Source organism: Cryobacterium sp. PH31-O1 (assembly GCF_030063455.1).
Lineage (GTDB): Bacteria > Actinomycetota > Actinomycetes > Actinomycetales > Microbacteriaceae > Cryobacterium.
In genome coordinates, this window is record NZ_JASITB010000005.1 from 286112 (window position 1) to 329591 (window position 43480).

39 protein-coding genes, 1 tRNA gene and 3 pseudogenes (1 of these 43 only partly in view) are annotated in these 43480 nt (G+C 61.8%); 19 read left to right on the forward strand and 24 right to left on the reverse strand.

Features of this window, described 5'->3' with window-relative positions:
- Nucleotides 1–466: the 3' end of an ABC transporter ATP-binding protein gene (locus QMK31_RS12460; RefSeq protein WP_283501266.1), read on the forward strand. The gene continues 695 nt to the left of window position 1, outside the view; the window shows 466 of its 1161 coding nt (coding positions 696–1161); the start codon falls outside the window, past its left edge; it ends in the stop codon at nucleotides 464–466.
- Nucleotides 467–524: 58 nt separating this feature from the next.
- Here the strand turns inward: QMK31_RS12460 and QMK31_RS12465 are convergent, their stop codons facing one another.
- The gene (locus tag QMK31_RS12465) at nucleotides 525–1817 is read right to left on the reverse strand and encodes a flavin monoamine oxidase family protein (protein ID WP_283501267.1); all 1293 of its coding nucleotides are present in this window, start codon (nucleotides 1815–1817) and stop codon (nucleotides 525–527) included.
- A gap of 19 nt (nucleotides 1818–1836) precedes the next feature.
- Entirely contained in the window at nucleotides 1837–3069 is a 1233-nt protein-coding gene (locus QMK31_RS12470; RefSeq protein ID WP_283501268.1) for a flavin monoamine oxidase family protein, read from the reverse strand.
- 220 nt (nucleotides 3070–3289) lie between these two features.
- Between QMK31_RS12470 and QMK31_RS12475 the strand changes: the two genes are divergently transcribed.
- A complete protein-coding gene (locus QMK31_RS12475; RefSeq protein WP_283501269.1) occupies nucleotides 3290–4216 on the forward strand; it encodes an Lrp/AsnC family transcriptional regulator in 927 nt (308 codons plus the stop codon).
- A 251-nt stretch (nucleotides 4217–4467) separates the two neighbouring features.
- Here the strand turns inward: QMK31_RS12475 and QMK31_RS12480 are convergent, their stop codons facing one another.
- Nucleotides 4468–4914: a hypothetical protein gene (locus tag QMK31_RS12480; protein WP_502853100.1), complete on the reverse strand. Its 447-nt coding sequence runs from the start codon at nucleotides 4912–4914 to the stop codon at nucleotides 4468–4470.
- A 152-nt stretch (nucleotides 4915–5066) separates the two neighbouring features.
- On the opposite strand from QMK31_RS12480, the gene QMK31_RS12485 reads away from it, so the two are divergent.
- Complete coding sequence (locus tag QMK31_RS12485) at nucleotides 5067–6938, forward strand: FAD-binding monooxygenase (protein WP_283501317.1); 1872 nt, start codon at nucleotides 5067–5069, stop codon at nucleotides 6936–6938.
- A gap of 54 nt (nucleotides 6939–6992) precedes the next feature.
- Here QMK31_RS12485 and arfB read toward each other — a convergent pair whose 3' ends face one another.
- Nucleotides 6993–7415 (reverse strand): alternative ribosome rescue aminoacyl-tRNA hydrolase ArfB, encoded by a 423-nt coding sequence (arfB, locus tag QMK31_RS12490; RefSeq protein ID WP_283501270.1) that lies wholly within the window; start codon nucleotides 7413–7415, stop codon nucleotides 6993–6995.
- Between the two features lie 199 nt (nucleotides 7416–7614).
- On the opposite strand from arfB, the gene QMK31_RS12495 reads away from it, so the two are divergent.
- Nucleotides 7615–8298: a hypothetical protein gene (locus QMK31_RS12495; protein ID WP_283501271.1), complete on the forward strand. Its 684-nt coding sequence runs from the start codon at nucleotides 7615–7617 to the stop codon at nucleotides 8296–8298.
- A 157-nt stretch (nucleotides 8299–8455) separates the two neighbouring features.
- Here QMK31_RS12495 and QMK31_RS12500 read toward each other — a convergent pair whose 3' ends face one another.
- From QMK31_RS12500 to QMK31_RS12515, 4 genes are all read right to left on the reverse strand, one after another.
- On the reverse strand, nucleotides 8456–9217 hold the full coding sequence (locus tag QMK31_RS12500) for an SCO1664 family protein (protein ID WP_283501272.1): 762 nt from the start codon (nucleotides 9215–9217) through the stop codon (nucleotides 8456–8458).
- Nucleotides 9217–9786: a DUF3090 domain-containing protein gene (locus QMK31_RS12505; RefSeq protein WP_283501273.1), complete on the reverse strand. Its 570-nt coding sequence runs from the start codon at nucleotides 9784–9786 to the stop codon at nucleotides 9217–9219. The genes QMK31_RS12500 and QMK31_RS12505 overlap by 1 nt, the downstream gene beginning before the upstream one ends.
- Before the next feature lie 18 nt (nucleotides 9787–9804).
- A complete protein-coding gene (locus QMK31_RS12510; protein ID WP_283501274.1) occupies nucleotides 9805–10503 on the reverse strand; it encodes a histidine phosphatase family protein in 699 nt (232 codons plus the stop codon).
- Between the two features lie 321 nt (nucleotides 10504–10824).
- Nucleotides 10825–11025 carry a hypothetical protein gene (locus QMK31_RS12515; protein WP_283501275.1) on the reverse strand — a complete coding sequence of 67 codons (201 nt, stop codon included), beginning with the start codon at nucleotides 11023–11025 and terminating at the stop codon, nucleotides 10825–10827.
- A gap of 88 nt (nucleotides 11026–11113) precedes the next feature.
- Here QMK31_RS12515 and QMK31_RS12520 point away from each other — a divergent pair, with 88 nt between their 5' ends.
- From QMK31_RS12520 to QMK31_RS12530, 3 genes are all read left to right on the forward strand, one after another.
- Nucleotides 11114–11434: a nucleotide pyrophosphohydrolase gene (locus QMK31_RS12520; RefSeq protein ID WP_283501276.1), complete on the forward strand. Its 321-nt coding sequence runs from the start codon at nucleotides 11114–11116 to the stop codon at nucleotides 11432–11434.
- The gene (locus QMK31_RS12525; RefSeq protein ID WP_283501277.1) at nucleotides 11421–13202 is read left to right on the forward strand and encodes a DUF2075 domain-containing protein; all 1782 of its coding nucleotides are present in this window, start codon (nucleotides 11421–11423) and stop codon (nucleotides 13200–13202) included. The genes QMK31_RS12520 and QMK31_RS12525 overlap by 14 nt, the downstream gene beginning before the upstream one ends.
- A gap of 189 nt (nucleotides 13203–13391) precedes the next feature.
- Nucleotides 13392–14396 carry an NYN domain-containing protein gene (locus QMK31_RS12530; protein WP_283501278.1) on the forward strand — a complete coding sequence of 335 codons (1005 nt, stop codon included), beginning with the start codon at nucleotides 13392–13394 and terminating at the stop codon, nucleotides 14394–14396.
- Nucleotides 14397–14404: 8 nt separating this feature from the next.
- Here the strand turns inward: QMK31_RS12530 and QMK31_RS12535 are convergent, their stop codons facing one another.
- A complete protein-coding gene (locus QMK31_RS12535; RefSeq protein WP_283501279.1) occupies nucleotides 14405–15172 on the reverse strand; it encodes an MOSC domain-containing protein in 768 nt (255 codons plus the stop codon).
- Nucleotides 15173–15401: 229 nt separating this feature from the next.
- Here QMK31_RS12535 and QMK31_RS12540 point away from each other — a divergent pair.
- Nucleotides 15402–15478 (forward strand) — tRNA-Pro (locus tag QMK31_RS12540).
- Between the two features lie 819 nt (nucleotides 15479–16297).
- Here the strand turns inward: QMK31_RS12540 and QMK31_RS12545 are convergent.
- A complete protein-coding gene (locus tag QMK31_RS12545) occupies nucleotides 16298–16777 on the reverse strand; it encodes a MarR family winged helix-turn-helix transcriptional regulator (RefSeq protein ID WP_283501280.1) in 480 nt (159 codons plus the stop codon).
- 156 nt (nucleotides 16778–16933) lie between these two features.
- Here QMK31_RS12545 and QMK31_RS17395 point away from each other — a divergent pair, with 156 nt between their 5' ends.
- Together QMK31_RS17395 and QMK31_RS12555 are read left to right on the forward strand one after the other, a co-directional pair.
- Nucleotides 16934–17254 (forward strand): EamA family transporter, encoded by a 321-nt coding sequence (locus QMK31_RS17395; protein WP_502853104.1) that lies wholly within the window; start codon nucleotides 16934–16936, stop codon nucleotides 17252–17254.
- 548 nt (nucleotides 17255–17802) lie between these two features.
- Entirely contained in the window at nucleotides 17803–18747 is a 945-nt protein-coding gene (locus QMK31_RS12555) for a MinD/ParA family ATP-binding protein (RefSeq protein WP_283501282.1), read from the forward strand.
- A gap of 335 nt (nucleotides 18748–19082) precedes the next feature.
- Here the strand turns inward: QMK31_RS12555 and QMK31_RS12560 are convergent, their stop codons facing one another.
- From QMK31_RS12560 to QMK31_RS12590, 7 genes are read right to left on the reverse strand one after another with little or no spacing between them, the layout of a single operon-like run.
- A complete protein-coding gene (locus QMK31_RS12560; RefSeq protein ID WP_283501283.1) occupies nucleotides 19083–19907 on the reverse strand; it encodes a sugar phosphate isomerase/epimerase family protein in 825 nt (274 codons plus the stop codon).
- Nucleotides 19904–20656 (reverse strand): SDR family NAD(P)-dependent oxidoreductase, encoded by a 753-nt coding sequence (locus QMK31_RS12565; RefSeq protein ID WP_283501284.1) that lies wholly within the window; start codon nucleotides 20654–20656, stop codon nucleotides 19904–19906. The genes QMK31_RS12560 and QMK31_RS12565 overlap by 4 nt, the downstream gene beginning before the upstream one ends.
- A gap of 4 nt (nucleotides 20657–20660) precedes the next feature.
- Nucleotides 20661–21659, reverse strand: a complete 999-nt coding sequence (locus QMK31_RS12570) for an ABC transporter substrate-binding protein (RefSeq protein ID WP_283501285.1) — start codon at nucleotides 21657–21659, stop codon at nucleotides 20661–20663.
- Nucleotides 21656–22519 (reverse strand): ABC transporter permease, encoded by an 864-nt coding sequence (locus QMK31_RS12575; protein WP_283501286.1) that lies wholly within the window; start codon nucleotides 22517–22519, stop codon nucleotides 21656–21658. The genes QMK31_RS12570 and QMK31_RS12575 overlap by 4 nt, the downstream gene beginning before the upstream one ends.
- Complete coding sequence (locus QMK31_RS12580) at nucleotides 22516–23304, reverse strand: ABC transporter ATP-binding protein (protein ID WP_283501287.1); 789 nt, start codon at nucleotides 23302–23304, stop codon at nucleotides 22516–22518. The genes QMK31_RS12575 and QMK31_RS12580 overlap by 4 nt, the downstream gene beginning before the upstream one ends.
- On the reverse strand, nucleotides 23297–24145 hold the full coding sequence (locus tag QMK31_RS12585; RefSeq protein WP_283501288.1) for an NAD-dependent epimerase/dehydratase family protein: 849 nt from the start codon (nucleotides 24143–24145) through the stop codon (nucleotides 23297–23299). Before QMK31_RS12585 ends, QMK31_RS12580 begins: the two co-directional genes overlap by 8 nt.
- Complete coding sequence (locus QMK31_RS12590) at nucleotides 24145–25395, reverse strand: FAD-dependent oxidoreductase (RefSeq protein WP_283501289.1); 1251 nt, start codon at nucleotides 25393–25395, stop codon at nucleotides 24145–24147. The genes QMK31_RS12585 and QMK31_RS12590 overlap by 1 nt, the downstream gene beginning before the upstream one ends.
- Before the next feature lie 120 nt (nucleotides 25396–25515).
- Here QMK31_RS12590 and QMK31_RS12595 point away from each other — a divergent pair, with 120 nt between their 5' ends.
- Nucleotides 25516–26412: a LysR family transcriptional regulator gene (locus tag QMK31_RS12595; protein ID WP_283501290.1), complete on the forward strand. Its 897-nt coding sequence runs from the start codon at nucleotides 25516–25518 to the stop codon at nucleotides 26410–26412.
- A 602-nt stretch (nucleotides 26413–27014) separates the two neighbouring features.
- Here QMK31_RS12595 and QMK31_RS12600 read toward each other — a convergent pair.
- Entirely contained in the window at nucleotides 27015–27218 is a 204-nt protein-coding gene (locus tag QMK31_RS12600; RefSeq protein WP_283501291.1) for a hypothetical protein, read from the reverse strand.
- Between QMK31_RS12600 and betT the strand changes: the two genes are divergently transcribed.
- Together betT and QMK31_RS12610 are read left to right on the forward strand one after the other, a co-directional pair.
- Nucleotides 27159–29474 (forward strand): choline BCCT transporter BetT, encoded by a 2316-nt coding sequence (gene betT / locus QMK31_RS12605; protein WP_502853109.1) that lies wholly within the window; start codon nucleotides 27159–27161, stop codon nucleotides 29472–29474. The two genes, QMK31_RS12600 and betT, sit on opposite strands and share 60 nt — an antisense overlap.
- Nucleotides 29475–29492: 18 nt before the next feature.
- A pseudogene (locus tag QMK31_RS12610) lies at nucleotides 29493–29621 on the forward strand (IS256 family transposase); the annotation flags it as partial.
- A gap of 307 nt (nucleotides 29622–29928) precedes the next feature.
- Here the strand turns inward: QMK31_RS12610 and QMK31_RS12615 are convergent.
- A complete protein-coding gene (locus tag QMK31_RS12615; protein ID WP_283501293.1) occupies nucleotides 29929–30312 on the reverse strand; it encodes a cupin domain-containing protein in 384 nt (127 codons plus the stop codon).
- Between the two features lie 64 nt (nucleotides 30313–30376).
- On the opposite strand from QMK31_RS12615, the gene QMK31_RS12620 reads away from it, so the two are divergent.
- The 3 genes and pseudogenes from QMK31_RS12620 (at nucleotide 30377) to QMK31_RS12630 (ending at nucleotide 32385) form a co-directional block, all read left to right on the forward strand.
- On the forward strand, nucleotides 30377–30778 hold the full coding sequence (locus QMK31_RS12620) for a cupin domain-containing protein (protein WP_283501294.1): 402 nt from the start codon (nucleotides 30377–30379) through the stop codon (nucleotides 30776–30778).
- A 503-nt stretch (nucleotides 30779–31281) separates the two neighbouring features.
- Nucleotides 31282–32028, forward strand: a complete 747-nt coding sequence (locus QMK31_RS12625) for a TY-Chap2 family putative peptide chaperone (protein ID WP_283501295.1) — start codon at nucleotides 31282–31284, stop codon at nucleotides 32026–32028.
- Nucleotides 31979–32385 (forward strand): annotated as a pseudogene (locus tag QMK31_RS12630) (helix-turn-helix domain-containing protein). The gene QMK31_RS12625 and the pseudogene QMK31_RS12630 overlap by 50 nt, the downstream one beginning before the upstream one ends.
- Nucleotides 32386–32394: 9 nt before the next feature.
- On the opposite strand, the pseudogene QMK31_RS17400 reads toward QMK31_RS12630, so the two are convergent.
- Nucleotides 32395–32538 (reverse strand): annotated as a pseudogene (locus tag QMK31_RS17400) (hypothetical protein); the annotation flags it as partial.
- A 453-nt stretch (nucleotides 32539–32991) separates the two neighbouring features.
- Here QMK31_RS17400 and QMK31_RS12640 point away from each other — a divergent pair.
- A complete protein-coding gene (locus QMK31_RS12640) occupies nucleotides 32992–33657 on the forward strand; it encodes a response regulator transcription factor (protein ID WP_283501296.1) in 666 nt (221 codons plus the stop codon).
- Nucleotides 33632–34738: a sensor histidine kinase gene (locus QMK31_RS12645; RefSeq protein WP_283501297.1), complete on the forward strand. Its 1107-nt coding sequence runs from the start codon at nucleotides 33632–33634 to the stop codon at nucleotides 34736–34738. Before QMK31_RS12640 ends, QMK31_RS12645 begins: the two co-directional genes overlap by 26 nt.
- 69 nt (nucleotides 34739–34807) lie before the next feature.
- Here the strand turns inward: QMK31_RS12645 and QMK31_RS12650 are convergent, their stop codons facing one another.
- From QMK31_RS12650 to QMK31_RS12665, 4 genes are all read right to left on the reverse strand, one after another.
- The gene (locus tag QMK31_RS12650; RefSeq protein ID WP_283501298.1) at nucleotides 34808–35125 is read right to left on the reverse strand and encodes a hypothetical protein; all 318 of its coding nucleotides are present in this window, start codon (nucleotides 35123–35125) and stop codon (nucleotides 34808–34810) included.
- The gene (locus QMK31_RS12655; RefSeq protein ID WP_283501299.1) at nucleotides 35095–35874 is read right to left on the reverse strand and encodes a copper resistance CopC/CopD family protein; all 780 of its coding nucleotides are present in this window, start codon (nucleotides 35872–35874) and stop codon (nucleotides 35095–35097) included. Before QMK31_RS12655 ends, QMK31_RS12650 begins: the two co-directional genes overlap by 31 nt.
- A 93-nt stretch (nucleotides 35875–35967) precedes the next feature.
- Nucleotides 35968–41532: an Ig-like domain-containing protein gene (locus QMK31_RS12660; protein ID WP_283501300.1), complete on the reverse strand. Its 5565-nt coding sequence runs from the start codon at nucleotides 41530–41532 to the stop codon at nucleotides 35968–35970.
- Between the two features lie 277 nt (nucleotides 41533–41809).
- Nucleotides 41810–42007, reverse strand: coding sequence for a hypothetical protein (locus tag QMK31_RS12665; protein ID WP_283501301.1), 198 nt, complete (start codon nucleotides 42005–42007; stop codon nucleotides 41810–41812).
- Between the two features lie 116 nt (nucleotides 42008–42123).
- Between QMK31_RS12665 and QMK31_RS12670 the strand changes: the two genes are divergently transcribed.
- Nucleotides 42124–43017, forward strand: coding sequence for a DUF808 domain-containing protein (locus QMK31_RS12670; protein WP_283501302.1), 894 nt, complete (start codon nucleotides 42124–42126; stop codon nucleotides 43015–43017).
- The last annotated feature ends 463 nt before the right edge of the window (nucleotides 43018–43480 follow it).

The window sequence follows — 43480 nt, forward strand, 5'->3', positions numbered from 1 at the left end:
ACGCATTGAGCAGGTTGGCTCTCCGGCAGACCTGTATGAAAAGCCCGAGACACTCTTTGTCGGCCGTTTTCTTGGCGAGTCCACGGTACTGTCCGGTGCCATGGTCAGCAGCGCTAACGGTGAAACCGTGTTGGATATCTCCGGACACGCAATTCGCGTTCCCGGCAGGCTCGACTCGGATTCTCTGGCCATACTCATTCGTCCAGAAAACATCACGCTCTGTGACGAAGGCACCGCACCCGCAACCCTCGACAGCAATACCCTGCCGGTCACCGTGCTGGATGCCAACTATCTCGGTTCGTCCTGGCGCTGTGAGGTAGAGCTGCCAGACGGTAGCACGGGCACTGTGCGTGCGGCTCAGGCCTCCGGGGTGCGCGAACCCGGTAGTCGAGCCTGGATGAGATGGAATGTTGAGTGCGGAGTTCTTCTCGAGGACACCGGCGACGAGGGTGCCTCGCTCACCTAGTCCGCGACGAAGGATAACCGCAGTGGATGCTGCCAGGCCCCGGTGGGGCCTGGCAGTTCTATTTGGTCAAGGAGCCCGACACCAGGTGCGCCTCGCGCAGTCCACTCTCGATGGCACCGTCGATGAAACCACCCCACAGGTCGGCGGTGTCGCAGCCGGCGAAGTGCAGCACGCCATCCGCTTGCTGCAGTTCGCGAAGATCACGAGTCAGCTGGCCCGGGCGATGCGTCATCCAGGTATTCTGCGAGAGCGGATCCTTCATCCAGTCATGCGCTGCCACCCCGATCACCTCGAGGTCGTCCCGCCACACTCGAAGCGCGTCCTGAACCTGCTCAACACTCGTGAGATCAAGAGCACTGTGGTCGGCGCCAAAGCCAACCAAAATCGTGTGGTCCTCCTCCACGAACTCACTCTTCAGTACGGAGATTGCGTGGTGCCCGGAAGCGTAGGCGAAGAACCGCGGCAGGCGACCGCGCACCTTGATCCACACCTTGAACCCCTGGGATGCCACGCGCTCACGGTTAGAGCGCACCCACGCTTCTGGAAGGGCGGGAGTGACTGTAATAGTGTTCACGGCGTTGATCGGGAGAGTCATGACGACTCGTTGGGCCCGTAATTGGTGTCCATCGGCGAGGGTGACGACAGCCCCGGTGTCATCATGGTCGATAGCCGTCACGGTTGATTCCAGCCGAATATCACCGCGCACATCCGCGGCGATGGCAGCGGTGAAGGCAGACATTCCACCAACGACGCGGTAGGTTGCAGACGCTTCGTGCATGAGCGGCCAGTGCCCGCCGACCGCACTCGCCCAGCGCAGCGCGCTCGAAAGCCCCACCTCGTTCAACGGAGCATTCACGTGTCCCACCCACACTGATTCGTTCGCCGAACGTGCTTCGTCATCCAGCTCGAGGTCATCCAACCGCTGCTGAAGCGACTGCTGGTCTTGTTCATGGATTCCCCCGACCGTGGGATCGACGGCCCGAGGAATCATCATCAACGCATCCGCTACTATTTGGCGCTGTCCGTCATCGATGAGGTCCGTAAATTCCGCGAGGGTACCCTTGCGAAGCGCCGCACCGGAGCCAAGCCAATACGCTTCCTCGGCCATGGGACTGCGCACTATCTCTCGGCCGTACCTGGTCATTTCTGCCCAGACGTGCGGTTGTACCCAATGCACCCAGGTGCCACCGAGTTCGAGGTCGTGGCCGAGGGCAGGTGCCGTCCAGGTTCGACCGCCGACGCGATCGCGTGCCTCGAGCACGACCACGTTGTGGCCCGACCGGCCAAGTTCTCGTGCGGCCACCAGTCCGGCGAATCCGGCTCCAATAACGACGACGTCTGTAGTTTCCACGGTATAGCTCCTGACGTATTTAGGCGATGGCCGCAACGGCCGCAATGGCACTGGCAGCTCGGTACCCGGACTCGACCGCGCCATTGAGCGACTGTTGAAGTCCGGTGTGTTCGCCGGCGATGGCGACCAAGCCCGCCGCAGTGTCGAACGCCGAAGCGTCTTCGGGGCGCCAGGCGAGGGTGGGCGCCGAGTAGCAGCCCCCGGTCCACTCGTCGTTGGTCCAGTCGGTCAATAGCACGTCTCCATCAATGACCAGTTCCGGGCGCATCCGCCGAAGTTCGGCTACCCAACGGTCAGCTCCGTTTGCTGTCTCCAGCGCAGCGAGCGTGCTGTGCCCCCCGGCAAAGCAGGAGAGCGCCGGGATGCGCCCTTCACCATCGACCGACATTGACCGCCATGACCACCAGGCGTGATCGGCATTCTGGAGCGCCATATCGGCGTCGACGGCCGATAGCGGAACACCAAGTTTCGCCGCCGTGCCCATCGACCGGTGTTTAAGGGCCGCCCGCTGCGCTGCTGGAAGCTCAAACCCCAGCCTGAGGGTGCGCAGGATGGGGAGCGGTACGGCCAGCACGGCGGCGTCGCCATCGATGGTACTGCCGTCGAGCAGGGTCACTTGAACACCTGTCTTTGACTGGTCAATCGCCCTGATCGGAGATTCCAGCCGCACGACCGGCCCGAGCAATCGGGCAAGTTCGATGGCGAGCGATTGGTTGCCCCCGAGAAAGCGGCCGCCATCCTCGACGTAACCTCCCGCGGCTGAGGACTCGTGCATCAGCGCCGCTTCTGCACTGATCAAGGCAGCATCGCCAGCCAGCGACGTGGACATTCTGCGATAGGCCGGATGAGCGTGAAAATTTGCCCCAACGGTTGCCCGGAAAACGTCGTCGACGGAAGCGTTCAGCACACCATCGGCGAGCATCTCGGAGAGCGTGGCAAGGAGTCGATCGGTGACGGCGTTGAGTTCATCGAGGCTGAGATGAGTGCCGTTGACCGTTCTCCGTGCGTATCGCACGTTGTGCGTAAGTATCGGTACCCGCACCTCTGCTGACAGGTGTCGAATGGCGAACTCTGTGGGAAAGACATACTCGCCACCACGCTCGGTGAGCTGACCGTTGTCCAGAATCTCGGACCAGGTGCGGCCACCGACCCTGTTACGGGCTTCCAGCACCACCGGGTCATGCCCCTGCTGACGAATTTTCCACGCCGCGGTCAGCCCCGCGAGCCCGGCACCAACAACAATGACCTTCATGATTTCCCATCGGTACGCTGCACGAGGCGCGGCTGCCTAACCGGGAGCAGATGAACCTCATTGTTGAAACTATTTCACAAAAAATTGACGGTTATTATGTGAGATCGTATCTAAAAAACAGCTTATTTGATACAAAATCCCCAGAATTAGGGCAAGAAAGGGCGAATATGCACGCGGGTATGGCAGAATACCGTAACCCTGATTGTGAAACGAGGCAAGAGTGACCGACACCTTCGGCACCTCCGTTGTGCAGGACCATGTTATTGACCAACTGCGTCGCAACGGCCGTGCTTCGTACTCGTCTATTGCGCAGGAACTCGGACTAACCAGAAGTAGCGTCTCTGAGATCATCAAAACTGTGGTTGACAGCGGACAGCTCCGATTCACAGCGAGCGTCAACCCACGCATGTTCGGTTTCAAGGTTGAGGGACACCTCCACGTTATCCTGCGGGGCGACGCCACGGCCCTGTACGAAGAAATGGTCAAGTCTCCCCTGACGACCTACGTCTCCACCACGACCGGCGAGGCAGGACTGTGCATCCAGGTGCGTTGCCGTTTCGAAACAGAGCTGGTTGAGCTGCTCTCGCTCATTCGCACCCACAGCGAAGTACTCTCCATTCGGGTACACCGCTACGAAAACATCGAGCACAATATTTACGCTCCGACTCTGCGGGCGGAGGAGCAGTCCTCCCTCGACGAAACCGACATGCGCCTCATCGAAACGCTCGAACAAGATGGACGCGCCCCGGTGCGTGTGCTGGCCGAGGCGCTGCACCTGCCGGAAAGTTCAGTGCGGCACCGAATGACGCGGCTCATTGACGGCGAGATCATTCGGGTGGTCGCGGTACCACAGCGAGATTTTGGCCGCGCCCACACCTTTGCCCTCGGCCTTGGCATTCGACACATTGCTGATTCGCAGGTCGGAGTGGCAGCGCTGACGCGGCTGGGTGTGGCGTTCTTTGCCACGACAACGGGTGATTTCGGAATCATTGCCACGGCCGTGTTCAACACCCTACGAGAGGCAAACGATTTTACGGATGAGCTTCGCGGCGAACCGTGGGTCGTCGGTTTGACCACGTGGATGCATCTGCAAATCCTCAAAGAGGACTACAGCGTGGCCGAGTATCGAAACAACCAGCAGCGTTAACGGTGAAGTCGCGTGCGTACATGAAGCCGTAGTCCTGGGGGTCACGCGGCTCAGTGGCGCCGGCGGCGAGGGCCTTCACGAGCGTGGCGTCGACGTGTTCGCGGGAGTCTCGACTGAAGGCAACCTGCGTCATCGCTGTGGTGCTGGGATCGCCGATTGGTTTGTCGGTCAGGGGCGCCCGCGGAGTACGAGCTTCAGTCCATCCTGCTGCTTTCCATCCTTCTGGGACCACGCACTGCGTCAAGGGCGGTTCAGGAACCAGTGGCGCTGTCCCACCAGTCCAGTACGCGGGTGCCGTAAAAGGTGAGCCGCTTCGACGGCTCACCGGCGGGCACATCCACCTCGAACCACACCCGCCCGGGGTGGCGGCGCGCCTGCAACCAGGTGCCGTCCGGCCCTCTGGCAGCACGGATCAGGTGCATCGCCTCGGCGAGTCGGGGATCGGGAGCGGTGCCGTCGTGCAGGGCTGCCGCCCGAAAATAGTCCGCGGCGCCCAGCACGCTGTAAAACCAGCGGAACTCGGCGGTGCCGGCCAGAGCTGCGGCGTCGACGCCCCAGTCGCGCAGGTCCAGCAATGCCCAGGTCGTTGCCGTGTACGGCTGCCCGGCATCGGCTGCGGCCTCTGGCCCGCTGAAGTCGAAGTCCCCCGGAAAGTAGGCGCCGCCGGCCCACTCACCAAGTTTCGGATCGATGGTCATGGGCAGCACAATACCCGCCCCGCAAACGTTGCGAATATTTCAAGAACGTATATGATTCAACAAACGATAATAGAACACCACGTTCTATTATCGAACAAGCAATGAGGCTGGCATTCGACCTGCCGCAGACCACACACAGAAGTGAGGAAGCCGTGCAGTTTCACCACCACGGGTACGTGTCCACCGATCCCCGCACACAGGATGCAGCCGGGGTCGGCATCGACCGCCCCAAGGAGCTCCCCGACAACGTCGACGTTCTCATTGTGGGAACCGGCCCGGCCGGCATGATCACCGCCGCCCAGCTCTCCCAGTTTTCGGGCATCACGACCCGCATCGTGGAGCGTCGCGGCGACCGGCTCCCGATCGGCCAGGCCGACGGCATCCAGGCGCGCAGCGTCGAGACCTTTCAGGCCTTCGGTTTCGCCGAGCGCATCATCGCCGAGGCCTACCGCATCACCGAAATGGCGTTTTGGAAGCCGGACCCCACCAACCCGGCCAACATCATCCGCACGGCCCGCGCCATCGACGACCCCACCGGCATCAGCGAGTTTCCGCACCTCATCGTCAACCAGGCGCGCGTGCTGGACTACTTCGCCGAGGTGATGGCCAATTCGCCCACCCGAATGACTCCAGATTTCGGCTTTGAATTTGTCGGCCTCACGAACACCGACGAGGGCGATTATCCCGTCACGGTGACACTCCGACACACCGTGGGAGCAGAAGCGGGCCAGGAGCGCATCCTGCACGCCAAGTACGTCGTCGGAGCCGACGGCGCCCGTAGCGGTGTGCGCGATTCCATCGGGTGCACGCTCGCCGGCGACGCGGCCTTCCACGCCTGGGGCGTCATGGACGTGCTCGCCGTCACCGACTTTCCCGACATTCGTACCAAGTGCGCCATCCAGTCCGGAACCGGCGGCAGCATTCTGCACATTCCGCGCGAGGGTGGCTACCTGTTTCGCATGTATGTCGACCTTGGCGAAGTGGCCGCCGACGACAACGGCGAGGTGCGCAAGACGTCGATCGACGAGATCATCGTCAAGGCGAACGAGATTCTGCACCCCTACACACTCGACGTGAAGAACGTCGCCTGGCACAGCGTGTACGAGGTGGCCCACCGGCTCACGGACCGATTCGACGACGTGCTGCCGGAGGAGGTCGGCATCCGCTCGCCACGGGTTTTCATCATGGGTGACGCCTGCCACACGCACAGCGCCAAGGCTGGCCAGGGCATGAACGTCTCGATGCAGGACGGCTTCAACCTCGGTTGGAAGCTCGGCTACGTGCTCGACGGCCGCAGCCCCGAAAGCCTGCTCAGCACCTATTCGGCCGAGCGTCAGGTCATCGCTAAGAACCTGATCGACTTCGACAAGGAGTGGTCGTCGCTCATGGCAGCGAAGCCGGAGGATCTCAAGGTTCCGCTCGAGGAGTTCTACACCCAGACAGCGGAGTTCCCCTCCGGCTTCATGACGCAGTACCCGCCGTCGATGTTGATCGGCGAGGTCACCCACCAGTCGCTCGCCACCGGATTCCCCATCGGCAAGCGCTTCAAGTCCGCCCCGGTCGTGCGCGTCGCCGACGCCAACCCGGTGCAGCTGGGCCACCACCACCGTGCAGACGGCCGCTGGCGCTTGTACGCCTTCGCTGACGCCGACAACTCCGCCGTCGCCGACTGGGCCGAGTGGATGCGCACCGGTCTCGACTCGCCGCTGCTCGCCCACACCCCGGCCGGCGCCGACGTCGACAGTGTCTTCGACGTCAAGGTGATCTACCAGCAAGACCACACCGAGGTCGACCTGGGCCAGGTCGACACGGCGTTCCTTCCGACCACCGGCCCGTTCGGACTGATCGACTACGAGAAGGTGTACGCCGCCGACCCGGAAGACGGCATCTTCGAGCAACGCGGCATCAGCAAGGGCGGCGCCGTGGTCGTGGTGCGCCCCGACCAGTACGTCGCGCACGTGCTGCCCCTGGCCGCCACCACCGAGCTCGCCGCGTACTTTCGGCAGATGCTGCTCGTTCGGTAGACGCGACGACAGACGGCATCCGCGTCGACGAGCGGATGCCATCGGTCGCCACCCTTAGTCGGCCGCGGGACGCTGCCGGCTGCGTTTTGTGGCCGAACGCTGCTGTTTGACGGCGAGGTGACGCCGGGCCGATCCGCGGGTGGGTTTGGTCGCGCGGCGCGCGGCCGGTTCCGCGGCCAGCCCTGCGATCACCAGGTCGGCGAGCTTGCGCAGGGCAATCCCGCGATTGCGCAGTTGGGACCGCTGCTCGCTGGCGGCGACGGTGACGACCCCGGAAACGAGGCGGTGCCCGAGTCGGGTGAGCAGCAGCATCCGCTCATCGTTGGAGAGCACCGTGGAGTCGGCGACGTTCCAGAACAGCTCGACGCGGCTGTCGGAGGTGTTCACATGCTGGCCGCCGGGCCCGGACGATCGGGAGAACCGCCAGCCGAGCTCGCGCTCGGGAATGGTGAGCGCGGGCGACACCTCAAGATCCATCTCTCTAGCGTGGCACGATCTCGGCGCAGGTGAAAAAGAAGCCTATCGGCAATCATCACTGTCAAGATTTTCGATTTGCGGATACCATCTGCGGCGCAACGATGTAATACCAATCCGTTTGGCAGTGGGCTACGAACTGAGGCTATCTCACTAAACCGTCGGGATCGTCTCGATGGGCGAGGTCACAAAGGAGTGAAACGTGAAAAAGAACATGAAACTGGTGCTCGGCGCGAGTGCTGCCGCGCTCATCGCCCTGTCGCTGGGCGCCGCCCCGGCATCAGCACATGTCCCGAACTCAGTGCGCGGTAACGTAGTGCTGACAGCCCACCTCACGGAGCTTAACGACTCCGGGGCGTCGGGTAAAGCGTTCGCGGTCGTTCGTGGCGAGACCATTCGAGCGATCGGTCTCCGCGCGAGGGGTCTAACGCCCAATGCTCCACACGCCCAGCACATCCACTACGGGGAAGAGGCAATGAACGAGTGCCCCACGATGGCGTTGGACAGCAACGCTGACGGACGGTTGAGCACCGTCGAGGGCATTCCGGCTTACGGGCCCGTTGTGGTGTCTCTCAACACCAGTGGAGACACCACGCCGGCCAGCTTTCTGGACGTTACCCGGTTCCCCGTTTCGAAGAACGGCTCCTATAACTACCTCCGAACCAAGATCGGCTTCACGGATGTGGCCGGGACCGGCGAGGATAATGGCAACGGCACCGCTGCCGACATCGCCGAGGCCATCCGCGACGGTGAAGGCGTCGTCGTGATCCACGGAGTCGACTACAACGGCAACGGGGAATACGACTTCGAGGCGGGTGCCAGTGAACTTGACGGCAACCTCCCCGCCGAGGCTACTGACCCGGCCGCCTGCGGAGTTCTGCACTAACTGCAAGCAGTTCGATCAAAGCTGAGGTCCAGGGCACGCACAGCGCCCTGGACCTCAGCCTCGTTCTCGGCAACGGTTAGCGTCGGGTCAGGCAACCGTCCGGGCGCGACGTCGTTCATGGACAGCGTCGATCTCGTCACATTCGGTGTGCACCTTTCTAGAACAGAGGCCAAGGCACCGCAGGCATGTCGCCGCTCGGGGCCGGGAATCGTGCGATCGTGCGCAATCGGCCGCAACGCTCGGCGAGCGCGGCGATTTCGTCGGCGCTGAGGAGGCCAGCGAGCGTGTCGCCGAGGGCACCGTTCAATTCGGCGCTGACGCGGTCGATGCCGTCGAGCTCGTCGGTGCTGAGCATGTCGCCGAGCCACCCCCAGAGCACGGTGCGCAGCTTGTGCTCAGCGTGAAAGGTGAGTCCGTGGTCGACGCCGTGCCGATGACCGTCGGGCATCGGCAGAATGTGGTCGCCCTTGCGATCGGCGTTGTTCACGACGATGTCGAACACGGCCATGCGTCGAAGCGCGGCCGTGTCTTCGTGGATGAGGGTGACCATCCGTTCGTTCTCGTCGCGCCCGTCGAAAACGTGGCGCCATCCAGACTCTGGCACGGCCTCGGCGGCCACGATGTCGACGGCGGTCTGGGTCGGGTCGGCATCCTGCCAGAGCTGCACCATGCCCTCACCCATCGGGCCGCCCCGCAACCAGGTTTGCGGCACCACGTTCCAGCCGAACGCCTGCGATACCAGATAGGCGGCCACCTCGCGGTTCGCCAGACCGGCGAAGTCCCAGAGCACATGCTCCCCCGCGACCGGCTTATAGACGACCGCCGCCCCGTCGATGCTGGCGAGAAAAGTCGCGTTCGACGCTGTAGTGATGCGGCCCGTGAGCCGCAGCTCGCCGTTCTGCAGGTCGGGGTCGCTCATCAGATGTCGGGCAGGGTGCAGGTGTGTCCGTCGGGGTCCACGGGGTAGCCGCACAGGGGGCAGATGGGCCGCCCGGCACCCACGACCTCACGGGTACGCTTCGCGAAAGCGCGTGCGGTGCCGACGGGTAGGCGCACCAGCAGCATTTGCTCTATCTCCACCAGGTCGGGCGCATCGTCGTCGCCTTTTTCGTCTTCGTCTTCGTCTTCGTCGCCCTCGATCAGCGGGTAGGCCTCGATCACGACCTGCACGGTCGACGGATCCCAGCCGAGGCTGAGGGCACCGGTGCGAAATTCTTCCGCGACGGGCTCCTCCAGCGGGTCGTTGTCGACGAGCTCGACGGGTGTCGTGGTGGGGATGCTGAACGGGTTGCCCTCGAAGGTGATCAGCTGGTCGAGAATCTCGTCGATCTTCTCGGCGAGTAGGGCCGACTGCTGTTTCTCTAGCGCAATGCTCACGATCCGGGCGCCGGCGCGCACCTGCAGGTAGAACGTGCGCGACCCGGGCAGGCCGACCGTACCGACGACGACTCGATCTGGCCAGTCGAATTCATGAACGATTGTGGGCATACAAATACTCTAAACGTCTCAGGTGCGCGGAGCCTGAGGCCCGGCCCCGCCGCCGACCGGCGCGTCGGCCGAGAGGATGCTAGTCGCCAGCCACGACAAATCGCCTCCATCGGTGTTGGTGGCGTGAACGCTCGGCCGGCCAGCGCCGTACCGCACGATCGAAACGGATGCCGGGCCCACGTTGATGCGCTGGAACAGATCCAGGTGCATGCCGAGCGCGTCGGCCAGAATTGATTTGATGATGTCGCCGTGACTCACCGCCACCCAGACGGCGCCGGGCCCGTGCTCAGCCTCGAAGGCAGCGTCCTGGCGTCGAATGGCGGCTACCGAACGCGCCTGCATGGCGGCCATCGACTCGCCGCCCGGAAAGACAACGGCCGACGGCTGGGTCTGCACGACGGACCAGAGGTTCTCGGTGGCCAGATCGCTCAGGGTGCGGCCCTGCCACCGGCCATAGTCGCATTCGGTGAGTCCCTCGTCGAGAGGGGTCACCAGGGAGCCGACCTGATGGTCGATGATCAGTTGCGCGGTTTGCCGGCAGCGCTCCAGGGGGCTTGAGACCACTCCTACCAGCGGCACCGGCGCGAGCCGCTCGCCCGTGAGGGCGGCCTGTTCACGCCCGATCTGGTCGAGGCTGACCCCGAGGGTTCGTCCAGCCAGCACTCCGGTGGCGTTTGCGGTGGTGCGACCGTGCCGCACGAGAATAACTGTTGCCATCTGCCCAGCCTAGACATCCGCTTGTTTGTCTTCGACCGCACTGCGCAACGGGAGGGTGCGCACGGGCGCACCCCACACCCTGTACGACGCGGCGACCGCGGGGAATGGATGAGAGGATGGCGGGCTTGTCGATCACCACAATGCGATCGTCGCGGTGAATCACGTGGATCAGCCCCGGAACAAAGGCCTCCTCGGCCAGATCGCGGTGGAATCAGACGAAGGTGTACGGCCGGTCGGGGTCGCGACCGAAGACGGCCGTGCCCGTTTCGTAGCGCAAGTGGCGAACGCCGGGGCATCCTCTGATGGTACGTCGCACCGCCGTCACGCGCCTATCGACAGCAGCACGTGGTACACAACGTAGACAGGCCAGACGATCGCCTGCAGCAGCCCCAGAATGACGCCCCAGAACGTACCATTAGAATCCGAGACGAAATAGACGGCCGCTCCAACGTAGGCCAGGAAGAACATGAAACCCCACGGCCCGTCCCGAACGATCACGCGCGATCTGCTGTCTCTGGTCACAGTTACTCCGCCCCTCGCGGTTATCTTCGCATTCATTGCAAAGAGTAGCCCGATCCGCGCCATATATTGACCCTGCTAGATTTGCGTCATGGCCGAAACATCAGTCCACGACGAGATCGCTGCCTTTGTCGCCGAGCGTGACTGGGCCCAATTTCATAGCCCAGAGAACCTCGCCAAGAGCATCTCCATCGAGGCCGCCGAACTACTCGAGTGCTTCCAATGGACCCCCGATGCAGACACTGCGCGCGTGAGGGAAGAACTTGCCGACGTACTCACCTACTGCTTTCTGCTAGCCGATCGCATCGGAGCAGATCCGAATCAGATCGTGCTCGACAAGCTGGCGGTAACGAAAGAGAAATATCCAGTCAGTAAGGCTCGGGGGCGAAGCACCAAGTATGACGCCCTTTGAAATCGAACGACTCGACTTCTCGCAGGAAGCCGTTAAGGTCTGGGCGCCTCTGGACCGCCGCAATACCAACTGGCCAGTCGTGTACGTGCTTGACAACGCCAGGGCGGAGCGCCCTCTCGTACGTGGGGGGCGACTCGATGACGTCTATGTCGGCGAATCCCGCAATGCGGCCGCACGAATGCATCAGCACTTCGCCTCTGCTGAAAAGCAGCATCTGAGCACCATCCGAGTCATCGTTGATGCGACTTTCAATAAATCGGTCTGCCTCGACCTGGAATCGTACCTAATTCGGATGCTCGCCGGCGACGGTTCCTATCGCGTGCTGAACAGAAACGACGGAATCACCGAGGCCGACTACTACGATCGCGCCCTTTATCAAGAGAACTTTCGCGAGGTTTTCGAGCAACTCAGGAGCGACGGGGTATTCACCCGGAGTATTCCCGAGATCGAGAACAGCGACCTGTTCAAACTGTCACCCTTCAAGGCACTCGCGCAAGATCAAGCCATCGCTGTCGAAGGAATCCTCGAGGGACTGTTCGCCGATCTCGAGGCCGGCACGGCCAGCACTATCGTCGTGCAGGGAGAGCCGGGCACCGGCAAGACGGTCGTCGCCATATACCTGCTCAAGCTCCTCGTCGATATCGCCAACAAGATCCCGGCCGAGGACCTCGACGGTGACTCACTATTCTCCGAATTCTTCGTCGAGGGATACCGCGAACTGCTCACAGGAATCAGCATCGGCTTTGTGGTTCCGCAGCAGTCGCTGCGCGAATCGATCAAGAAGGTGTTCCGCAAAACGCCTGGACTAAACCCGGCCATGGTGATGACCGCGTTCGAGGTCGGGTTCGCCGAAGACAATTTCGACCTGCTCATCGTTGACGAATCCCACCGTTTGAACCAACGAGCCAATCAGCCCTCTGGCGTGCAAAACAAGAATTTCAGCGTCATCACCCAGAAGCTCTTCGGAACCGACGATACGTCGAAGACCCAGCTCGATTGGATCACCGCGAAGAGTACCCACCAGATCTTCTTGCTCGACGAGGCGCAGAGTGTTCGGCCCGCCGATCTCCCGCCCGAAGTCCTCGGGAAGCTCGTGCGGGTGGCGAAAGCCACACGACGTCACCACCCCCTCCTGTCGCAGATGCGCGTGCAGGCGGGTGCCGACTACGTCGGCTATATCCGGCGTCTTCTCGGCACCGCATCCCTGGGCGACCGGCCGTTGACGCCTGAGACCTTCAACGGGTATGACTTTCGCATCTTTGATGACATCGCCACCATGCGCGCGCAGATCCGCCGCAAAGATGCTGAGGCGGGTCTTTCGCGCCTGCTGGCCGGATTCGCGTGGCCGTGGACCACCAAGACCGACACAACCGCCTACGACATTGAAATCGACGGCACCCGGCTGAGGTGGAACAGCACCCAGACCGACTGGATCGCATCATCGAAGTCGCTCGACGAGGTCGGATCGATCCACACGGTGCAGGGCTACGACCTGAATTACGCCGGTGTCATCATCGGCCCTGACCTTCGGTACGACCCCGTCAAGCGCCGACTCTTCGTCAAGCGGGAATCGTACTTCGACAAGAAGGGCAAGGAGAACAATCGCGTCCTGGGCAAGACCTACGATGACGACGACCTCCTGCGGTTCGTGAGCAATATCTACGCGGTCCTGCTCACTCGCGGGATCCGTGGGACATACGTCTACGTCTGCGATCCGGCGCTGCGCGCGTACCTGCACGAATACATTGCCGAAGCTGTAGCGCCGTAACGATCACTCCCCTATGCCGATCAAATTCTGGCCGTGCTCCTGCAGAAATTCCAGCGCATCCCCATAAGAAGCCCCGACGAGTCGATTCTGCGCTGCTGTTGACCCAAGTTGCTCTCTCCCCGCCACTCGGCGCAAACTAGGAGTACCGGATCGCTATTGAGTCTTCCGCCTGCGGCTGAGGAGCTCACTATGACCGAACCAAACGACGCGCGCGTCGGCCTCTATATCGACTTCGACAACATCGTTATCTCACGCTACCAACAGCTGCACGGGCGCAACGCTTTCCAGCGCGACGGCATCCGCGATTTCAATAAGAAGAGCCCGGATGCCGACCCCGAGATCGCCGCTCGACTCACCGCCGCGACGGTTGACTTCAACGCCATCATCGACTTCGCCGCGTCGTTTGGCACCCTCGTGGTCAATCGTGCCTACGCCGACTGGTCGGTGCCGGTCAATGCGAGTTACCAGCGCCAGCTCATGTCCCGAGCGGTGGATCTGACCCAGCTGTTCACCACCACGACCCGCGGAACCAAGAACGGGGCCGACATCCGTTTGGCCGTCGACGTGGTTGAAGACCTCTTTCGGCTGCCCGACCTGACCCACGTAATCATCATTGCCGGCGATTCGGACTACATCGCCCTCGCCCAGAAGTCGAAACGGCTGGGCCGCTTCGTGGTGGGAATCGGCGTCGCGGGCTCAACGAGCACGTCGCTTGCGGCTGCGTGTGACGAGTTCGAGGACTACGACTCGCTGCCCGGGATCGGGTCTGCCAGCCCGGCCGTCACAGAGTCGCCGCGCGAGAGCCCGAAGGCCGCCGAACCTGCTCCCACCAAGGTCGACGCGGTTACCAGTCCTGCACGCAGGCTCATCACCATTCCCATGTTTTCGCACACCGAAGACGCGCAGTACGACGAGCCGGAGCCCGGTGATGACATTGACCCGCAAACTCTGGCCACTGACCTCCTGGTGCGCGCCCTGCAGATCGGTCATGCCAAGGGCGATGCCGACGAGTGGCTCAACACGGGCACGATCAAGAATCAGATGCGCCGCATGGACCCATCTTTCAACGAGAAGCCGCTTGGCTTTCGTTCCTTCACCGACTTTCTCTCCTCGCGCAGCGACCAGGCTGAGCTGAAGGAAGACGGCCCGCACCGGCTCATCCGTCTGCGGCCCGAGGCTGAAATCAAACGCTAAGCCTCGTTTCAGGGTAACGGCGAGGGAACGAGCCGCACGTCGTCTCCGACCGCCACGGTGCCCGGGCGCAGCACTTCGGCGTAGATACCGAACATGATGTCGCTTGAGCGCAGTCTGTAGCCGGCGAGGGTTTTCAGGAGGTCGCTCCCGCGAGTGCCGGTCACGGGGTCGACGTCGATGACGGCGCACCGCGGAATACCGTCTTTCACGAGAAGGCGAGCTCCACCAAGCTCCAGTTCACGGCCGACCCAGGAGTCTTCGACATGAGCCTCGGCGTCGCCGGTGTCGATCGTGAAAGTAGAACGGAATCGACGCGAATCGACCGTCATGTTGGATTCTCGGGCCAGCCGGGCCAGGGAACTCGTCGTGCTGATCGTAATCGAATCGCCGTAGACCACGGCTCCCGCGACCGCGCTCCGAGTGAGAACCACCCTGCGCCCCAGCAAGCGGGAGAACTCCTGAGCCCAAGGGCCCTCGACCACCTGCATGGGCGTGTGTCGACCCCAATAATCGACTTCAAGCACGTCCCCCGTCAGGGTGGGCTTCTCGGCGATCCGGCGGCCGTCGATCGCCACGGAGAGCACCCCGCCAGCCCAGGTGGCCTCACAAGACACCAACAGCGGATGCTCGACGGTCTTCAACACCGTGCCGGCGTGCCGATCGACGACGGCGAATTCACGATCGCCGACGGGGCCCTCGGCCGCGAGCAAAAGATCTGTTCGCGGCTGGTGGCGGCCGCCTTTGAGCGGTGACACACCGATATCTCGAATTCGCATGATGGAGGTCAGCCTAGCGAGAGGCGGGGTGGTGCACGAGGCGAGCCGCACTGGGAGCAGCCGGTTTGTCTCGACTATCGGTGGGATCCGCATCCGTTGTCTCGGTCGTGAGCAGATGCTAGCGCGGGGGCGATCCCGACGATGTGTTCATGATGCCTCGTAGAAGGCGGTAAGCTCTTACAGTTGTCTTCCGCAGATTTTGAACGCTGAAATCGCATTGTGGAAGCGGCGGGCTGTGGCGCAGCTTGGTAGCGCACTTGACTGGGGGTCAAGGGGTCGCAGGTTCAAATCCTGTCAGCCCGACCAAAAAAACCGGTCGTAAAACTGTTTACGAAACGGTCATAAATGAAATCGCTCCTGAGAATTCTCAGGAGCGATTTCTGTTTTAAGTCTGTTTTCTGATGAAATATGTTGTCTCGCCACGTGTTTGTGATGATCCCGCGTGCCAAGTTCAGGTTCGGGTGACTTCGGGGCGTTTTGTGACGCTTCGACTTGTCTCGAATGCTGTGAGGTTTGACCCTCTCGTGCCGTGTGGTTGGCTCTTGTGGCGGTTTACTCTCGCCGGGGAGGGCCACCGGTTCTTGGCGACGCGGTAAGCAACGAGGGCCAGCAATGCGGCGGAATGAGCCACAGGACCCCACCAATAGACGTCCACGAAGAATCCAGAACCGAAAGCCACGCCCAGACCGGCTACGGCCAAAGCGAGTGTCAGCACCACGCTGACGCTGATCAAAAACACCCACGCCATCCGGCTGCCACGCCAGATACCGATGAGAATGAATGCGTGAGGTATCGCCCAGACGAAAGCCCAGAACGGGTGGTCGGTTGCGATATAGCCCAGAGCGGTGAGCACCGTGGCAATCCCAAACCATACTCCCGGCCTGATACGAGAGACTTTGGACCGAATTCCCCACATGGATGCAGCCTACTCAGGCAAACACTCGTGGAGCGTCCGGAGCATCCGAAGCGTCCCTGTCGGCTCACTCAGCGGCTAACCTCGAATAATAAAATATCCCCTGTTGCTTCCAGCCCCCTAAAACCGCCCATGGGATGCGAGACGTTGGCGAAATCCGGCCGCCCCGGTTCGACTTTCGTTCAGCGCTCCTTATCGAATCCGACAGGCCGCTAATCCGGCTGGGTGATTCGGGTGAGTAGTTGAGCGAGTGCGCTTCGTTCTGCCTGTGACAACGGCTTCAGGATGTCTTCCTCGGTGCAAATATGGTCTGGCAACACCTTGTCGATTAGCTCCCGTCCGGAGCGGGTGAGTCGAACGAACTTTCCACGTCCATCGTCGGGATTGGGTTCACGGGTCACGAGTCCGAGGCTGTCCAAGCGGTTCAGTCGCTGAGCAACGGCGCTAGTTGTGATCATACTGTTTGCTGCGAGTTCGGCGGGGGTCACTCGGTAGGGCGGCCCTTGACGTGCCAGTGTTGCTAGAACGTCGAAGGTTGGGGCGTCGATGCCATGAGCGCCGAAAATGGCCGCCAGCCGGGCGTCCACGTGCGCGGACTCCCTGCTCAACCGACCAATGACAGCCATGGGAGATGGGTCTAAATCTGGTCGCTCGACGCGCCATTGTTCGACGATGTGGTCTATGTGGTGCATTTATCTACAGTATCGCTAAGAGCTTAGATAGTATGTCTAAGTTCTAACTGCTTAGCGAAAAATGATCTTTGATCCTTCTAACCTCAGTCGCCCCCGCGTCATGGGGGACGACCTATTTCACGTCCTGCACCTTCTTGATCGCTGACCACCCCCTTCTTGCCGCGACCGATCGCAGCCGGCGCAGGAGGATTCGTTGGAGTAGCGCTCATCGCCCTGCGCTTTCAAGCAAGGCTCGATCCGATCGGCGTCACGGCCGCGGTTTTGGGCGCGACTTCAATGGCATTCGGAGTAGTTCTGACGAAAAAATGGTCAGACGGTCAATCGCCGATCGTCACCACCTCGTGGCAACTCATAGCCGGCGGCATATTGCTCGCCGCAATAACAATCCTCTTCGAGCCACTGCCAGCGCACGCCCCCTCGATTGGTAATCTTGCCGGATACGCGTACCTCACGTTCTTCGGCACTGCCCTTGCGTAAGTTGTCTGGTTTCGTGGAATCAAACTACTTCCCACACGGATGCCCGCATTCCTCGGACTGCTCAGCCCGATCGTTGCTCTAGCCATCGGTGGGTTCGCAGCGCACGAGACGCTGACGTGGATCCAAGCTTCCTGCGTCTTCCTCGTTTTCGTATAGGTCGTCGCGGTCTTCACAGGGCCAGCAGGGGCATCAACCCGTGGTCCCCGACGAAGACGTGGTTCAACAGCCTTCGCTTTAACGGACGCACGGCCACCTGGTTCATCCAGGATCAACTCAGCGACGAGAAACGTCGACGGTAGAGAATTCCCGTGACTGATCGTTCTCGGCACCGAGCGGACGTCACAGCAGGGGCAGCGTTATCACCGCGAGACTGCCGGCCGATCGATGGGTTTGCGGATGTCTCCGACGCGATTGGACCATCAAAAGAAAAACCTGTCTCCGTCCGCGAAGTCGCAAACATTGCGGGGAATGAGGGTCCTGCGCAGGTTGAAGACCTTTCAGTTGAAGCAGATGCCGCCCCGCGGTCCCGAGAAGAATCCACAGACTGGATGCCCGAACTCGCCACGATATCCACCATCGACCGGCCGGTGATCGCCCAAAAAGGGTTCAGGGGTTTTCTCGGCCGTCTAGGGATTCGTCTCCAGCCGGGGGAAAACGAGAAAGCTGAGAATCGTGCGATGGCCGAGCAAAGCCGCGACGAAGAGATCGTCCGGCAAGCGACTTGGACCCGGGCCGTTAGTGTTCTTGTCGCGAACCGTAAAGGGGGGGTCGGTAAGACGCCCGTATCGCTGATGCTTGGCGGTACGCTAGCTGCCGTGCGTGCCGGCTCGGTCTGCATTCTCGAGGTTTCCGACGACCCCGGTGCCCTTACCTATCGCTCCGAAGGGCATCCCCGCCTTGGTCTCGGCGAGCTGATGAGAGACGTGGATACGATAACCAGCGCGGGGCAACTCGCCGGGTACACCGCGCCCCAGACCTCCTTTGCCTCAGTCGTCGGCACCACCAGCGACCGAGCACGGCTGACGCACGATGACGTCATTGCCCTTTCTGCCACAATCGACCGGTATTACAGTATTCGCCTGATGGACAGCGGAAACCAGTCCAGCTCGTCGGCCTTCGATGGTGCAGTGGAGACCGCGGACGTTCTGGTCATCCCTGTCTTGAATGCGCCGGACGCCGTGTACGAGGCGATCGGGCTCTTGGAACGGCTTCGTTCCGACGGGGGCAAGGCCGCTGACCTCGCAAAGCGCGCCATTATCCTCCGGTTGACGGACGGACGCCCCGAGCATGCTCGGGTTCTCGAACGTGTCGACCGCATCCTCGCGGACTCTGGGGCCGCCGAAGTGTTCAACGTGCCCTACGACGCCCACATTGCAGAACGCGGCCAGATCACACTTGGGTCGCTCAACCCGATAACTCGTCGAGTGTTTGCCGCCGTGGCGGCCGGCGTCGTGCGGTCACTTCACTCGCGGAGTCAGCCGGGAACACTATGAAAGGCACATACTGGAACAGCTCCGGGGTCGCAGCATCCGCACCCGCAACCCGAATAGCGGCACACGCAAAGAAGTCCCAGACCCTCGAAACGGGAACTTCACGCAGTTCGGCATCGACGGCGTAGCAAAGCCGCGGCCGAGCTCTCTGCTCGCGCCGCGGCTCGTTTGCGCGAATCAGCTGAAGCGGGTCCACGGCCGCATCCGAGCAACACGCGGCCACCGGTGCTGATGTCGATACCCATCCCTTCGACCACGCGATCGGTGCGAAACTTTTCAACGGCGGAGCGCTCACTGCAGCGATTGCTCGCTACTACCTCTCCTACTGATCGGCGTGCCTACCGCTCCGCGAGAAATCCCCACGCTCGCAACAACCGCGCGTTGTACGCGAGAGTCTCATCACACGAGAGGTTGGTACTGAGGTCCTCGAGTGAAATCCACCCGTCATAGCCGGTCGATTTCAGCAGCTGCAGAAAGGACCGGATGTTTACAATGCCGGCGTCCAGTGGCGCCCAGAAGTACTCCCACTCTCCATCAACGAGCCGCCATGCGGCATTCTTCAGGTGCACGTGTGCGAGATATGGTCCCAGAACTCCCAGCCCCACTCGTGGATCCTCAAACCCCTCGACCACCAGGTTGCCCACGTCGTAGATCACACCGACCGCGGCGGGATCTAAACCGTGCACGAGCCGCTCTGCCATCGTGGCGCTCGCACACAGGCTGCGTTGGTGCATTTCAAGTAGCCCTTGAACGCCGTAGCTCATGCTTAGTTTCTCGACCTGCTCAAAGTAGGCGCGCCCTTCGGCAAAGAGGGCGGCGAACCCGCGGTCATCAACTGAAGGCGAGCGCAAGCGGATGCCACTCACTCCGGCCTCGGCTGCGAATCGGGCGACCCGCTCGTAGGCATCGATATCGCCCAGCTCGAGGTACGGCGCAAGTCCTACGGTCGTTAGGCCCAAGCGGACACCGAGCGCGCGTACGGAATCGGGTGAGTCCTGGGCCGGATCGATAGTGCAGCGGTTGTTACCGGTGAACGACACCGCACCCGTGGCGAGCGGCGCGAAACGCCATTCGATTCCGTCGAATCCGAGGCGACTAACGAGGTGCGCTCCCTCGGCTGGCGTGCAGGTCGGTAGCGACAGGGTGTAGACGCTGAGTTTCATGGCATCGGGGCGAGTTGCAGCCCGCCGCAAACGTGGAGCACTTCGCCGGTCACGAAAGACGAGTCGGTGCCCGCGAGAAAAGCCACACTTGTCGCGATCTCGTGCACCACGGGCGCTCGACCGAGCGCCGACATCGCCGCCTGTCTCCCGTGAAAATCGGCCAGCGCCGCGGCCGAACGTGAGCTGGCAGTGAACGCGGTCTCTACCGCGCTCGGAGCAACCGCATTTACGCGCACGCCGAGCGCACCGAATTCGAACGCGGCTGCATGGGTGAGCCCCACGAGCCCGGCCTTGGCCGCCACGTAGGCGGCTGGTCCGCCCGTCGCCCAAACGCGGGAGGCAACATTCACGATCGATCCCCCGGTGCCCTGAGCGGCGAAGACACGCACCACAGCCTGCATCAGCAGCATGGGAGCACGCAGATTAATGTTTAGAACCTGGTCCCACTCCAAAACAGTCATCTCGCCCAGCCGAGCCGATGAAGGTAACGCCGCATTGTTGATTAGGCAGTCCAGATGTCCCGCAGCGCGCACGAGCTCATTCAACTGTTCTGGATCCGCGAGGTCAGCGTTCAAGCCGCTAAACACGCCGGCGGGGTGGGCCGAGCGCAGTTCGGATAGCAGGCCTGCAAGCTCCACACCCGGCCGATCAGTCAAAACGAGCGACCACCCGCGGGAGGCGAGCTCGGCCGCAATGGCCGAACCCAGCCCCCCGGCAGCTCCGGTGACCAGAGCGACTTCTGGTGACATCAGGTTAGGAGTTCTGCGAGAACGAGGCGTCAACGTAGTCGGCCTCGGAGATCGGGTTGCTGTAGATGATCGACCCGAGTTCCATCCACATGCGCTCCATGGACGCGAGCTGCTCGGGCAGCGGCGCAAGGTCAGGCAGCCAGCTGTAGAGCGGAACCGCCTTGACCTGCTCGGCGGTCTGGCCAGTCGCGGCCCCGATGATGCTGAGGTTCTCGTCGGTGTAGCGGTCGTCGCCCTGTAAATCCTGCGCGCCGCGGGTCAAAGCGGTGAAGAACTTTTGCGCGAGGTCGGACGAGGCGAAGTCGCCGCCGTAGATGACGCCCGTGCCGGATGTTCCCTCTGGCGTGGTCCACAGGTTCACGGCCGTCCCGTCTTCAACGGGCATGTTCGAGAACGGCGCTGAGGCAAATGCAGCATCAACGCTGCCATTGGCCACGGCGGTGGGCATGTCCGGGTTACCAAGTGCGACTAGGTCAACGTCAGTGATGGAGAGTCCGACTTCCTCGAGGGCCAAACCCACGTAGAACGCCCCGGTCCCGCCAGCGCCGCCCGCTACAGCAACTTTGCGACCCTTCAGATCGGCAACAGTGGTGATCGTGCCATCATCGACGAGCTTCTTCGACGCGATGAGCGCTGAGGGCGGTTCTTCTGCCTCTCCCGCGGAAACTCCCATGGAGCCGACGACCTTAACATCGAGGCCGGTTTCGACCGCGCTGAACAGGCCCGCGGAGAAACCGGCGACCACGACATCCAATTTTCCGCTCGCGGCCAGCGGAATGGCATCCTGGCCGGACTTAATCGCTTCGAGTTTGATCTTGATTCCCTCGTCTTCGAAGTAGCCCTTGGCATCGGCCACATAGAGCGGCGAGAAGATTGCCAATTGCACATGCCCGACGTTCACCGTTTGCAGGCCGTCCGACGTGGTGGAATCATCCGATGAGGCACACCCGGAGAGCGCCAATCCGACGAGCGACAGTGCTGCGACGATTTTCAGTTTCTTCACTTTTTTGACTCCTTTTTCTTAGGGCTGTTCGAGTTGCGCCATGGCAGCAATACTCGTTCCAGCAGGATTATGAGCCCGGTAACGAGCGCGCCTATGACTGAGACAACGATGAGGCCGACGAACATGGTGGCCGGCTGAAACAACTGCCACGAGTTCCAGATCAGATACCCGAGACCATTGTTCGAGGCCACAAACTCCACTGCGGTCACGACGATTACCGACATACCAGCAGCCACACGCAGGCCGGTCATTATCGCCGGAGCGGCGGCCGGTAGGAGCACGTTCAAGAACAGACGGATGCCCGTTGCTTTGTAGGCGCGGGCCGATTCCAGGATGCGAGCGTCGATCTGCATGATGCCGGCCAGGGTGTTGATCTGAACCACGAAGAACACCGAGATGGCGACGGCGAGAATCTTCGGGGTCTCTGTTAGACCGAAGATGAGGAGCAGCAGCGGAAGAATGGCGATCTTCGGCAGGGCGTAGAGAGCCGTGAAAGTGGGGCTCAGAGCAGCCCGAATCGGCCGCACAACACCCATGATGAGGCCGGCAAAAACGCCGAGTATCGAACCCGCGATGAAGCCGAAAGCAAGACGGCCCACCGTCGCCCAGATGTGCACGAAGAGTGACCCGTCCGCCACCATTTCGGCCCCGCGCTGACCAATGGCACTGGGCGGGCTGAAGAGCCGTGCGTCGAGCACTCCGGTAGCTGCGGCCAGTTCCCACAGACCGAGCAGAACGATAGGAGTGAGGATGGCCAGTCCGAGGTCACGGGCACGCAGCCGCTGTTCGCGCTTGAACTCCTGATCGATGGCCTCGTCGAGTTCCGTGACGCGACGCGCGACGCCTTCGGTGACGGTCATTTGAAGCTCATCGAGGCTTGAACCTCATCGCGCAGCGATTCCCAAATATCTTGTTTCATGCGTGCAAATTCCGGGCTGGCTTCCATGGCGATGCTGCGCGGTCGACCAAACGGCACATCGATGATCTCTTTCACGCGGCCCGGACGGGCCGACATCACCACGATTTGGTCACCGAGCAGCAGCGCTTCTTCAATCGAGTGAGTAACGAGCACCACGGTCTTACGTTCGACCTCCCAGAGTCGCACAAGCTGTTCCTGCATAAGAATGCGAGTTTGCGCGTCGAGGGCACCGAGCGGTTCGTCCATCAACAGGGACGGAGAGCCGGTCGCGAACGCCCGGGCGATCGCGATGCGCTGTCTCATCCCGCCGGAGAGCTGATGCGGGTAGGCGCCTTCGAACCCGGTGAGGCCCACTTCGGCGATCCAGTTGCGGGCATCGCTCTCACGCTCCTTCTTCGAAACCGCGGCCATCTTCTGGCCGAACGCCACGTTTTGCAGCACGTTGAACCAAGGAAACACACCGTGCTCCTGAAAGACGAAGGCCGAGCGCGGCACGCGGGTCTGAGGAAAGTTGATTTGCACCTCACCCGACGTCGCCGTCTCGAGGTCGCCCAGAATGCGCAAGAGCGTGGATTTACCGCATCCGCTTGGCCCGACAATGCAGGTGAACGAGCCCTTTTTCAGGTTGAGGTTAATGTCGCTCAGGGCATGAACCTGCCCCGAACCGCCAAACACCTTCGAGAGATGGCGCACGACGAAGGCATCACTGCCCTGTGTGTCAGTCATTGTTGTTCCTGTCTGTTGTGGTCTCGCCAAAAAGCGGTGGGTGCACAGAACTGAAGACGCCGCCGATATAGGCACGATCCCAGTCGGAAGCCAGGAGCGAGGGGTCTGTGTCACTGGCAGCGAACATCCGTTCGGCGAAACGTTCGGAATCGTCGACGGGTCTAAAGCCTATTGCAGCGCCGCCCTCGGCTGAGAGATACCCGCGTGTGTTCGCCGAGACGCCCCAAATGGTGCGAAAGCCCGGATTCTCCGTCTGAAGGCACGCATCGAACAGGCGCACAGCATCGGCGGGGGAAAGCCACGTGCTCAGCGTGCGCTCCCCCGTCGGTTCAGCGAAGCGTGATGCGATTCGGAGGCAGATAACGTCGAGCCCGTATCGGTCGTGATAGAGGCTGCCGAGTGCTTCAACGGCGGCCTTTGAGACACCGTAAAACGTGTTGGGGCGTACCCCCACATCGTCGGGAACGAGTGTCCCATCGGTTGGAACGGGAACGAATCCGGCCGAGTGGATGCTGCTGGCCAACACCACCCGCCGTATCCCAAGTCGCTGCGCCGCGTACAGAACGGCCTGCGTGCCGTCAATGTTTGCCCGCATGATGTCAGCCCATTCGGCCTCCAGGGGGATTCCGGCTAGGTGTATCACGGCGTCGCAGCCGCGCAGGGCCTCGAGTAGCGCCTCGCGGTCGTTTACTTGGCAGTCGACGAACTCGCAACCGAAGGTGTCAGCGGGCAGACGCTGGTCTATACCCACGATCGAATGGCCACGGGCCAGCAGTCCAGGAATAATATCGGCTGCGAGGGATCCGGCCGCACCCGTAAGAGCGATTCGCTGACTATTCATCAGATCAAGGCTCCCTGTACGTCGAGAAGGGTGCGAGTGCGGGAATAATCGTGACGACCCGTGGCCGCGTACACCGCGGCGGCAATTCCGCAGGCGTGCCCCGTGGCAAACGACGTACCCATCACGCGCAGCGAGGCGTAGGCACGGTTATCGCTACTCGTCAGGCGTCCCCCGGCCCAGAGATTCTCGACGGTGTCAGAACAAATCGCGCCATACGGCACGTGATACCAACCCTTGTCTGCGATCCCGCCATACTCGGTCGTGCCAACGGTCACATGATCTTCCATCGGCCAACCGCCCCTGGCGATAGCATCGCTCGAGTTCTTGTGGGCGTCAGCAACGTCTTCGGCCGTAACCGCCTGATGACCACGCAGGCGCCGGGTCTCACGAACGCCCAGTTGCGGACCGGTAGAGGCAAGGAAACTGTTTTTCCAACCCGCGAGAGACTCTTGAAACGCCGCGAGATACTGCCAGCTAAGGCGCCTGGACTGCACCTCAGCGGCCGTGAGGTCGACAACGTCGAGAGCGTCTCCGTGATCGTCAGCGATGAGCAGCATCACCTCGCGTGAAAGCGGCATACGCACAGCAATTCCGCTCGAGCGAACCATGGCCATTTCGGAACGGGGTCGGTAGACATCCACTGCACGGGTCATTCCGGCCATCGAGAGGTCGGCGTCCTCGCTCACGGCACCGACGCGCATAACGAGGGTACTGGCCTGACGTTCGGACGGCGCCGACACGATCGCGCCGGCGCCGCACGCGTCGATCAAGGCGCCGTCGCCACTGCAATCAACGAAAGCACGGCCGGTGATGGTTTCGACACCGCCGCGGTGAACGACGTCAACGGCGATAATCTGCCCGGCGACCGTCGTGGCCGAGATGAGCTGGCTGTGCAGAAGCAGGCGCACTCCGGCCGCCGTAATGAGATCGTCGTAGACGCTCTTGGTGGTCTCAAGGTCAAGCAGCACAATGGTATTGCCAGTTTCTGGCACGGTTTGCGTCTGATAGATGTCGCGAGTGCGCAGTTGGTCGAGAACTTGCTGGCCGACACCGGCCACTACCTGGTTCTTGTTCTGGTCGAAGAACCCGCACAGCGCCAGTACCGAGCTGGTGGTTGCGGCGCCGCCCAAGAATCCATATTTTTCGACCAGGCAAACGGATGCCCCGGCCTGAGCCGCCCCAATTGCCGCAGCAATCCCGGCGGAGCCACCACCGATGACGACTACATCGAATCGGGTTTCATCAGTCACAAGTACACCAGCACTTTCACTCTCACGACGTTGTGACGGAAGCTGCCGCCTCTTCGAGTCTCGACGATTGGGGGACATAGGTAAAATGCCCAGAAAGCACAGGTGCGATACCTTGAGGTTATGGAGCTGCGCCATCTTAAATATTTCGCCAAGGTCGCCGAGCTACGATCCGTGAGCCGAGCGGCGCTTACACTCAACATCACCCAGCCAGCGTTGAGCCGCCAAATCAAGGACTTGGAACGAACTCTCGGCTACGTTTTGTTCGACCGCACCCCGCGCGGAGTCACGCTCACCGCTGCCGGCGATGGACTTTATCGGCACTGCGAGACCGTATTCGCCCAGGTCGACCGCATTCCCGAGGTGCTGCGCACTGCGGCGCAGAATCGCGAAATGCTACACGTCGGCGTGCCACAGGGGTTGCCCTACGACTGGTTCTTGCGTTTGCTGCAGGCCGTTGATACCGAAGTACCAACGGTCGCGTTGACACTGCACGAGGCGACGACGGATGAGCAATGGCAGATGCTGCAGAGCAGGCTCGTTGACGTTGCCCTCATTCACCGGGAAGCACCGGATGCTGGTGGATCGATGCTGATGATGAAACAGGCTATCGGCGTCGCGGTGAAAGTGGACTCCCCTCTTGCTGGCCTGTCCCAGGTCGGGTTCGCCCAACTTGATGGCCTGTCGGTAATGGCTCACGCGGTCGGTGAAATCGCAGCGCAAGAGATTCGGTTGCGCGCCGCGGCAACGGCGGCCGGAGTCAGCATGCAGTGGGTATTCCGACGGTTCAGCGAGCACAGCGGGCTCATAGCCGTAACCGCCAAAGTAGACGCTGTGCTTCTCACGCAGTCCTCGGCTGCACGTCATCTGCCAGATTGGGTCTGGATCCCCGTACGCGCCGAGCGCGACCCAACCTTCGACCTCGCCATTCGTACCTGGGCTACATGGAACGAACCGACGACTCCGCACGTACAATCACTGCTCGCAATAATGCGCTACCAAGCGCGCCCGCAAGGCTGAACCGAACGCCAGTCGCAGAGCGCAAGGGGTTCGGCAGCCACATGTGCGAGACCGAAGATGACGATGATACTCAACACGACGCCGAGTTAGTAGGACCAGAAACACAATACCGGGCTCGAGGTCGGTGGCTTTAGCCGCTCGCATCACTGCAACTGCTCTTTCAGCGACTTCGACGTTGGGCAGACTTAGTGATCTCCAAGCTCGTCGAGTGGAGATCGGTCAGTTCCGTCGTCAGGGTCTGTGAAAATGGCCCTGGCAGATCTGGAAGGGGCATATCGGATCCCTCCAGGTGCTAATCGGCGGCTGCGTGCATCCGGACCGGTGCTGGTAGGCAGAAACATGCGCCCACCTTAAAGCGTGGTTAGAACTGTCAGAAAGCAGTGTCACCCCTGCCCATTTGCTTCGAGATCATGAATACCAACCAGAAAACATCCGTTCGGCCACTCCAAGCAGAGGAGCAAATCGAAAGGGGAAGAATCCTAAGTCCGACAGCAAACGCGGGGAGTGGATAAGCAACCACCGACGTAGTTTTTTGCTGCGCAGAAGGATCATACGGCACCGATTCACGCCAGCAATGCTCAGAGCAGAGCACGGCTGGCCGTCTAGAAATGGATGATTTCGGGTTTGCTGATGATCTCTCCTGGAGACCCAGCCGTGTTTCTGAGGAAATTTTCAACGCAGTCCCATAGGCGCCAAAGATAAACAGCGCTGACAAAGATGAACAGCGCTGACAAATCTTTCACAACATGATTCACGGGAGAGACCATGAAAACCTTCACAGGAACACGCAGCACGGCCGGATCCATCTACAAAGTAGAAGGAGGCTCACGCAGCCTGAATATGAAGGTGGAGTTGCACCTGTGAGCGTCACCGATAAGACCACTGACTCGGCGCCTACCGAAAAATCTCAGGTCAGTGCGCCCAAGGTCAACTGGCGCGTCTTTACCATAGCTTCACTTATCATCATATCTTTCTCTATCTGGGCAATGCTGGCACCCGCTAACGCGGATGGCACCATGAAAACGGTCGTGGCCTGGATCGCAGAAAATGTCGGTTGGTTCTATGTTGTGACCGTCACTGCAGTGATCGGTTTCGTGTTGTGGGTGGCACTGTCGAAGGTGGGCTCGGTCCGGATGGGTCCGGACCACTCCCGGCCGCAGTACAAGCTCTTCACCTGGGTGGCCTATCTGTTCGCCGCGGGGGTGGGCATTGACATGCTCTTTTACTCGGTGACCGGACCAATCACCCAGTACATGATGCCGCCGGCGGGCGAAGGCCAAACTGCCGCGGCCGCTGAGGACGCCGTGGTGTGGACAATGTTCCACTACGGTATGGCCGGATGGGCTATGTATGCGCTCCTCGGCATGGCAATGGGCTATTTCGCCTACCGGTGGGGTACGCCGCTATCAATCCGGGCGGCCCTATATCCGTTGCTGGGCAAGCGCGTCAAGGGTGGCATCGGTGACGCGATCGACATCGTCACTCTGGTTGGCACTGTGTTCGGCGTGGCCACGGCCATGGGGATCGGTGTGGTGCTGTTGAACGTCGGCTTTTCCATAATGTTTGGACTGGAGCAGGGCCTGGCCCTGCAGATCGCGCTGGTGATTGTCGCCGTCGTACTGACCATCGCTGCCTGCACATCAGGTGTTGATAAAGGCATCCGCTGGATCGCGGAGTTGAATATCTGGAGCGCAGCGGCCTTGCTGCTGTACATCCTGGTGACCGGGCAGACCTCGTTCCTGATCAACTCCCTAGTGGAGAACATTGGCCGCTTTGTCTTTACTTTGCCCGAACGCACGCTGCAGACTTTCGCATATGAGGAGGGCGGCTCGGAGTGGATGTCTGGCTGGACCCTGTTCTTCTGGGCCTTCTGGCTGGCCTGGGGTCCGTTCGTGGGTCTCTTCCTGGCCCGAATCTCGCGCGGCCGGACGCTGCGCGAGTTCGTAATCGCCGCAATCACCGCCCCCGTGCTGTGCGATTTTCTGGTCGTGAGCATCTTCGGCAACAGCGCCTTGCACGAGGTTCTGGGTGGCAACACGGAGTTCGCTCAGCTGGCCATGGAGAGCCCCGAACAGGGCTGGTATGCGCTGTTGGGAATGTTTCCCGGAGCCCCACTCTTGATCGGTTTGGGCACGTTGTCCGGCATGCTTTTCTATCTCACCAGTTCAAACTCCGGCGCCATGATGATGTCCAATTTCTCCTCCACTATCCAGGATCCGTCGCAGGACGGGCCCAAGTGGTTACGTATCTTCTGGGCCGTACTTACCGCGATGCTCACCATCTCTATGCTGGTGGCAGGCGGCGTGACGACCATGGAGCACGCTACGCTGATCTTCGCTCTGCCGGTGACGATCATCGCCTGGCTGGTAATGGCTTCCTTTGCGAAAGCTCTGCGGATGGAGCGGGGTGAAAGTGAGGGCCGGGCCCTGCATCAGGCGTCGACAGCGGTACACGGAGGTCAGGTGCGGGACCGTACGTGGCGCCAACGATTGGCAGGCATGCGTTCCTACCCGTCGAAGACGGACGTGGCAATGTTTATGGAAAATACGGCGCAACCGGCCCTTGCCGAACTGGTCGAAGAGCTCATCGCGGGGGGAGATCAAGCCACCATGGATCTTGTCCCGAACGAGGACACGGGTATTCCGAGTTACGCGGTGACAGTTCCCATCTCGGACCATCGCGACTTCTTCTACCAGGTGCAGGCCGTAGAAGCTCCCGTTCCGATATTCGGCGGGCGTATGTCCCCTAAGGCCGGCGTGTATTACCGGGTGGAGGTGTTCACCCAGACCGGCTCCGATGGCTACGACCTAATGGGAGCAACGCACCAGCAAATGATCGAGGACGTCCTGATCCGTTACGAGGGCCATCTCGGGTTCTTGACTCACTCGAATCAATATAACTACGCTTCCGTTCTCACCCCGCCGGTAGCGTCGGTGACGCCCACCACGCGGGAGGAAGATGAGAATGTTTCGCTCGCAGGAGACGACGACAGTGACGGCGACCACAGTGTCGGCGACCACAGTGTCGGCGGCCATAGTGACGGCGGCCATGATGCGAAGTGACTAGGCCAAGCGTGTAAAGCCAAAGAACAAGGCCTGGCCCTGGATGGCCCGAATGGGCTGCTCGGCCAGTTCACGAAAACATTTCTCGAGGCGGCGCTGAACGAAGAAAAGACCGAACACCTCGGCTCTGAAAAGAACCAGGGCTCTGGGTCGGAACCGGAGGCGTAGTTCTTTACTCGTTGCCCACCGCTTCGGGTCCAGGACGTTCTTCTCCAGCAGCGCGAAAAGAATTGGGCCAATTCTTCGGCTTAACGTTTGTGATCAGTTCTTGGCAATGCCTTCGTGGTATCCACAGGCGAGTGAAAGGAATTGCTATAAAATCGCGGCGTGACTGACACGTTCTTTCTCGGCTGTGACGGGCTGACGCCCGCTGAGGGCGGGGAATTCAAACGAACCCGATCCAGCGGGGCGCATCCGTGCTTAGTAAAGCTGGGATGCGCTCCGCTTGGTGGGGTTAGGGCGCGAAGGTGCGGTCGCCGGTGAAGAAGCCGAGGGCGTAGTCGGGTGTTTCGAACTTGACGGTGGTGCCCTTGGGAAAGAAGAGTACGTCGCGCTCGGTGGCGCGTGTTGTTTCTCCGGTGGCCTGGTCGGTGAGGATGAATTCACCCTTGATGACGACCTTCATCTCGTCGTACGTGTAGGTGTATACGAGGGGCTCTGAGGCCTTGAGCTCGAAGAATCCGGCGCTCATGACCGATCCTTCGGGGTGGAGCGCTGGGGAAAGACTATTCGTTTGGACACTCAAAACGAGCGAGTTCTTCAACGTGAACCATTGACTTGAACTTTTGTCCGTGAAAGTGTCTTCACAGCAAAGTCGCCCGCGACACGATCTTGCCATGTCGCTGAGATACTCCACAGCACGCCCCAAGCAGATTTTTCACTGACGAAAAGGGTTACCGACAATGACGCCAACTACCCCTCAACCCCCGACGCTGCCCACGCTCGACTACTGGCCGACCAAGCTCATGACGCCGATGAAGGACGAATGGCCGCGATTGCGCTGCCGGTTCATTAACGCTGACCCTGTCGGCGCGTGGGACGACGTCATCCTCTCGGAGTGGGAGCTGGAGGCCTGCGGATGGGAAGACTTCCACCCGCACACCGAGACGAACTTCCTGCTGCAAGGTGAACTCCACATTGAGACCGATGGCAAGACTGTCATCCTCAAGCCGGGCGACTCAGCACGCGTCAATCCTGGACGAACCGGTCGATACTGGGCCCCCGTCTACGCACACATGTTCACCATCTACGGCCCCAACCCCCAGGGCTTGGAATCCCACTCGTTCAGATACTTCGAAATCTGAGTTAAGCGATGAAGCGGTAGCGGCTGCAGCAGCTCGAGTCGCTCAACGGCGTAACTGGGATACGGGCTGATTGAGCCTTGCGGTCACCCGCGCCGACGCCCTGTCGATGGCCATGAGGCCACGAGCGATCGACGTGGTGACCGCGATTCGCGCAGAGATCCCGCTGGAAAGCGCGCAAGCCTGACACCCATCATTTTCTGATCGACGCGTCGGCGGCGTCCTTCAACCCTCATTCGCGATCGCGACAAATGGCCGACTGGATGGTTGGGCACAGGGGTAGAACGCTCCGTACTCCCACGAAAGTGGGGCAGACGAACGCCGTCATTCCTCGTACTCTCTGATCAACCAAAGCTGCAAACTTTTTTCACACGCGCTAGCTTTCTGTCCGCTAGGTCCCTCACCGACGCTCCCCGATTGGGCACCATGATCGCAACGTCGAAACCAGCCATTCCAGCGGCCGGGGCCGCGCGGCGGTCGTCTGATCCAGACGGGGCGGGCCGGGCATGAGCGACGATTCTGGCAGTGGTGGCTTCGACCGCTACCGTCCCCCGGCTGATCGATTCCTTACCGCGCAAATGTGGTGGATTGCGAGCGAGCTGGTGCGACGGCATCCGCACCTGCTCATCTCCCGCATTACCGATTCTTCTGGCGCACCATTACTACTCGTGCACGATGAGCAGGCCGGCATGCGAATTCAACTCGAACTCGTGGGCGGTATCCGGTTCGTAGCAAGCCAGGCCATCGGACAAGTCAGCTGGATACAAATTCTGTCGACGACGACGTCCCAAGAAATTGTCACAACGCTGGAGCGGCAGACTGGACTGCAACCTCTCGGCGTCGTGCCCGACACTACGCCGCGCGCTCTCGTTTACCGTGTCATCGAAAATTTTCTAAACTCGGTCATCAACGACGGCCACGAATGGGACGTCGTCACAGCCCCCATGCCCGTGACCGACACCACGGTCAACGACCTACCCGCATCGGAATACCTGCACGCTTTTCCCTCGACAGCGCCGGCGATCTCTCACTACAAAGAATCCCTGACTGTGAGACCGCCCAGCGGCGGAACTCAACTGTTTCACCAGCCATTCTGGGCGCTCCTGCGCGACCTGGAACCAATCGCGATCTTCGATATCGCCGGGATCATTCACACCGGAACGACACCCCACCAAATGATGCCCCTGTTCGAGGCCGCCGAACATCGCCTATCGTCCACTACTCGTCAGGTGCTCGGCTCTTACCAGCCGTGATCGAAAGAAGACGGTTAGTGCCCTGCTGGAGGGACCCGGATTTGCGGGAAGGCTCGCCCACGACTTGAACCTGACTCGGTCGAACGTTTCGAATCACCTGTCGTGCTTGCGCGGTTGGGCGGTTGCGGAATCGTTGCTGCCATCCCCGAGGGGCGGTCGACCCGGTATGAGATCGCCGACCCTCATCTGACAAAGGCACTGATCGGTCTGGTTGAAGTCGTCCTCGGCGTCGACGATGGTGCCGAGTACACCGACGACAGTTGCCCGAAAGCGTCTCCTGAGAACGTCACAAACCCAGACCGCGGCCACGCCAACCGCATATGCCAAGAGATCCACCACCGTGAACGTGGTACCTAGAACCAGCCGTGCGGGCGGGAAAACCGCCGCCAGCGCAGCGGGCCCAGCAGTCAGCTGAGCCAGTTCAATCAGCGCGCAGACGCCGTATGCGACGCTGGCACTCACGTTTGCTGCGATTCGCGGAACACAGAACACAGCCACGAGGTAAATCATGACGGCGTAGAGGGCGTCCGCGAGAAAGTCTGCAGCAGCTCCGGCTGCCGTGTAGTGCACCAGAAGCCCAACCCCTACGACCGCAGCGCCTGCGGCGGCAACTCCCGCCCGACTTCGCTGCACGCCCGCGCTTGTGCCCCCGGTTGCGCTGAATTGACTCACAGTCTGAGACTAGGTGACCGTTCGACGGATTGGTACGCCCTTGAGTGCCGAAGCTATGCCCGAAACTGCGGTTAAAAAAACTCCCCCGGCCCGACCTACGGTCAATTTTACGATTCTTCCTACTGCTTTTAGTTGGCTAAGTAAAGTCCTCCTTTAAGTGGACATCAGCGGTAGATTGCACCTGCGCCAAAGAAAATTTGACTCTGACGCAAACAATTGCGTCACCAGAGTGGCGAAACCGCCACCACCGTAGCGCGCGGAAAGGGAGGGGACAGCGCTGTGAATCGAATCGTGGTTGTCGAAGACGAGCCCTTGCTGGCCCGACTCCTCGGGCGCATCCTCAGCGGTGCGGGGTACACGGTCACCGTGGCTGGCACGGCGGTCGACGCCCTGGCTGCCATCCGCACGGTGGACCCCGACCTGATCATCTTGGACCTCATACTGCCGGACGGACGTGGCGAGGACGTCCTTACCGAAGTGATGCAATTCCGTCCGTCGAGCCGCGTCCTGGTGCTGTCATCGATGACACAGGTAGCGACCAAAGTTGGCGTCCTGAACGGCGGTGCGGTGGATTTTCTAGCCAAACCGTTTGCCAACGCCGAGCTGCTGGCCCGGATCAACACCCGCATTCGCACACCGCCATCGTCGCAGGCGTCGCCTGCGAAGGTCACGCGTTACCTCCGCAGTGCTGGCGTCAGTATCGATCTGCAGCAACGGGAGCTCGTGGTCGACGGGCTCCGTGTGCCCTTGACCCAACGAGAATTCCTGCTTCTGGTCTATTTGCTCGAGCGGGCGCCCGAGCCGTGTACGCGGGCAGAGTTGCTCGAACGGGTCTGGGGAACGAAATTCGCCACCGGCACGAACGTCGTCGACGTCTGTGTGCGCCGGCTGCGATGGAAACTGTCAAACGACAAGATAGAAACGGTGCGCAATGTGGGATATCGGATCACGGCCTAAGGCAGTCCTCGTCACTGTCTGGGCGGTGTTTGCGGGACTGAACTGCTACCTCACCTTTGCGCTGCCCGGTCAGGAGACCATCCCCTACCACCTGGTCTGGGCTAGTTTCGCGCTGCTCTACGGGCTGTGCCCCTGGCCGCGACGCGCCACCCTCGTCGTCTTCACCATTATCATGACGATCACCGGGATCGCCCTGATCCGTCACGCGCTGGCAGGAATCATCGGGTGGGAAGAATGCAGCGAGATCGTTCTGATGGGCGGAATTATCTCGCTGTTGATCTGGCACGTGAACCGGCAGTGGGCGGCTCAGGCCCGACTGCGGGCGCTGCAGCAGGCCGACCGTTATCGCAGCGAACAGCGGGAAAACGCCGCTCGGTTCGGTTCGCACGAGGTACGCACACGGCTGACTATCGCCAGGGGCTACGCGCAACTGATCGCCGACCAGTCAAGTGAGCCGACGGTGCGCGAGGACGCCGAGCTGGTGGTGGCTGAACTCGTCAAAGCGTCTGCATTGGCGACCAATTTGCTCACCCTGGTGCGTGTGGTTGAGCCGTCGGATCCGGAGCCGGTCAACGTCGACCGGATGCTGGCCGAGATTCTGCGTCGGTGGTCGGTCACTGCCAACCGCACCTGGAGCGCACGGAGCGCGGTCGGCACCGTGCAGGGCGACAATGAGCGACTCGAGGCTGTGCTGGACTGCCTACTCGAAAATGCGGTCCGGTTCACCGGCGCAGGTGACGTCATCGCCATGACCGCAGAGGCTCAGGGCGACGAGATGGTGCTGACCGTCCGGGACACCGGGGCGGGCATCCCCGCCGCCGACCTGGGCTCCATCTTCGAGATCTTCCGAACCGCATCGACCGCAGGCGAGAGGGCCGGCAGCGGGCTAGGCCTCGCGATCGTCAAGGCCGCTATGGAAGCCCGTGACGGTACCGTCACGGTTGCTAGCGCGCTCGGTCAAGGCACAACTTTCACCCTGCGATTCCCGGTACAGCCCGCGTCGTCAACCCCACACCGAGAGCTGCCCTCCGAATCGGCTGATCGCGACCCCCTCAGCGAAGCGGTCGCCGTTCTCAACTGAAACGGCGCTCCTTGCGTGTACCAGCAGCCGCACTGTCGGCGTCGCGCTCCCACACGGAACCCGCCAGGATCAGCCGACGACGACCGCATCAGCGACGGCCGCAGGCCGCTCCAACTCGTTGACGCGTACGGCGGCGGTGATCGTCCATTGACCTGCCACAGGCAGAACAACCACTGCCCGATAGCTGCCTGGCGTTTTGCCAGGCTCGACCTTGGCGATCAGCGGCCCGAGACTTAAGTTCGGCTCGGCCATACTCACCTCAGGCATGGCGAGCGGCATGAGAGGGTCGCCTGCGGCATCGGTCAGGTCGAAGGTGATCACATTAATCCCAGCCGTCCCCGGGCCGAATTGACCGGTCAGGTGGCCGGTGCCGAGCTCGGCGAGCACCGGCATCCCAATGGGAGCGGACAGCGCGGTCGTCGCCGTTCCCGCCTGAGCCGGGGTGTCGGTTGCCTGGGGTTCTGCAAGGTCAAGGCCGAGGTGACCCCAATGACCAGCACCACTCCGATTACCTCAAAGCGGATGGCTACCGCCAGCCGGTGCCAGGCCCGTCCCGTGGCGTCTCCCCTGGCCAGGTGAGGCACGAGCCCGAACCGATTCCACGTCGCAAGTGCGCCGATCACCGCGACCAGGCCAAGTTTGACCAGCAGCAGCTGACCATACGCACCCCCGACGAGGGTGGGCACCGAGCCGACGATCACAACGCCCAGGATGGTTCCGGTCACGCCCAGCAGCACAACGAGGCCACCGGCCAGGTGGAGAACCTGCTCAGGATCAGGGCAGCGTCGGCAGCGTCGCCTTTTCGCCGTCAGGCGCGAGTGACGTGCAACACTAGAGCTATCAAACCACCCAGCCAGACCGCTGCCGTCGTAGAGCTGAAAACCGTCGGCAACGAGGAAGACCGGCTCATCGAAGGTGAGTTCCACCGAGCTTGCCCATTGGGCCAGCACCGCGCCCTCTGCCGGCATTGTGAACAGCAGCTCGGCATGCGCCGACGCTGGGGCCGGCGGCAGCCCAAGCGCCATTGTCAGCGCCAAGGTCATTGTTATGAGCACCAGACCGAGGAGCCGGCGCACCCTGGGTGCGCCGGCTGGAGATTTCGGGTCCTGGAGCCAGTGAGCCGTAATTGTCGACACAATGCTCTCTTTGTGCGGTATAACAGCACTTACGTGGGGCCAGCACACCACCGCCCGGCCCTGAATTCCGGGCGGCGGTGCGCTGTGGGGCAGCTAGTTACCCGTCGTGAATGTCCAGATGACGGGGACTAGCAGGTTGCCAGCGGTGTCCTTGATTCCGCTGTTGAGGGTGACGGTGTATTGGGTATTGGCCCGCAAGGTTCCGGTCGGGTTCAGCGTCGCCACCCTCGTGGTGCTGGAGTAGCTGGCCGTTGAGGTGAAGGCGGCGCCGGTCGACGTGCGTTTGATGGTGAAGTTCCCGCTCGCTGCTGCCGTACGCGGCAGACCGGTGACCGTCTCGTTGAAGGTGGCGGTAATGTTCGCCGTTCGGCTGACCCTGGTGGCGTTGACGGCCGGGGTTCGAGCCGTGACGACCGGGGCGGGACCGGTGATGAAGGTCCACGTCTTGGCGGTGAGCTGGTTTCCGGCCACGTCCTTGACCGCGTTGGTCAGCGACAGGATGTAGGTGCGGTCACCGACCAACGGGGCGTCCGGCGTCAGCGTTGCCACTCGGGTGGTGGCGTTGTAGCTGACCTTAGAGGCGATGGTCGCCGTCCCCAGCTTCAGGGTGAAGTTGGGGGTGCTGGTACCGGTGGCGGGCAGACCGGTCACCGCCTCGCTGAACGTCGCGGTCAGCGGAGTGCGCGTGGCCGTCGTTCCCAAACCGACGCCGGTGGCTCCGGCGGCGGGGTTGGTAGTGGTGACCGTCGGACTGGGTCCGGTCGTGAAGACCCAGCTCGTGGCCGTCAGTGAGCCGCCCGACGCGCTCTTGATGGCCGTAGTCATCGAAAGGGTGTAGGGCTTGTCAGTGGCGAGCACCGCCGTCGGGGTGAGCGTGGCCGTGCGCGTCGTCGTGCTGTAGGTCACCGAGGCCGGAACGGCCGTGGTGCCCTGCTTCAACGTGAACGTGGTGTTGCTGACACCGGTGACGGGTTCGTTGAATGTGAGGCTCGGTCGAACGTTGGTCGGCACCCCCGTCGCCCCGGATGCGGGGTTCTGGGCCGTCACCTTCGGCGTAGTGGAAGCCGTGAGCAGCGGCGCGGACACCGTGTTCCCGGCCGCGTTCCATGCCGTGACCCGGTACGCGTACTGCCCGGTTCCGGCGGTCTTGTCGGTGTAGGCAGTGGCGTTCGCCAGCGTGGTCGCAATCTGGACGTAGGCGCCGATCGTGCCATTGGCTAGAGGCGCGCGCTCGATCCGGTAACCGATCTCGTTTTTCGCATTGCCCCAGGTGGTGGGATCGGTGATCGATATCGGGGTTCCATCGGTCCACGTCAGCGGCACGTCGCTCGTGGGTCGAGTAAAGCTCACCACCGACGCGTCAGGCAGCGTGCGAGGTGCACTGACCGAGATGGGCCGCATCATATCCATCTCCTCGTGGCTGAGGATGTGGCAGTGCCACACGTACTCCCAGCCGAAGTTGGTCATGACGTTAGTGATCGGATCGATCGGATTACCGTTGCTATCGGTGTTGTTGAACCCCGCTTCCGACCCGTTCGGGCCGGTCGCCCCGCCCTTTGCGCCCAGCGGCATCATGGGGTTGAGTGGCCGGTTGCTGTCAGGGATGGCGAACGGGAGTTTGGGCAGAATAGGTCGGACCGCCACGATCGTGTCTTCCAGGGGGCTGACCCGCACGGTGTCCTTCCAGCCGAGTTCTGTCGGTTCGGGCGGAATGATGATGTTGTCCCAGGTGACTCTGTTCAATACCTGTACGTCGTTCAGATGGAAGTGCAGCGGATGGGTGTCCACGCCGTTGTGAGTGATCTTCCAGATCTGCGTGCCGTCGGCGTTGGTGGAGATCGGGGTCACGTTGAGGCTGTTTGTTCCCTTCGTGCCGTCCAGCAGCTCGGTGGCAGGGTTAACGTACGGGTAGAGGATGACGTTTTGAAGCAGCGGTGTCGCTCCGGGCGCTTCCAAACCGATATTGCCGCTCATTCGGCCCCACTCGTCGAAGTTCGCCGAGTTCATCTCGTCGTGGACGCTTTTGCCCTCGATGGGAATGCTGAGCTGGCTGCCAGACAGGGTGTCGAACTTGAATTGGTCACCTCCCTGCTCCGCGATCCGGGCAAAGCCGTCACACTTGGCGGCGGGGTTGGCCGCCGCGTTGCAGTAACCGCTGCCGACGAAGTTCTTGCCGTAGGCCTGGTTGTATGCAGCCTGGCCCACGACGATCGGGTTCTGTCCCGATTCGAAGACACCCGCAGGCTTGCCGGCCGCGTCGACGTGGTGATCAAACGCCGCCATCAGCTTGCCCATCTGGTCTGCCGTGGTGTTCGGGCGGTCGAAGGCCAGCGCGGGCGCCGCATTCGAAACCTTGACCTGCATGACCGACCTGGTGTCGGGCCCGTAGCCGGGCAGGGTCGTCGGAGCGCCGGCCGGGGACATATCCGGTCCACCAGTGTAGTAGTCGTAGCCGGGGATCCGACCGGGGAACGCCGCGGGTGCGTCGTTGTAGAGGATCAGCGTCTTCCCCTTATAGGCGGAGAAATCGACGATCACATCGGCCCGTTCGGCGGGCGCGAGCAGCAGCGAGTGCTGGTCGACGTTGCCGACGTCGAACCGAGTCGGGTCGGTGATCCACGTCGTCTCATGCGCGGGGACCACTGCCGGCGTCGGTAGGAAGCCGCCTTCGTTGCCGATCTGGATCCAGTCAGGGCCCTTGGGGCTCTTCGTGGTGTCCGGCGTCGGCATAACGACCGGGTCGGTCTGCGCCATGGAGACCTCGCTGGACTTCAGTGCGACCTCCGTTCCGGTCGCGGGATCGGCGACGTACCAGGACAGGTTCCAGAACCGGTCGTCAGACCCGTTGAGGATCCGGAACCGATAAGACTTCGGCTCCATGGTCGTAGTCGGGTAGGCGGTGCCGTTCACGACCGGCGTGTCGTGGAAGGCCTCCATGCCGACCGAGTTGTTGGGTGTGGAGGGAATAAGTGCCGGTTCGCAAAAGTCGGCCACGTTCGGGTCGCAGGCGGGGTCAAAATATGGGTTAGCCATGGGCGGGTACTTGGCGTCCTTGGCCGGCGGCCAGAACCACGGGCCGTAGAACCAGCGTCCGAATGAGCTCATCCCACTGGGGTCACCCGGGTTCTGCGCTGGCATATAGACGTGCGGCTGCCAGAGGTTGCCCTCACCACCCCATTTCTTCGAATCCCAGGTGGGGTCAAGCTGAGCCATCCGCTTTGCACTCGGCACGAAGGTCTTGTCCTGGATAGTGAGCGGGGTGCCCATTCCGAGGCCATCGAGGGCGCCACCGGGAGCCATCAGCTTCTGCTCGGTGTCGTCGGTGATCATGTAGCCGGCTTCCTCGCCGGCGTACACATTGAGCCGCGTAATTCCCCACGAGTGGTCGTGATAGAACATCATCCGCGCGCTCTGCTGGTTGGTGTAGAAGAAGGTCTCCGCACCAGGACCGGGGTCCGGCATGTCCGGCACGTTGCTGACGCTGACGCCCTTCGGGTACGCGGTGTTCTCACCGGTCGGGGTCACCCACTGGTGCGGCGTGCCGTCGCTGATCCACGGAGTGATGCCGCCGTGCAGGTGCAGAGTGGCACGGTTCTCGGAATAGCACGTGGTTGGTTTTGGAGTCTCCCCGCACATCGGGTTGCGCACACCGTCGAGCACGCTTTTCTCATCCGTTGCCATGTCCATTGGGATCTTGGTGGCGGGGTCGAGCGTCATCATGTCGGGACCGGAACCCGCGCCCATCACCGAGGTGTCGACCGGGAGGAACAGGTCGCCGGCAACGCCGGTGGGCAGAAGGTTGCGGAACAGCACCCGGACGGGCTTGTTCTTGGTGGCAAGGATCGTCGGGCCGAGGTAGTGCGGCTTGTCCACACCGGTGAAGCTGATGGGGCTGTCGGGCAGGGTTGGGTCGAGGTTGGCATTGCCGAGTGCGACGTTCTTTCCCGGGACGACGCTGGTCGACAGTTGCACATACCCGCGGAGCAGGGTTGCCGGGAGGTCTCGATGAAATTTCATCCGGTACTGCACTACGGCGATCTCGTAGTAGTCGGTGCCGGGGTAGGTGGTGGTGTCGGGCACGGCGACCGGAATGTACTGGCCCAGGTCGTTGGCATTGTCCTCTCCTTGCCCGGGGAGGGTGTCGACGAACTTCTTGATCCCCGGGGTGAGATAGCCCGCTCCGGGGGTGGTGACCACGATGTCAGTGACCGAGCCCTTGACCGCCACCTTGGCGGTGGCACTGGCCCCCTTGTCGGCCACGCCCGTGGTGTCGGCGATCGTCACTGCGGGTGTTGAGTCGTAGCCCGCCCCGCCGTCGATGACGTCGATGCGGGTGACACCGATGGTCGCCTCGACCTGGGCCGCCTGATCGGGAGCGGTCTTGCTGGCGTCGGTGAGGGTCACTGTCGGGGCCGAGGTGTACCCGCTGCCCGCGTTCGCAATCTCGACGCCGGTGACCACGCCGTTGGCGTTCATTGAGGCGCTGGCGGTGGCCTGCTCACCGTCGGCGAGGTCAGGCTTGGAGATGTTCACCAGTGGCTGGGCCTGATAGCCCGTTCCGCCGTCGGTCAGCTTCAGGTTGTCGACAGTCCCGCTGGCCAGCGCATGCGCCTCGGAACCCGCTGTGGGGTTCCCTCCCGTCAGGGTCACCGCGGGTGAGGTGAACCCGTATCCGGTCTCGTTGACGTCGATGCTGGTGATGACGCCGGTAGCGATCTTGGCGGAGGCTTTCGCCACCGTGGTCGGGGTAACCCCGGCCGTCGTGATTTCCACCGTGGGCGGGACCGCGTAGCCAGCACCCGGGCTGGTCACGGTAACACCGGAGATGGCACCCGTTTTCGGGTCGACCGCGGCAGTGGCTTCTGCGCCCGTGCCCGGGTCGGTGATGGTCGGCGTGACGTCGGCCGCAAAGGAGTAGGTGCGGTCGTGGGAGAAGTCCGGGTAGTTCGAAGCACCAAGCTTTACCGTGCTGTCCTTGGCCGGGCCGATATTAGTGGCCATGGTCGGGTCGCCGCTGGCTGGCGTGCTCAACGTGTCGCCATTGGCGGGGACATCGGTGTCTACCGGAATGCCCTGGCCGTAGAAGCCGATCACGTCGTCCTTCTGAACTGTCACCGCCGGAACGAAATAAGTCTCGACCTCTCCGGTGTCCACGGTCGGCGTCGGCACCTTCAGCTCAGGGCTCGTGTAGACGACGGTGTACTCCCCCGCGAGACCGGTCGGTCGTAGCACCAGCCCGTGGAAGAGGTTGCCCGCCGAGGTGGTCGGGCTCGCTCCTGCGGTGCCCTGGTTCCAAGTTTGAAAGTCGTTGAGCGTGCCGGCGGGAAGCTTGGTGTGGTCGAGCACGACCAGTACCGGCCCCAACTCACCGGTCGGCTTCGCAAAGTCCGTCGCATACGTACGCTCGGTCAGCGGGTTACCGTGCAGAACCGGCGTCGGGGTCCCGACGCTGATTGTCACCATCGCATCCGCCAGCGTCTGCGGACTGTTCGCCCAATTGGGGTATGGGCCGAAATAGTGGGGCACCTTTGCCGTATCTGTGGCGCTCATGGGGACCGCAGCCTCAGCGGCATCGGGCCGGAAGAAATCGCTCAGTCCCATGGGACCGATGCCGCTGATCAGCAGCGCGAGCGCCACGACGGCAGCCGGCCCAGCCAAGCGACGTCTTGGGGCTTGGCGGAAGGGTGGGCGGGCAGGTGATTGCATGATTCCCCTAACAATCGTTGGATGCGGCTGCGGACTCTATGCGATGAGGGTGCACCACCGCTGTCCTCAACGGGCCATTTATGACACAACTGTCATCTAGCTGAAAGCATCTATGGACTGTTTCTTGAACACGTCGCCCCTGAATCGCGGCAGCATCCGTTTACTTATCGGCCGACGAGGACGATCGAAGTCCCGCCGGAAGCAACCGCGCACCGCGTCGTCGACCGGCTCACGAAGCCAGATGGAACTCCACCCACAACGGATAATGGTCTGAAATGCGCCAGGACACCTCAGTACGCGTCAGGTGGCCCAGCACGTGCGGTAGAAAGTCGAAGGAACCGGCCCGGAGGGCGTAGGTCAGGGAAGTCAGCGAAGATTTACCGTTGGGGTCGGAGAACCAAGCGATCTGGTCATAGAAGTCAGTCAAGGGAAATCGCAACCTGCTTGCTCTGCTGCCTCGCCTCCTCCCAACGTGCCCGCGGTACTCTGGACACCACTGTCGTCCCCCGTCCCGAGGGTGACGAAAAACACGAGGAGAACCAGATGTCGGTCGGCCTGCTTGCCGTCGTCGATGACATACTCACTGCGGCCCTCAAGGCGAGTGCAAAAACGGCTGGTGTCGTCATCGACGACGCTGCTGTCACCCCGCAGTATGTTCAGGGGTTGTCGCCGGCGCGCGAGCTGCACGTCGTCTGGCGCATTGCGCTCGGCAGCCTGTTCAACAAGTTCGTCATCATCATCCCGCTCGCACTGCTCCTCTCCGCATTCGCGCCCTGGGTGTTGCCATGGCTGCTCATTCTCGGCGGTACCTACCTGTGCTTCGAAGGCGCGGAGAAAGTGACCGAATGGTTCGGGGTGCATCACAGCACCAATGAGACCGAATCGCGGGATGAAGGCAAGCTCATCTTCGGCGCTATTCGTACCGACCTCATTCTCAGCACCGAGATCATGCTGATCGCCTTGGCTAGTCTCGACACCGATTTTGGCATCTGGATGACCCTCGGCGCCCTGGTAGTCATCGGCCTCGGAATGACGGCTCTCGTCTACGGCGCCGTCGCACTGCTCGTCAAAATCGACGACATCGGACTTTCACTGATGAAGAACCCAGCTCGACAAGTGCGACGCGCCGGCGCGCGCATCGTGGTCGCCATGCCCGCCGTGTTCCGTGTGATCGGCATCATCGGCACGGTCGCCATGTTGTGGGTCGGCGGGCATCTGGTGATTGTAAACCTGGCCGAGACTTTCTGGCACGGCCCCTACGACGTGCTGCACGCCGCAACACGCGCTATCGAATCGGCGGGTCCGGCCGTCATCTGGTTAACCGACACCACAATCTCACTGCTGTTCGGCCTGATTCTCGGCCTGATCATCGTCGGCATCGTCTTTGCAATGTCGGGGCTCTTCAGGCGCAACAAGCCAGGCGTCGTCGCGGCCTGAGCGCCGGCTCGTACGAGTCAGGTTGAGGCGTAGCCCCCCGACCCAACCGCGGGAGCGCAGTTCTGGGGGACGGGGCCCGGGCCCCGTCCCTGGGCCCAGGTTAGAAACTGGGCCCACGGTCACAACATGGGCCCGGCCGGCGGATCGCAGCATTGGCCCAAAGGCGCGGCATGAACCTGCAGGCCAATTTGAGGATGCGGATTCGTTTATGACTTCGATTTGGGCCACGCAAGGCGCTGAATAGTCCCGACGGAACGGCGCCCCACGGCCCGACACACAGCGAAATTAGCTCGAACTCGTGGTTCCGATACTTTCCCAGGCCACTTTTGCTCCTGCGGTTTTCTTGAGATTCTCTCGCTTTTATGTTCGATTTGCGGTAAAATGGATCTGAAGGAGGCACTGACGCCCATGTTCATGGAAAACTCCGGCACCACCGCCTCGAATCCCGCCATTGTCGCGGTGG

Coding starts and splice junctions, on each gene's coding strand:
- QMK31_RS12645 (WP_283501297.1), top strand. CDS start 33,632: ATGTGGGATATCGGATCACGGCCTAAGGCAGTCCTCGTCACTGTCTGG.
- QMK31_RS12530 (WP_283501278.1), top strand. CDS start 13,392: ATGACCGAACCAAACGACGCGCGCGTCGGCCTCTATATCGACTTCGAC.
- QMK31_RS12580 (WP_283501287.1), bottom strand. CDS start 23,304: ATGACTGACACACAGGGCAGTGATGCCTTCGTCGTGCGCCATCTCTCG.
- QMK31_RS12555 (WP_283501282.1), top strand. CDS start 17,803: ATGCCCGAACTCGCCACGATATCCACCATCGACCGGCCGGTGATCGCC.
- QMK31_RS12600 (WP_283501291.1), bottom strand. CDS start 27,218: ATGGATCCGGCCGTGCTGCGTGTTCCTGTGAAGGTTTTCATGGTCTCT.
- betT (WP_502853109.1), top strand. CDS start 27,159: ATGATTCACGGGAGAGACCATGAAAACCTTCACAGGAACACGCAGCAC.
- QMK31_RS12510 (WP_283501274.1), bottom strand. CDS start 10,503: ATGGCAACAGTTATTCTCGTGCGGCACGGTCGCACCACCGCAAACGCC.
- QMK31_RS12615 (WP_283501293.1), bottom strand. CDS start 30,312: ATGGCAAGATCGTGTCGCGGGCGACTTTGCTGTGAAGACACTTTCACG.
- QMK31_RS12470 (WP_283501268.1), bottom strand. CDS start 3,069: ATGAAGGTCATTGTTGTTGGTGCCGGGCTCGCGGGGCTGACCGCGGCG.
- QMK31_RS12595 (WP_283501290.1), top strand. CDS start 25,516: ATGGAGCTGCGCCATCTTAAATATTTCGCCAAGGTCGCCGAGCTACGA.
- QMK31_RS12625 (WP_283501295.1), top strand. CDS start 31,282: ATGAGCGACGATTCTGGCAGTGGTGGCTTCGACCGCTACCGTCCCCCG.
- QMK31_RS12535 (WP_283501279.1), bottom strand. CDS start 15,172: ATGCGAATTCGAGATATCGGTGTGTCACCGCTCAAAGGCGGCCGCCAC.
- QMK31_RS12560 (WP_283501283.1), bottom strand. CDS start 19,907: ATGAAACTCAGCGTCTACACCCTGTCGCTACCGACCTGCACGCCAGCC.
- QMK31_RS12620 (WP_283501294.1), top strand. CDS start 30,377: ATGACGCCAACTACCCCTCAACCCCCGACGCTGCCCACGCTCGACTAC.
- QMK31_RS12520 (WP_283501276.1), top strand. CDS start 11,114: ATGGCCGAAACATCAGTCCACGACGAGATCGCTGCCTTTGTCGCCGAG.
- QMK31_RS12585 (WP_283501288.1), bottom strand. CDS start 24,145: ATGAATAGTCAGCGAATCGCTCTTACGGGTGCGGCCGGATCCCTCGCA.
- QMK31_RS12670 (WP_283501302.1), top strand. CDS start 42,124: ATGTCGGTCGGCCTGCTTGCCGTCGTCGATGACATACTCACTGCGGCC.
- QMK31_RS12505 (WP_283501273.1), bottom strand. CDS start 9,786: ATGCCCACAATCGTTCATGAATTCGACTGGCCAGATCGAGTCGTCGTC.
- QMK31_RS12575 (WP_283501286.1), bottom strand. CDS start 22,519: ATGACCGTCACCGAAGGCGTCGCGCGTCGCGTCACGGAACTCGACGAG.
- QMK31_RS12500 (WP_283501272.1), bottom strand. CDS start 9,217: ATGAGCGACCCCGACCTGCAGAACGGCGAGCTGCGGCTCACGGGCCGC.
- QMK31_RS12525 (WP_283501277.1), top strand. CDS start 11,421: ATGACGCCCTTTGAAATCGAACGACTCGACTTCTCGCAGGAAGCCGTT.
- arfB (WP_283501270.1), bottom strand. CDS start 7,415: ATGGATCTTGAGGTGTCGCCCGCGCTCACCATTCCCGAGCGCGAGCTC.
- QMK31_RS12480 (WP_502853100.1), bottom strand. CDS start 4,914: ATGACCATCGATCCGAAACTTGGTGAGTGGGCCGGCGGCGCCTACTTT.
- QMK31_RS12545 (WP_283501280.1), bottom strand. CDS start 16,777: ATGCACCACATAGACCACATCGTCGAACAATGGCGCGTCGAGCGACCA.
- QMK31_RS12565 (WP_283501284.1), bottom strand. CDS start 20,656: ATGTCACCAGAAGTCGCTCTGGTCACCGGAGCTGCCGGGGGGCTGGGT.